The organism is Alishewanella maricola, from assembly GCF_016343785.1.
GTDB classification, from domain to species: domain Bacteria; phylum Pseudomonadota; class Gammaproteobacteria; order Enterobacterales; family Alteromonadaceae; genus Alishewanella; species Alishewanella maricola.
The window spans coordinates 1-57,671 of the sequence record NZ_JAEINI020000012.1; the positions used below are offsets into that span (position 1 = coordinate 1).

The 57,671-nt window shown below is 45.5% G+C and carries 48 protein-coding genes and 1 tRNA gene (1 of these 49 running past the window's edge); 35 read left to right on the plus strand and 14 right to left on the minus strand.

From position 1 onward, the window contains the following. Positions 1-193 precede the first annotated feature (193 nt). The 8 genes from JAO78_RS14015 to JAO78_RS14050 all read left to right on the plus strand — a co-directional run bounded on the left by JAO78_RS14015 (position 194) and on the right by JAO78_RS14050 (position 8,457). The gene (locus JAO78_RS14015; protein WP_226751994.1) at positions 194-2,215 is read left to right on the plus strand and encodes an alpha/beta hydrolase family protein; all 2,022 of its coding nucleotides are present in this window, start codon (positions 194-196) and stop codon (positions 2,213-2,215) included. 136 nt (positions 2,216-2,351) lie between these two features. Continuing rightward, a tRNA-Trp gene (locus tag JAO78_RS14020) sits at positions 2,352-2,428 on the plus strand. Positions 2,429-2,437: 9 nt separating this feature from the next. After that, a complete protein-coding gene (locus JAO78_RS14025; RefSeq protein WP_226751995.1) occupies positions 2,438-2,791 on the plus strand; it encodes a hypothetical protein in 354 nt (117 codons plus the stop codon). Next, the gene (gene rimI / locus JAO78_RS14030; RefSeq protein ID WP_226751996.1) at positions 2,784-3,233 is read left to right on the plus strand and encodes a ribosomal protein S18-alanine N-acetyltransferase; all 450 of its coding nucleotides are present in this window, start codon (positions 2,784-2,786) and stop codon (positions 3,231-3,233) included. The genes JAO78_RS14025 and rimI overlap by 8 nt, the downstream gene beginning before the upstream one ends. A gap of 412 nt (positions 3,234-3,645) precedes the next feature. After that, positions 3,646-5,232, plus strand: a complete 1,587-nt coding sequence (gene prfC / locus JAO78_RS14035; protein WP_226751997.1) for a peptide chain release factor 3 — start codon at positions 3,646-3,648, stop codon at positions 5,230-5,232. A gap of 11 nt (positions 5,233-5,243) precedes the next feature. Further along, entirely contained in the window at positions 5,244-6,983 is a 1,740-nt protein-coding gene (gene argS / locus JAO78_RS14040; protein WP_226751998.1) for an arginine--tRNA ligase, read from the plus strand. Between the two features lies 1 nt (position 6,984). Then, on the plus strand, positions 6,985-7,620 hold the full coding sequence (gene pdxH / locus JAO78_RS14045; RefSeq protein WP_226751999.1) for a pyridoxamine 5'-phosphate oxidase: 636 nt from the start codon (positions 6,985-6,987) through the stop codon (positions 7,618-7,620). A gap of 27 nt (positions 7,621-7,647) precedes the next feature. After that, a complete protein-coding gene (locus JAO78_RS14050; RefSeq protein ID WP_226752000.1) occupies positions 7,648-8,457 on the plus strand; it encodes a TatD family hydrolase in 810 nt (269 codons plus the stop codon). A 27-nt stretch (positions 8,458-8,484) separates the two neighbouring features. On the opposite strand, the gene JAO78_RS14055 is transcribed toward JAO78_RS14050, so the two are convergent. Then, positions 8,485-9,078, minus strand: coding sequence for an AhpA/YtjB family protein (locus JAO78_RS14055; RefSeq protein ID WP_226752001.1), 594 nt, complete (start codon positions 9,076-9,078; stop codon positions 8,485-8,487). A gap of 86 nt (positions 9,079-9,164) precedes the next feature. On the opposite strand from JAO78_RS14055, the gene serB reads away from it, so the two are divergent. After that, positions 9,165-10,178, plus strand: a complete 1,014-nt coding sequence (gene serB / locus JAO78_RS14060) for a phosphoserine phosphatase SerB (RefSeq protein WP_226752002.1) — start codon at positions 9,165-9,167, stop codon at positions 10,176-10,178. Next, a complete protein-coding gene (locus JAO78_RS14065) occupies positions 10,175-11,068 on the plus strand; it encodes an alpha/beta fold hydrolase (protein ID WP_226752003.1) in 894 nt (297 codons plus the stop codon). The genes serB and JAO78_RS14065 overlap by 4 nt, the downstream gene beginning before the upstream one ends. 3 nt (positions 11,069-11,071) lie before the next feature. On the opposite strand, the gene JAO78_RS14070 is transcribed toward JAO78_RS14065, so the two are convergent. Then, positions 11,072-13,588: a PilZ domain-containing protein gene (locus tag JAO78_RS14070; protein WP_226752004.1), complete on the minus strand. Its 2,517-nt coding sequence runs from the start codon at positions 13,586-13,588 to the stop codon at positions 11,072-11,074. Positions 13,589-13,703: 115 nt separating this feature from the next. Here JAO78_RS14070 and radA point away from each other — a divergent pair, with 115 nt between their 5' ends. Continuing rightward, the gene (gene radA / locus JAO78_RS14075) at positions 13,704-15,065 is read left to right on the plus strand and encodes a DNA repair protein RadA (RefSeq protein WP_226752005.1); all 1,362 of its coding nucleotides are present in this window, start codon (positions 13,704-13,706) and stop codon (positions 15,063-15,065) included. 65 nt (positions 15,066-15,130) lie between these two features. On the opposite strand, the gene JAO78_RS14080 is transcribed toward radA, so the two are convergent. Beyond that, positions 15,131-15,883: an outer membrane protein assembly factor BamD gene (locus tag JAO78_RS14080; protein WP_226752006.1), complete on the minus strand. Its 753-nt coding sequence runs from the start codon at positions 15,881-15,883 to the stop codon at positions 15,131-15,133. 123 nt (positions 15,884-16,006) lie between these two features. Between JAO78_RS14080 and rluD the strand changes: the two genes are divergently transcribed. From rluD to clpB, 3 genes are all read left to right on the plus strand, one after another. Beyond that, complete coding sequence (gene rluD / locus JAO78_RS14085; RefSeq protein WP_226752007.1) at positions 16,007-16,981, plus strand: 23S rRNA pseudouridine(1911/1915/1917) synthase RluD; 975 nt, start codon at positions 16,007-16,009, stop codon at positions 16,979-16,981. A 25-nt stretch (positions 16,982-17,006) separates the two neighbouring features. After that, entirely contained in the window at positions 17,007-17,765 is a 759-nt protein-coding gene (gene pgeF / locus JAO78_RS14090; RefSeq protein WP_226752074.1) for a peptidoglycan editing factor PgeF, read from the plus strand. A gap of 104 nt (positions 17,766-17,869) precedes the next feature. Then, complete coding sequence (clpB, locus tag JAO78_RS14095; protein WP_226752008.1) at positions 17,870-20,449, plus strand: ATP-dependent chaperone ClpB; 2,580 nt, start codon at positions 17,870-17,872, stop codon at positions 20,447-20,449. A gap of 45 nt (positions 20,450-20,494) precedes the next feature. On the opposite strand, the gene JAO78_RS14100 is transcribed toward clpB, so the two are convergent. Next, entirely contained in the window at positions 20,495-20,890 is a 396-nt protein-coding gene (locus JAO78_RS14100; RefSeq protein WP_226752009.1) for a DUF4124 domain-containing protein, read from the minus strand. A gap of 64 nt (positions 20,891-20,954) precedes the next feature. Here JAO78_RS14100 and pssA point away from each other — a divergent pair, with 64 nt between their 5' ends. The 3 genes from pssA (at position 20,955) to JAO78_RS14115 (ending at position 24,264) form a co-directional block, all read left to right on the plus strand. Beyond that, complete coding sequence (pssA, locus tag JAO78_RS14105) at positions 20,955-21,782, plus strand: CDP-diacylglycerol--serine O-phosphatidyltransferase (RefSeq protein ID WP_226752010.1); 828 nt, start codon at positions 20,955-20,957, stop codon at positions 21,780-21,782. Between the two features lie 121 nt (positions 21,783-21,903). Continuing rightward, the gene (gene gshA, locus JAO78_RS14110; protein ID WP_226752011.1) at positions 21,904-23,499 is read left to right on the plus strand and encodes a glutamate--cysteine ligase; all 1,596 of its coding nucleotides are present in this window, start codon (positions 21,904-21,906) and stop codon (positions 23,497-23,499) included. A gap of 168 nt (positions 23,500-23,667) precedes the next feature. Then, the gene (locus tag JAO78_RS14115) at positions 23,668-24,264 is read left to right on the plus strand and encodes a transglycosylase SLT domain-containing protein (RefSeq protein ID WP_226752012.1); all 597 of its coding nucleotides are present in this window, start codon (positions 23,668-23,670) and stop codon (positions 24,262-24,264) included. A 24-nt stretch (positions 24,265-24,288) separates the two neighbouring features. Here JAO78_RS14115 and JAO78_RS14120 read toward each other — a convergent pair whose 3' ends face one another. Beyond that, the gene (locus JAO78_RS14120; protein WP_226752013.1) at positions 24,289-25,548 is read right to left on the minus strand and encodes an HlyC/CorC family transporter; all 1,260 of its coding nucleotides are present in this window, start codon (positions 25,546-25,548) and stop codon (positions 24,289-24,291) included. A 43-nt stretch (positions 25,549-25,591) separates the two neighbouring features. Continuing rightward, complete coding sequence (locus tag JAO78_RS14125) at positions 25,592-26,377, minus strand: cytochrome C assembly family protein (protein WP_226752014.1); 786 nt, start codon at positions 26,375-26,377, stop codon at positions 25,592-25,594. 157 nt (positions 26,378-26,534) lie between these two features. Between JAO78_RS14125 and ffh the strand changes: the two genes are divergently transcribed. The 8 genes from ffh to tyrA all read left to right on the plus strand — a co-directional run bounded on the left by ffh (position 26,535) and on the right by tyrA (position 33,185). Next, positions 26,535-27,902: a signal recognition particle protein gene (gene ffh / locus JAO78_RS14130; RefSeq protein ID WP_226752015.1), complete on the plus strand. Its 1,368-nt coding sequence runs from the start codon at positions 26,535-26,537 to the stop codon at positions 27,900-27,902. Between the two features lie 135 nt (positions 27,903-28,037). Further along, positions 28,038-28,289 carry a 30S ribosomal protein S16 gene (gene rpsP, locus JAO78_RS14135; protein WP_226752016.1) on the plus strand — a complete coding sequence of 84 codons (252 nt, stop codon included), beginning with the start codon at positions 28,038-28,040 and terminating at the stop codon, positions 28,287-28,289. Between the two features lie 18 nt (positions 28,290-28,307). Continuing rightward, positions 28,308-28,844, plus strand: coding sequence for a ribosome maturation factor RimM (rimM, locus tag JAO78_RS14140; protein WP_226752075.1), 537 nt, complete (start codon positions 28,308-28,310; stop codon positions 28,842-28,844). Then, on the plus strand, positions 28,844-29,617 hold the full coding sequence (trmD, locus tag JAO78_RS14145; protein WP_226752017.1) for a tRNA (guanosine(37)-N1)-methyltransferase TrmD: 774 nt from the start codon (positions 28,844-28,846) through the stop codon (positions 29,615-29,617). Before rimM ends, trmD begins: the two co-directional genes overlap by 1 nt. 22 nt (positions 29,618-29,639) lie before the next feature. After that, positions 29,640-29,999: a 50S ribosomal protein L19 gene (rplS, locus tag JAO78_RS14150; RefSeq protein WP_226752018.1), complete on the plus strand. Its 360-nt coding sequence runs from the start codon at positions 29,640-29,642 to the stop codon at positions 29,997-29,999. A 34-nt stretch (positions 30,000-30,033) separates the two neighbouring features. Further along, positions 30,034-30,648, plus strand: coding sequence for a DNA-J related domain-containing protein (locus tag JAO78_RS14155; RefSeq protein WP_226752019.1), 615 nt, complete (start codon positions 30,034-30,036; stop codon positions 30,646-30,648). Between the two features lie 342 nt (positions 30,649-30,990). Next, positions 30,991-32,043 (plus strand): 3-deoxy-7-phosphoheptulonate synthase, encoded by a 1,053-nt coding sequence (locus JAO78_RS14160; RefSeq protein WP_304504390.1) that lies wholly within the window; start codon positions 30,991-30,993, stop codon positions 32,041-32,043. A 5-nt stretch (positions 32,044-32,048) separates the two neighbouring features. After that, the gene (gene tyrA / locus JAO78_RS14165) at positions 32,049-33,185 is read left to right on the plus strand and encodes a bifunctional chorismate mutase/prephenate dehydrogenase (RefSeq protein ID WP_226752021.1); all 1,137 of its coding nucleotides are present in this window, start codon (positions 32,049-32,051) and stop codon (positions 33,183-33,185) included. 48 nt (positions 33,186-33,233) lie between these two features. Here the strand turns inward: tyrA and JAO78_RS14170 are convergent, their stop codons facing one another. Beyond that, positions 33,234-34,124, minus strand: a complete 891-nt coding sequence (locus JAO78_RS14170) for an LOG family protein (RefSeq protein ID WP_226752022.1) — start codon at positions 34,122-34,124, stop codon at positions 33,234-33,236. 103 nt (positions 34,125-34,227) lie between these two features. On the opposite strand from JAO78_RS14170, the gene JAO78_RS14175 reads away from it, so the two are divergent. Together JAO78_RS14175 and JAO78_RS14180 are read left to right on the plus strand one after the other, a co-directional pair. Continuing rightward, positions 34,228-35,832 (plus strand): Na/Pi cotransporter family protein, encoded by a 1,605-nt coding sequence (locus JAO78_RS14175; RefSeq protein ID WP_226752023.1) that lies wholly within the window; start codon positions 34,228-34,230, stop codon positions 35,830-35,832. Further along, positions 35,822-37,228: an MBL fold metallo-hydrolase RNA specificity domain-containing protein gene (locus JAO78_RS14180; protein ID WP_226752024.1), complete on the plus strand. Its 1,407-nt coding sequence runs from the start codon at positions 35,822-35,824 to the stop codon at positions 37,226-37,228. The genes JAO78_RS14175 and JAO78_RS14180 overlap by 11 nt, the downstream gene beginning before the upstream one ends. Before the next feature lie 108 nt (positions 37,229-37,336). Here the strand turns inward: JAO78_RS14180 and JAO78_RS14185 are convergent, their stop codons facing one another. Further along, entirely contained in the window at positions 37,337-38,488 is a 1,152-nt protein-coding gene (locus JAO78_RS14185) for a chorismate mutase (protein WP_226752025.1), read from the minus strand. 190 nt (positions 38,489-38,678) lie between these two features. Then, positions 38,679-41,027 (minus strand): penicillin acylase family protein, encoded by a 2,349-nt coding sequence (locus JAO78_RS14190; protein WP_226752026.1) that lies wholly within the window; start codon positions 41,025-41,027, stop codon positions 38,679-38,681. A gap of 55 nt (positions 41,028-41,082) precedes the next feature. Between JAO78_RS14190 and JAO78_RS14195 the strand changes: the two genes are divergently transcribed. Next, positions 41,083-41,733: a cytochrome b/b6 domain-containing protein gene (locus tag JAO78_RS14195; RefSeq protein ID WP_226752027.1), complete on the plus strand. Its 651-nt coding sequence runs from the start codon at positions 41,083-41,085 to the stop codon at positions 41,731-41,733. 89 nt (positions 41,734-41,822) lie between these two features. Here JAO78_RS14195 and JAO78_RS14200 read toward each other — a convergent pair whose 3' ends face one another. After that, positions 41,823-42,278, minus strand: coding sequence for a c-type cytochrome (locus JAO78_RS14200; RefSeq protein ID WP_226752028.1), 456 nt, complete (start codon positions 42,276-42,278; stop codon positions 41,823-41,825). Positions 42,279-42,470: 192 nt separating this feature from the next. On the opposite strand from JAO78_RS14200, the gene JAO78_RS14205 reads away from it, so the two are divergent. The 4 genes from JAO78_RS14205 to JAO78_RS14220 all read left to right on the plus strand — a co-directional run bounded on the left by JAO78_RS14205 (position 42,471) and on the right by JAO78_RS14220 (position 51,642). Then, positions 42,471-45,344 (plus strand): bifunctional diguanylate cyclase/phosphodiesterase, encoded by a 2,874-nt coding sequence (locus tag JAO78_RS14205; protein WP_439647515.1) that lies wholly within the window; start codon positions 42,471-42,473, stop codon positions 45,342-45,344. A 146-nt stretch (positions 45,345-45,490) separates the two neighbouring features. After that, on the plus strand, positions 45,491-48,607 hold the full coding sequence (locus JAO78_RS14210; RefSeq protein WP_226752030.1) for an amidohydrolase family protein: 3,117 nt from the start codon (positions 45,491-45,493) through the stop codon (positions 48,605-48,607). Beyond that, positions 48,607-49,905 carry an amidohydrolase family protein gene (locus JAO78_RS14215; protein ID WP_226752031.1) on the plus strand — a complete coding sequence of 433 codons (1,299 nt, stop codon included), beginning with the start codon at positions 48,607-48,609 and terminating at the stop codon, positions 49,903-49,905. The genes JAO78_RS14210 and JAO78_RS14215 overlap by 1 nt, the downstream gene beginning before the upstream one ends. A gap of 63 nt (positions 49,906-49,968) precedes the next feature. Then, the gene (locus tag JAO78_RS14220; RefSeq protein WP_226752032.1) at positions 49,969-51,642 is read left to right on the plus strand and encodes a M28 family metallopeptidase; all 1,674 of its coding nucleotides are present in this window, start codon (positions 49,969-49,971) and stop codon (positions 51,640-51,642) included. 47 nt (positions 51,643-51,689) lie between these two features. Here JAO78_RS14220 and JAO78_RS14225 read toward each other — a convergent pair whose 3' ends face one another. Then, a complete protein-coding gene (locus tag JAO78_RS14225) occupies positions 51,690-52,088 on the minus strand; it encodes a translation initiation factor (RefSeq protein WP_226752076.1) in 399 nt (132 codons plus the stop codon). Between the two features lie 136 nt (positions 52,089-52,224). On the opposite strand from JAO78_RS14225, the gene JAO78_RS14230 reads away from it, so the two are divergent. Beyond that, positions 52,225-52,938, plus strand: coding sequence for a GAF domain-containing protein (locus JAO78_RS14230; protein WP_226752033.1), 714 nt, complete (start codon positions 52,225-52,227; stop codon positions 52,936-52,938). Between the two features lie 37 nt (positions 52,939-52,975). Continuing rightward, a complete protein-coding gene (locus JAO78_RS14235; RefSeq protein WP_226752034.1) occupies positions 52,976-54,172 on the plus strand; it encodes an amino acid aminotransferase in 1,197 nt (398 codons plus the stop codon). 101 nt (positions 54,173-54,273) lie between these two features. On the opposite strand, the gene JAO78_RS14240 is transcribed toward JAO78_RS14235, so the two are convergent. The 3 genes from JAO78_RS14240 to ettA all read right to left on the minus strand — a co-directional run bounded on the left by JAO78_RS14240 (position 54,274) and on the right by ettA (position 57,340). Further along, positions 54,274-54,927: an energy-coupling factor ABC transporter permease gene (locus JAO78_RS14240; protein WP_226752035.1), complete on the minus strand. Its 654-nt coding sequence runs from the start codon at positions 54,925-54,927 to the stop codon at positions 54,274-54,276. Positions 54,928-55,133: 206 nt separating this feature from the next. Then, on the minus strand, positions 55,134-55,505 hold the full coding sequence (locus JAO78_RS14245) for a DUF6746 family protein (protein ID WP_226752036.1): 372 nt from the start codon (positions 55,503-55,505) through the stop codon (positions 55,134-55,136). A gap of 173 nt (positions 55,506-55,678) precedes the next feature. Next, positions 55,679-57,340, minus strand: coding sequence for an energy-dependent translational throttle protein EttA (gene ettA, locus JAO78_RS14250; RefSeq protein ID WP_226752037.1), 1,662 nt, complete (start codon positions 57,338-57,340; stop codon positions 55,679-55,681). A gap of 161 nt (positions 57,341-57,501) precedes the next feature. Between ettA and JAO78_RS14255 the strand changes: the two genes are divergently transcribed. Continuing rightward, a protein-coding gene (locus tag JAO78_RS14255) for a DUF2750 domain-containing protein (RefSeq protein WP_226752038.1) crosses the window boundary here: on the plus strand, positions 57,502-57,671 show its 5' portion. 184 nt of this gene lie beyond the right edge of the window; the window shows 170 of its 354 coding nt (coding positions 1-170); the start codon lies at positions 57,502-57,504; its stop codon lies off the right edge, out of view.

Here is a 57,671-nt window from a genome sequence, read left to right on the forward strand (position 1 = left end):
GCAGTATCACTGACAAAACGCTTCCAAGCAGTGAATCTTAATAATTTTTGCCGATAAATTTCCTGATAATTTAGTGAGATTGTTTTGGCTTTGTTCTGTCGTTATTCCATGTTGATTAACCGCAAAAGCTAATACAGCAAGGTCAGGGAGTTCTAGTATGGATAGTGTACTTCCTTAAATATGAGAATCGCTTATGCGTTTTGTTAAACCGTTCTGTAGTTTTTTACTTGTTTGCTCAGTAAGTTGGGGGGGGCAAGCTACCACTCCACTTGAGTACGATGATGTATTTGAAATTGAGTTTGTGTCTGATCCTCAACCCGATAGTAAAGGCGAAAAAATTGTTTTTGTGCGTAATTGGATGGATCGTCAAACAGACCGCCGGCGTTCTGTGTTGTGGTTAGCGGATGCAAAGGGCCAATTACAAGCGCTTACTCATTCTGCTCAGAGCGCTTCTTCTCCACGTTGGTCACCTGATAACAGTAAGATTGCCTATTTAGCTGATCAGCAAATCCATTTGTATTGGTTAGATAGCGGCCGCAATGTTCAACTAAGCCATGTTAACCATTCACCTGCTAATCTAAGTTGGTCGCCAGATGGACAATGGTTGGCCTTTACCATGTTCACCCCCGTCAGTAAAGCGCCTCCAGTAACCTTACCCGGTAAGCCAGTTAATGCCGAGTGGGCTAAAGCGCCTATTTATATTGATAATAAACAATACCGTGCTGATGGTGCCGGTTATTTACCAGCGGGTTTTACGCAGGTGTATTTAATTGCCGCAGACGGCGGTAGTGCTATTCAATTGACTGATGAAGAGTTTAACCATGGCAGCACGTTAAGTTGGCATCCGGATGGTTCTGCTTTGTATTTATCGGCTAATCGGCATGCAGATTGGCATATTGCTGTCTCTAATTCAGAACTATTTCGTTTAGATATTAAGACGAAACAATTAACGGCGTTAACCGATCGCTTTGGGCCAGATACGCAACCGCAAGTTTCTCCTGATGGTAAGAAGATTGCTTATTTAGGTTACGATGATCGTAAATTAGCTCATCAAGCTATGCGCTTATATGTAATGGATATTGATGGCAGCAATAGTAAGAATTTAACAGAAGACTTAGATCGGGGTATTGAAAGCTTCCAATGGCAAGCGAACAGTAAAGATCTGTATATTACTTACGATAGTGAGGGCAAAGGTTTATTAGCTGAGTTGTCTGGAAATGGCCGAGTAAAAGTATTAGCTGATGATTTAGGTGGATCTTCTTATAGTCGGCCTTATTCAGGTGGTCAATTTGCGGTTGCCAACAATGGTTTAGTGGCTTATACGCAAGCCAGTACCGCCCATCCTGCTGAGTTGGCGACATTACAACGCAATAAAAAACAGCAGCTAACTTCATTTAATCGTGATTTATTATTTAAACGCGAAATAGGTAAGGTTGAAGAGTTCTGGTACGAATCATCTATTGATAAACGTAAGCTGCAAGGCTGGATAATTTATCCGCCGGCTTTTGATGCCAGTAAAAAATATCCTTTGATCCTTGAGATCCATGGAGGCCCACATACTGCTTATGGTCCTTACTTTACGATGGAGTTGCAATTATTGGCATCGCAGGGTTATGTCGTGCTTTACACCAACCCTCGCGGAAGTACGAGCTATGGTGAAGACTTCGCTAACTTGATACATCATAATTATCCAAGCCATGACTTTAATGATCTCATGGATGGTATTGATCAAGTGGTTGCTCGTGGTTTTATCGATGAGCGCGAATTATTCGTTACGGGCGGCAGTGGTGGTGGCGTACTAACCACATGGAGTATTGCTCATACTAAGCGCTTTGCTGCCGCGGTTGCGGTGAATCCGGTAATTAACTGGTATTCTTTTGTGTTAAATGCCGATATGTACAGTTACTTTAGCCAGTATTGGTTTCCTGCTTTACCTTGGGAAGATCCTGAACACTATCTTAAATACTCACCTATTCAGCATGTTGGCAAAGTCGAAACACCCACCATGCTCTTAACCGGTGAATCTGATTTCCGTACCCCTATTTCTGAAACTGAGCAATATTATCAGGCATTACAGTTACGTGGCGTAGAAACGGCGATGGTGCGGATCCCTGGGGCATCGCATGCCATACATACACGGCCAAGTAACATGATGGCGAAACCTGCCTACATTATTTACTGGTTTGAAAAACATCGACAAAAAACCGCTAAATAGTGCGTATAAAGCCCAGTTTATTCTGGGCTTTATTTTATTTACTAAAAAGTGTATGTTTTCTATTCATTCAGGTAGGAGCATCATGTTTTTTACTTTACCTTTAGTCGGTTCTTTGTATAATGGCGACTCCAACGCTAGGGGCATAGTTCCAATTGGTAGAACAGCGGTCTCCAAAACCGATGGTTGGGGGTTCGAATCCCTCTGCCCCTGCCACTTCTTCTTATGACAATGTATTCTCAAACACATCTCACTTTATTAAAGCAGCTTGCTGTGGTGCCGTTGCAACCTAAATCTGAGTTTTATTCAGATTGTTCGCAATCGCGCTCAGCTGAAGCTACTGATGCGCGCCAGAGTGAATCTATAACCAATGTTGAGGCTAGCAAGCTGGATGTACTTGTAGCAGATATTGAATGTCTGTTGGCATCATTTGGCATCACAGACTGGCAAATAAACCCAAACGCTGTAGACATTCATTTCCAAGAGCAGCAATTAATTACCCCATCACTCGTGGCACTTAAACAACCCATGTTAAAGCGTCAGCTATGGTTATTGTTATCTGAGTATGTCGATGCCTGAGATCCGGCTACTAAGCCTTGAAGATTTGCCTACCTTAATGAACATCGAGTTGGCAGCTAATTTATACCCTTGGACTGAAGGGGTATTTCGTTCTTGTTTTAATCAGCAATATTTCAATTATGGTGTTTTTCAACATGAACAGTTGCAAGGGTTTTATATTGGCCAATTTCTGGGGGTAGAAAGTCAATTATTTAATATTGCCGTTGCGCCGCAGGCGCAAGGTCAGGGTTTCGGTAAATTATTACTTGCACACTTTGTTGCACAGAGTACCGAACGTAATGCTTTAGATGCCTGGTTAGAGGTTCGTGCAACTAACCAACAGGCATTGCATCTTTATCAGCAAGCGGGTTTTATCGAAACAGGCCGCCGCAATAATTACTACGTTAGCGCGCAGGGCCGCGAAGATGCATTGCTGATGTGCTTACCCTTAGCGTTTAGTTAATTGCTACGGCTGCTTTTTAGCAGAGGTTATTGCTGCTATTTTGCTAAAACGGAAGCATATAACTGAATGCTTTATTACCCGCAAAATAACAGATGGTTTATCCTAACAGTTAGCCACCCATTCACAAAGCTGCAAGCCTGATTATGCCTGATATTGTTTGTTTAACGCTGTGGCAATAAAGCCGAGTGCTTGTTTTTTTTTCATGGGCAACGTTTTCGTTTTTTTGCAGGTTGCAGCGCCTGTTTAGCCTTACCAGACCCCTTGATGAAAAGCATTGATTGTTTAAAGCGTCAGGATCAGCGAAAATAGCCACCAATGATGTTAAACATAATGGATCTAGCAAACGAAGGGCTCTACTGCGGGCTCTGCAATTATTTGTCGAAATCCATGCAAAAATGAAAAGACTTTATTAATGGCAGACCAAAACTTTCTTAACGAAATCAATTCTAGAAGAACTTTTGCAATCATATCTCACCCCGATGCCGGTAAAACGACGATCACTGAAAAAGTGTTGTTGTTCGGACACTTGATCCAAAAAGCCGGTACTGTTAAGGGTAAAAAATCGGGCCAGTTTGCTACTTCAGACTGGATGGAGATGGAAAAAGAGCGCGGTATTTCCGTGACAACTTCCGTCATGCAGTTTCCTTATCATGATTGTTTGGTCAACCTGCTAGACACGCCGGGTCACGAAGATTTCTCCGAAGATACCTATCGTACCTTAACCGCCGTCGATTCCTGTTTAATGGTCATTGATGGTGCTAAAGGGGTTGAAGATCGCACCATCAAACTGATGGAAGTGACACGCCTGCGTGATACGCCGATCGTCACTTTTATGAACAAAATGGATCGGGATATTCGCGATCCGATTGATTTATTGGATGAAGTTGAAAGCGTTTTAAAGATTGCTTGTGCACCTATCACTTGGCCGATTGCCTCAGGTAAAGAATTTAAAGGCGTGTATCACATCTTACGTGACGAGGTCATTTTCTATAAATCGGGCCTCGGGCACACTATTCAAGATGTTGACGTGATCAAAGGCCTCAACAATCCTGAACTGGATAAACGGCTTGGCTATTATGCACAGCAATTGCGCGATGAAATGGAGTTGGTGCAAGGCGCGAGTAACGAGTTTGATCAAGACTTGTTTTTGAAAGGCGAACTGACGCCGGTGTTCTTTGGTACGGCTCTAGGTAACTTCGGTGTGGATCATATGCTGGATGGCTTGACCGAGTGGGCGCCTACGCCGCAACCCCGAGCGACAGACACGCGTACAGTGCAAGCTACGGAAACCGGCTTTAGCGGCTTCGTCTTTAAAATTCAAGCTAACATGGATCCGAAGCATCGAGACCGTGTTGCGTTTATGCGTATCGTGTCAGGTAAGTATGAAAAAGGCATGAAAGTGCGTCATGTACGCATTGGTAAAGACGTTTTGATCCCGCAAGCGTTAACCTTTTTAGCCGGTGATCGCGAGCATTTAGAAGAAGCTTACCCAGGCGATATTATCGGTTTGCATAACCATGGCACCATCAAAATTGGTGACACCTTCACCACCGGTGAAAATATGCAATTTAGCGGTATTCCGAATTTTGCACCGGAGTTATTCCGTCGTATTCGCTTACGTGACCCACTGAAACAAAAGCAGTTGTTGAAAGGCTTAGTTCAGTTAGCGGAAGAGGGCGCTGTGCAAGTGTTTCGTCCGCTGGATAACAATGACCTGATTGTGGGTGCTGTCGGGGTGCTGCAGTTTGATGTGGTCGTGCATCGCTTAAAATCAGAGTACAACGTTGACGCGCTGTACGAGAGTGTGAATGTGAGTACCGCGCGCTGGGTTTACTGTGATGATGCTAAAACACTGCAAGAGTTCCAGAATAAAGCCAGTAATAACTTGGCCTTAGATGGCGGCGATAACCTGACTTATATCGCACCCACGATGGTTAACTTAAACCTCGCTATTGAACGTTATCCGAAAATTAAATTCCTTAAAACCCGCGAGCATTAACAGGTTGCCGTATGAATATTAAACACCTTTTAACTGAGAAAACCCTTGCTGCCTTTCAACAGCTTGGCTTAACCGAAAACGTTAATGCGGCTGTTACGCAAAGCACGCGGCCAGAATTTGGTGATTATCAGATCAATGGCGCTATGGCGGCAGCCAAGTTATTAAAAACCAATCCGCGGCAGCTTGCGCAACAGTTACTAGAGCTGCTCGATATTGCCGACATGGCCGAAAGCGTTGAAATAGCGGGGCCTGGTTTTATCAATGTGAAGTTAGATAAAAACTGGCTTGCATCGCAATTAACGACGGCAGCAACCGACAGCCGTTTGGGCGTTGCGGTGAATCCTACACCGCAAACGGTAGTGGTGGATTATTCTGCGCCTAACTTAGCCAAAGAAATGCACGTTGGCCATTTACGTTCAACCATTATTGGTGATGCGGTTGTACGAACCCTTGAGTTCTGGGGGGACACCGTGATCCGACAGAACCATATGGGCGATTGGGGCACGCAATTTGGTATGCTGATAGCGCATTTAGAAGACAAAATCGCCGCCGGTGTCGATTTAGAAACGGTCGCCTTAGCCGATCTTGAAGATTTCTATCGGGAAGCGAAAAAGCGTTTTGATGATGAAAGCGGTTTTGCGGATAAATCACGTGATTACGTGGTAAAACTACAAAGCGGTGATGCGCATTGCCAAAAACTGTGGCAGATGTTTATTGATACCTCGATTAAACACAGCAACGACGTTTATCAGAAACTGAATGTCACCCTGACGAATGCCGATATCAAACCTGAAAGCGCCTATAACGCCATGTTACAACCGATTGTTGCTGAGTTAGTCGCAAAAGATATCGCGGTTGAAAGCCAAGGTGCTTTGGTGGTGTTTTTGCAAGAATTAGCCGATAAAGAGGGTACCCCTTCACCTTTTATCATTCAAAAAACCGGTGGGGGTTTCTTATATTCGACCACCGATTTAGCCGCGTGTCAGTATCGCAGCCACGAATTAGCCGCTGATCGCATTATTATCTTCACGGATGCACGGCAAGCTCTGCACTTTAAACAAGTCGAATTAGTGGCACGCAAGGCCGGTTATTTAGCCGAGCGCACAGCCTACGATCACTGCCCGTTCGGCACCATGATGGGTGAAGATGGTAAACCCTTTAAAACGCGTACTGGCGGCACAGTAAAGCTGGCTGAACTCCTGGAAGAAGCGGTAGTTCGCGCCAATGCGGTATTGCAAGATAAAGTGACCGATTTATCAGCAACTGAGATGGCTGAGATCGCCCGTAAGGTTGGCATTGGGGCGGTAAAATATGCGGATTTATCGAAAAACCGTACCAGTGACTATATTTTTAGCTGGGATGCAATGCTCAGCTTTGAAGGCGCTACCGCACCTTACTTACAATATGCCTATACTCGGGTACGCAGTATTTTACGCAAAGCTGAGGTTGCGGCTGATTTTCATGCTGAAATCGTGATTGGCGCCGAGCAGGAAAAATTGTTAGCTGTTAAATTATTGCGTTTTGAAGAAACCTTACAACAAGTAATGAAGGAAGCTCAGCCGAATTTACTGTGTAATTACTTGTATGAACTGGCCAGTTTATACATGACGTTCTATGAAGCCTGTCCTATTCTAAAAGAAGGTGTTGAACCAGCAACGCGTGACAGCCGTTTAATGCTGAGTATTTTTAGCGCCAAGTTATTACACAAAGGCTTGGACCTTCTGGGTATTGAAGTAATGGAACGGATGTAACATGAAAATCGACGCGATTCGCCGCAGCTACACCAAAGATAAATTGGATCTCGACCAGCTCGATGCCGATCCCATTGTGCAATTTGAACAATGGTTAAAAGATGCGGTGGCGGCAGAATTGCCCGATCCGACCGCAATGTGTGTAGCGAGCGTCGACGCTGAGGGGCAGCCGTCACAGCGGCTGGTATTGTTAAAAGATCTGAACCCGAGCGGCTTTACCTTTTACACTAACCTTGGCAGCCGTAAGGCTACCGAGTTAGCAGCTAATCCTAAAGTTTGCTTACATTTTCCGTGGCATCCTCTCGAGCGCCAAGTGATCGTTTATGGCACGGCAGAACGCGTGCCTACCAGTCAGGTAATGAAGTATTTCTTATCACGACCCAAAGAAAGTCAGTTGGCCGCTTGGGCATCTGAGCAAAGTCGGCCGGTGTCAACGCGTTTGGCACTGATGCAGAAATTTGCGGAAATCAAAGAGAAATTTTCGCATGGTGATGTGTCGTTACCCGATTTTTGGGGCGGCTTTTTAGTCCGTCCTTATCAAATTGAATTTTGGCAAGGCGGTGAGCATCGCTTACATGATCGCTTTATGTATCGGCAAACGGATCTTGGCTGGCAAATTGAGCGGCTGTGCCCTTAACGCGGCAGTAAAAAAGGACTCGCGCGAGTGAATAACCCCCAAATAACAACTCGCTCGATGCATTACCCGCTATTCGACACCCATTGTCATCTTGACTTACCCGAACTCTGGCATGCATGGCCAGAGCATTGGCGCCTAGCACAGCAAGCTGGGGTGCAAGCCTTGTTAATTCCAGCAGTGGCTAAAGAAAATTGGCCGCGTTTACTGAAGCTGTGTCAAACCAACCCGCAATTTTATCTTGCTTTGGGTATCCATCCTTGGTGGGCCATTAAACATCACTTAGCGGATATTGATTTGCTGGCGTTGCAGTTGCAACAGCCAGAGGTATCGGTGCAGGCCATCGGTGAAATTGGCCTTGATTTCGCGTTAAATGCGGACAGTTTTGTCATACAGCAGCAATTGTTTGCAGCACAATTAGCGTTAGCCAAACGGCATAAATTACCGGTGATCTTGCACCATCGTAAAAGTCAGCCAGCGTTATTAGCGGAAATTAAACGTCAGCAGTTTAGTGAAGGCGGCATTTTGCATGCGTTTTCAGGAAGTCAGCAACAAGCGCACGCTTTTATCGATGTGGGGTTCAAATTAGGTATCGGTGGCACTATTACCTATAGCCGAGCCGAAAAAACACGGAATGCGGTCAGTAAATTACCGCTGTCGGCTTTAGTGTTAGAGACCGATGCACCCGCTATGCCGCTAAGCGGTTTTCAAGGGCAGGTCAATACGCCAGCGCAGTTAGCACAGGTGTTTGACGCTTTATGTCAATTAAGAGATGAATCCCCACCGCAGCTCGCTGTGGCGTTGTGGCAAAATAGTCGTCAGGTCTTGCGACTGAGTTAACCGGCGAAAAGGTTTAGGTAAAGAGTATCAGGCTTGGGGAGTAGGTGTTTTGCGATAGCGCTGACTTAGCTGACTAACGTTGCGTTTCAGTAACATGCCCACCGCGCCAGTAAGTAGCAGCAGACCTAAGATTTGTTGCATTAACTGCTGCCAAGAATGATAGCCCGGAAACAACTTTTCATCCTGCAATAAACTTAATTTGATATAGCCAAGCAATTCGTTGTTCACTCGAATTTCTTCTACCATCGGGATTAATGCTAAAGGCTGGTCGGGGCGATACAGTAAGCGTGCGGCAGAATTCGCTTCTGACCAACTGATCCTGACGCCATTCGCATCATAAACCACGACATCATGTAAGAACGGATTTTCAGCAATATGTTGAGTTAATTGCGACAAGCCTTCCAATTCGTCATTTTCTAATAAATAACCGGCGGTGTAAGACATGGCAATTAAGGTTTCACGCATCAGCAGTTTATTTTGTTGCATCAACAGTTGCTGACCTTCAGTGCGTGCTGCGCCCCAGCTATGCAAAATAAACCAAATACCTAATACGGCTAATGCCAGTTGTAATAAGGTAATAAAGCTTGAATATCGATGACCTGATAGGCTATGGTGCTGCATATTTTTAATCGCTAAATGACGTCGGCAGGTCGCTGCCTAAAGTGTTGTAGCATGCCATGGTCATTCAGTTAAGTATAGGGCAGAGCGTGTCGAATTTTTCTAAAGTATTAGCTCCGTTTAATCGTGAGCTAAAGTCGATGTTAACTGAAGCGCAGCAGCCGTTGTGTTTAGAATGGCGAGCAGGGCAAATTCAGAGTGTGGCAACGGCTGATAGCGCTGCCAGTGGCCCAGTATTAATTTACTTTGGTGGCGAGCAGAGTTTGAGCCAACTTGAGCAGATTTTAGCTGCGCTGGCATTACCTTCTATGTTACTAACCGTCAGTGTCAATCAACCGCTTGCTAGCTTACCGGCCGGCCTGTTGTTGCAAAGCCCCGCACTGGCGCAACCTGAACAAGCGCGATTAAACCAGATCGCAGCAGCGCTAGATTGCCAGCTGGTATTTTTAGCAACGCGTCCAGCGTTATCGCAGCCCGGTTTATTACTGATGGATATGGACTCGACGGCCATTGAAATTGAATGTATCGACGAGATTGCTAAGTTAGCCGGTGTAGGTGAACAGGTGGCCGCCGTTACTGCCAGAGCAATGAACGGTGAGCTGGATTTTGCTCAAAGCTTGCAACAACGGGTGGCGGCATTAGCCGGTGCGCCTGAATCAGTGCTGCAGCAAGTATTAGATAAGTTGCCGTTAATGCCAGGGTTAACCGAGTTGGTGGCAACGTTACAGCGTCATCATTGGCAGGTGGCTATTGCCTCCGGCGGTTTTACCTATTTTACTGATGCCCTAAAGCAGCAACTGGGCTTAACGGCAACCTTTGCTAATCAATTAGAGATTGTTGAGGGTAAGTTAACGGGTAAGGTGTTAGGACCCATTGTTGATGCAGAGCGTAAAGCGGCTGTTGTCGGCGAGTTAGCTGCGCAGTATCGCATTCCACTGGCTCAAACCATCGCCATAGGAGATGGCGCTAATGACTTATTAATGTTGCAACAAGCTGGCTTAGGTGTAGCGTTTCATGCGAAACCCAAGGTGCAGGCGGCGGCCAAAGCGGCGATAACTTCCGGCAGCTTATTGCAGCTATTGTATTTGGTTGAACCCGCGTGAAGCATCAACAACATTCGTTGTTTGTTGATTTAAAAGACTATCATCTGCATGTTAGGCAATTAACACCGCTGCACGGTTCACTTGCGCCGGTGTTGTATTTGCACGGTGCAATTGAGAATGGGCGGATTTTTTACAGCCATTCAGGTAAAGGCCTTGCCAGCTTCTTAGCCGATCAGGGGTTTATTGGTTATGCCGTCGATTTTGCTGGTCGTGGTTTATCGCAACCCTCGCTGGCTGATGGTTTGCAGCAAAATCAGCAACAATTAATTTGTCATGATATTCCGCGCTTAATCGAGCATTTTTACGACTTACATCAACAGCCCTTAATCTTGATGTGTCATTCGTGGGGCGGCGTGTTGGCGGCGGCAAGTTTAGCCCGTCATCCGCATTTACTGCAGAAAGTTAAAGCCAAGGTTTGTTTTGGCACCAAACGCGTGATCAGTGTGCGATCGTTAGCAAAATGGCTGAAAATCGATATGGTATGGAATAGTCTTGCCCCTTGGTTAAGTCGGCAGCCTGGTTATTTACCTGCTAAACGCTGGCGTTTAGGGGCAGATGATGAGCCGCGACAATTTTTGTTGGATACCATTCGTTGGATCAAAGGTGCTCCGTTTAAAGATTGCACGGATGGTTTTGATTATCAGCAAGCTTGTCAGCAAGCGATGTGGCCAGCCATTTGGCATTTTGCCGCCGAGCATGATCGTGTGCTTGGTCACCCGAAGGATGTACAGGCTTTTATTGAAGAATGCGCTCAGCGTGAAGCGAAATTCAGTTTATTGGGGAAAACGCAGGGTTATTCGCAAAACTATGATCATATTTCTATGTTGACGCATCCCGCTGCAGCAACGGAGCATTTTCAAGAGCTCACGCTATGGCTAAAGAGCTTATAATGGCTATTTATCGCGCGCTAAGATAGCCATGCGTGCTTGCTGTTGAGCGGTGCAGGCAGCCGCATTATAACGAGCAACGATCTCTGCAGAGGTTTCTACACCATCAGCTACCCCTTCGACATGCCACAACTCTTCCTCTAACGTTTTTGCTTTGTGTATAGCATAAACACTGATATAGCCAATCTCTTTCGCGATATATTCTGAGTCTAGCTTACCGGTACGAGAAACGTAGAGTTTAAAACTAAACAGCACATGATGTTCAATAGCATCTAAAATAAAGATTTGCAGATCTTCCGCTTGCTTAAACTCAAAATCATAATGGCTACTGAACTCCAGTTGACCATTGTCTAACGGGGTAACCCGAATATACAACTCAAATTGTTTTGACGGATCATGTCGCTTCATTTGCTTTAAAAAATGTGCGACTTCTTGCGTTAGCACGTGCTCTTTCGTCAATAAACTAAAGTCTAAGCTTTTGCTGCTCTGTTGCGACAGTTGCAGCAACTTATGAATTGCATTGGGCTGGGCGCCACGGCCTAACACATTTACGTCATGGCGTAGGCCTTTGCGATGAATAAAAACCGCAAAGTTATTCAGCGTTTTAACATACATATTGCGCAGTGCATCTGATAAGCCAGGGTACTTCGGTGTTTCTTCGGCCACAGTTAATTTGCTGCGGTTACTTTGAATTAACTGCTGAAAAAACGCCTTACCAACATGATAATCGGTTTGAGCAATTTTCAAATTCATAATGGTGCGGCTTTTACTTACTGCCATTACTTCGTAAGGTAAGCCCGATAATTGATGTTTGTTCGTGATTTTTTGTAGATCGGGTAATTCAAAAAGCAGTATATCGCCTTTTTGAAAATCGACAGGTTGGCTAAATTCAATTTGTAGGCCGCCAGTGGAAAAGTCTCGGCTAAAACTGCTGATGGGGGTTTGCTCTGGTTTGTTTCTTACCAGCACCGTGGTTTTATACAAATAACGCGACTCAGCACGTAAATTAATATAATGAATAGCTATCGCTTCACAGGGTTTGGCTTGCAGGGCTTTACTTAATCCAAATTTATTTAAGGCCGCTAATTTATCAGTTTGGTAAGTATAGGCCGAGTAATAACGCCGATGTTCAGCCGAACTGATTTCAGTGAGTGCGGCAATATAATGCATATCTTTGAGCATACCCGCGATCAAGGGGAACGGTTTTTGCGTGTTGACCGCGCCGGGTATGGCAAATTCATTAATACTTTGGCTTACGTGAGTTTTTAATAAATTAAGATGGAATACACGCCAACTGGGCTTGCCAGCGCCAAACCCAAAAAACATCTCACGCAAAGCGGTTGATTCGGCAAGTTCAAGATCCGTCGCAGCATAAAAATACAATTTGCCTTTTGCTGCGTGAGTAAAGCAATACAAGATACTGGAGCGTTCGGTTGAGGTCTGGCTCAGCAGCAGTTTTAGCCGCTTTGCAGATAGTACATGGCTTAATACTGAGAGTTGCTGTTCATCCAAAAAATAATGCCAAACACTTTTGTTGTAATCACTGGTGAGGCAAAAACGGCTACTGACTTGGCCATCAACAACAGATAAATAAACCGGTAAAGTATTAATTCGCGGCAAATAGTATTGTTCATAGCCCTTGGTAATGACGGCGTCGGTGGTGTTATCTAAATTCACCTTGTAGCGGCGTTTATTACCGTGAATAAAACTCTGTAAAAATTGATTAAACGAGCCTTCTTGTTCTGGATTCAAGCGCTTTAATCGCAAATAGTTATATTTATCCTGCTCATCCACTTCTAAGACTTGATAAGTTAAACCCTTAGGCAAATTCAAGGTGAATTCTTTTTCTAAACCACGCAAAGCCAAATTGAGGGTGTCCCCCACAACAATTTGCCGCCCTGCTGGTATTTTTAATTTACAACCACCAACAGACAGATCCGTGGTCATGGCACTAAAACGCTGATCCGCATGGCGGACTTCTACTTCAATGCCATAATTCATGCGCTCTTCACAGCGGCTGATATAATAGCCAAACTGCACTAATTTATTCGGGTTGTTGGTTTCTTCTTCTGGCTCGGTATTTTCTTGCGTGTTTGTGGAGTCGGGCAGCTGCAAACCATTACGGCGTTGTGCTAATGCATTACGAACACGCTCTTCGGTTTCTTTACGATGACGAACCCGAAAGTTATTGTCAGCGTTCATGACTTCTTCGTAGACGCCAATAGTGTATTGGCCGTAATCGTTAACGCCGTTTTCAAAGATCTGCCGTGCGGTATCATCTAGGTGATGGGTTTTGCCTAAATAGACAAAAGGTTTAACATCACCATCAACATGGCCGCGTAAATCAATGTAATAGTTGCAAGGCTGAGCAAGACGCTTTAGTTCCATTTTTAATAAAAACTGTTTTGACTTAGGCAGGCTAGCAGACAGACTAGCGAAAGTCTGCTCAAACTCGGGTGAGTTGATCAGTCCTTTCATCCTTTCAATAATGCCAGATTGCTCTTTAAAGTCGGTTGCAGTCATAGTCAGCTGATTCAGTTGCCAAAATTTTGGCAGCTTAGGGTTATAATGAGATTAAGCTACGTTGTTCTATTTCGAAAAGCAATATCTGTGCCTTTTATTCAAATTAGGAAAAATCATGGCAAAAACAAAAACCGCCTACGTATGTAATGAATGTGGTGCCGATTTTATGCGCTGGCAAGGTCAGTGTTCTGAATGCTCGGCTTGGAACTGTATTACTGAAGTAAGACTAGGAGCCGTAAAAACGAAAAATACTCGGCTGGATGGTTATGCCGGTACCACAGTCGCTAAAGTGATGCGGCTTGATGAAGTCGATCTGCAAGAAGTACCACGCTTTAGTACTGGCTTTGTTGAGTTTGACCGCGTGTTAGGCGGCGGTATTGTGCCGGGTTCTGCTATTTTAATCGGTGGGCATCCAGGTGCTGGTAAAAGTACCTTATTACTACAAATGATGTGTGGCTTAGCTGAACAGGGTGGAGCCTTGTACGTCACGGGGGAAGAATCTTTACAGCAGGTGGCGATGCGCGCTCAGCGCTTAGGTTTACCAATGGGCACGTTAAAAATGCTGGCAGAGACCAATGTCGAAACGATTTGCCAATTAGCGCAGCAAGAAAAGCCCCGCATTATGGTTATCGACTCCATCCAAGTGATGCATTTAGCTGATGTGCAATCGGCCCCAGGAAGTGTGTCGCAGGTTCGAGAAAGTGCGGCCTTTTTAACACGCTTTGCCAAGCAGTATCACATAGCCATTATTATGGTGGGCCATGTCACAAAAGATGGCTCGCTGGCTGGCCCTAAGGTACTTGAGCATTGTATTGACTGCTCGGTGATGCTTGATGGCGATACCGATAGCCGCTATCGCACTATGCGTGGCCATAAAAATCGTTTTGGCCCGGTAAATGAGCTAGGCGTCTTTGCTATGACCGGTCAGGGCATGAAAGAAGTGAAAAATCCTTCGGCTATTTTTTTAACGCGTGGTAAAGAAGATCAATCTGGCAGTATTGTGATGGTGCTTTGGGAAGGAACGCGGCCATTATTAGTCGAGATCCAAGGGTTAGTCGATTATTCACCGCTGAATAATCCAAGACGCGTGACTTTGGGTATGGAGCAAAACCGTATTTCTATGTTATTGGCCGTTATGCATCGCCACGGTGGTTTGCAAATGGCCGATCAAGATGTGTTTGTCAATGTCGTCGGCGGCGTTAAGGTCAACGAAACGAGTGCTGATTTAGCGACCTTGCTGGCCTTGGTATCGAGTTTTCGTGATAAACCCTTGCCCAATGATTTGGTCGTATTCGGTGAAGTCGGCTTGGCGGGGGAAATTAGGCCGGTACCGAGTGGGCAAGAACGTTTACGTGAAGCGGCAAAACATGGTTTTCGTCGCGCTATTGTGCCGATAGCGAATGCGCCCAAAGAGCCGATTGAGGGTATGCAGGTCATCTGTGTGAGTAAGTTAGCAGAAGCGTTAGAAGCGATTTAGCCCATCGGTAGGGGCATAAAAAACACCTCCGTCGTAGCGGAGGTGTTAATGTCTTGAGATTTAAGTTATTTGATGCTGCTATTTTGCGGGAAGTTAAGGCGTAATACTTGTTCTGCATCTTGCTTTAACTTATCTAAACCCAAGCGGCCATAGCTTTCTACCATAATTTCGAGAGCTTGTTCTACTTGTGGTACATCACGGTAAAACTCTAGCACATATTTACCACGGTTCGCTGCAGCGAGATAAGCACCACGGCGCATGTAGTAATCGGCAACGATTAATTCATGCTGGGCCAATTTGTTTTTAATCACCAACATGCGGTTACGCGCTTCATCGGCATATTTGCTGTTTGGAAAGCTATTTAATAAAATTTTAAAATCATCAAACGCTTGACGGGTGCTGCTTAAATCACGGTCGGCGCGCTCTATATCAAAAAACTCTTGAAACGCATTTTCATCGGCTTTTAAGTTGGTCAGGCCCCGCATGTAATAGACATAATCTAAATCAGGCTGGTTGGGGTTTAACCGAATAAAGCGGTCAATGCTGGCTAACGCTTGTGGAATATCGCCAGCTTGATGATGGGCATAAATTAAGTCGAGTTGTACTTGTTTAGCTAATGGGCCGAACGGATAGCGACTCTCTACCCCTTTGAGTAATTCAATGGCTCGGTTATAAAGGCCTGCATCCAAGACTTCTTTGGCTTGTTGATACATGCCTTGAGCCGTTTGTGTGGCAGTCATTTGCTGTGGTTTGGGTTTGCCAGCACAGGCCGTTAGGGCGATTGACATCAAAACTATCAGTATAAATTTCAATTTCATGTAAAAATCCGTTACTACTTAAGCTAAATGGCTGTCTAGTCCAGCGTAAAATCGTTAAAATAGGCGCTAATGCGATTCTACCCCAGATATCGAGGGGTTGCACACAGGATAACTGCTTCCGTCATGACAAAACAGATAAAACTTTCACAAATCGTTCCTGACCATCTTTTTGGTAAACGCTTAGATCAGGTTTTAGCCGAAATGTTCCCTGATTATTCACGTTCACGTATAAAAGAGTGGATTTTGGCTGATGCTGTGCAAGTTGAACAGCAACTTTGCAATACGCCAAGACAGAAGATGTTCGGAGGTGAGCAGATTGATATTACAGCCGATTTGCCTGAAGACGAACGCTTTTTGGCCGAGCCCATTGCTTTAGATGTGGTTTTTGAAGATGAACATATTTTAGTAATCAATAAACCTGCGGGTTTAGTGGTTCACCCTGGTGCTGGTAATGCGGATGGCACTTTATTAAATGCTTTATTGCATCATTGCCCAGGTATTGGTGAAGTGCCGCGCGCAGGCATTGTGCATCGCCTTGATAAAGACACCACTGGTTTAATGGTGGTTGCCAAGACCATTCCGGCACAAACGCATTTAGTTGAAGCCATGCAAGCACGTGAAATTACCCGTGAATATGAAGCGGTTTGTTACGGTGCCATGACCGGAGGTGGCTCGGTTAATCGTCCTATTGGCCGGCATCCAACCAAAAGAACTTTGATGGCGGTGCTTGAAAGCGGTAAGCCTGCTGTCACGCATTACCGGGTAATGGAGAAGTATCGTGCTCATACCAGGTTACGTCTGCGCTTAGAAACCGGCAGAACGCATCAAATTCGTGTGCATATGACGTTTATCAGTCATCCTTTAGTGGGCGATCCGGTGTATGGGGGGCGGCCACGTCCCCCGCGTCAGGCAGCTGAAAGCTTATTGGTGTTTATGCGTAATTTCCGCCGCCAGGCGTTGCATGCGATCATGCTTAAACTGGCTCATCCCATTACCGGTCAAATTTTGGAATGGCATGCGCCTTTACCGGATGACATGGTGCAACTTAATGCCGCTTTACGTGCTGATACCGCTCAGCATGGCTTGGATTTTGTGTAATGCGCAATGTAAGCATTAAATGTCAATGACGCCTTTGTTACTTAAACCAACATGGCCTGCACCTTTTAATGTGCAGGCGGTTAGCTCAACTCGCTTCGGTGGTTATTCGCAGGGAGTGTTTCAGGGGTTAAATTTAGGCTTACATGTTGGGGACGATGCGGCTACTGTTGCTCGAAACCGCTCGTTGTTTCAACAGCAAGCGGCTATGCCCGTAGAGCCTTGTTGGCTTGATCAAGTTCATAGCAATAAAGTATGGCACTTGACCGAGAGCACTGCCGTGCTAAATGCGGCAGTGCCTCAAGCTGATGCAGCGTTTAGCCAGCAAGCTGGGCAAGTTTGTGTCGTCATGACAGCAGATTGCTTGCCGTTATTAGTATGCAATAACGCAGGCTCTGAGGTGGCCGCCATTCATGCGGGCTGGCGCGGTCTAGCGTCGGGCGTGATTGAGCATACCTTACAACAGTTTCAGGCAAAGCCTAGTGAGCTACTGGTGTGGTTAGGCCCTGCCATTGGCCCCAAGCACTTTGAAGTGGGTGCTGAGGTGCGCCAAGCCTTTGTACAGCAAAATGTGCTGGCCGCTAGCGCTTTTAAACCCTTAGGCAAAGAAAAATATCTGGCTGACTTATATTTGCTGGCACAACTGCGGCTGCAGGCTTATGGTGTCTCTGCTATTTTTGGTGGCAACTATTGCACTTATCACGACACTGCGCAGTTCTATTCATACCGTCGTGATGGCCAAACGGGTCGAATGGCCAGTGCCATTTGGCTCAGTCATTCATCATAAAACTGATCGAAGTCAATTTTTTGACGTTTATTGCTTGAAAATTCCACAATCTAACCCAATCTTAATTTGCAGCAACCCATACTTATGCCTGCAGGAGCTAGACCATGCGCTTAGATAAATTTACCAGTAAATTCCAAGAAGCTATCGCTGATGCCCAATCGTTAGCGGTCGGGCGCGATCAACAATTTATTGAACCCGTGCACATTATGTTTGCTCTTCTCAACCAAGAAGGCGGCACGGTGCGAGAGTTGTTGAATAAACTGGCGATTAACTTTAATGAACTCCGCTCAAAAGTAAGTCAAAGTATTGAGCGATTACCTCGCGTGGAAGGTGATGCCAGTAATTTGCAGTTGGCCAGTACCACCGCGCAGTTATTACAACAATGCGATAAATTGGCGCAGCAACGCAAAGATCAGTTTATTTCCAGTGAGTTATTTGTGTTAGCCGCCACCGAAGATAAGTCTGAGTTGGGGCGTATTTTAAAATTACTCGGTGTCACCAAAAACAACGTGGTATCGGCTATTGAACAAATCCGCGGTGGCCAAAAAGTTGAAGATGCTAACGCTGAAGATACTCGTCAAGCGTTAACTAAATATACGGTAGATTTAACAGCGCGAGCCGAAGCCGGCAAATTAGATCCGGTAATTGGCCGTGATGAAGAAATCCGTCGGTGTATTCAAGTATTACAGCGTCGCACCAAGAATAACCCTGTGTTAATTGGTGAGCCGGGCGTGGGTAAAACCGCCATTGTTGAAGGGCTGGCGCAGCGTATTATCAATAAAGAAGTACCGGAAGGGCTTAAAGATAAGCGCGTATTGTCTTTGGATATGGGCTCTTTATTAGCGGGTGCGAAATACCGTGGCGAATTTGAAGAGCGTTTAAAAGCCGTATTGGCTGATGTGTCGAAAGAAGAAGGCCAGATCATATTATTTATTGATGAAATTCATACCATGGTTGGCGCCGGTAAAGCCGATGGTGCAATGGATGCGGGTAATATGTTAAAGCCTGCGTTAGCGCGTGGTGAATTACATTGTCTTGGCGCAACCACCTTAGATGAATACCGTAAATATATTGAGAAAGATGCCGCTTTAGAGCGTCGTTTCCAAAAGGTTCTGGTGGATGAGCCGTCAGTGGAAGATACCATCGCTATCTTACGTGGTTTAAAAGAGCGTTATGAATTGCACCATGCGGTAGAGATTACCGATCCAGCGATTGTCGCCGCGGCGACCTTATCACATCGTTATGTGAGTGATCGGCAACTTCCCGATAAAGCTATCGACTTGATCGACGAAGCCGCATCAAGCATCCGTATGCAGATGGACTCAAAGCCAGAAGAGTTAGATCGGTTAGAGCGGCGTATTATTCAATTAAAACTCGAAGATAATGCTTTAGCCAAAGAAACCGATGAGGCCAGTAAAAAACGTCGGGAATCTATTCAAGAGCAAATTCGAGAATTAGACATCAGCTACAAGGAGTTAGATGAGATCTGGGTGTCTGAAAAAGCCGCATTGCAAGGTACACAGCATATCAAATCAGAGTTGGAGCAGGCGCGCTTAGACCTAGAAGTTGCTCGTCGTGCCAGTGATTTGCAGCGGATGTCAGAGCTGCAATATGGTCGCATCCCTGAACTTGAGAAAAAACTGGATCTCGCATCGCAAGCCGAAATGCAAGAAATGACCTTGTTGCGAAATCGGGTAACCGAGCATGAAATTGCCGATGTATTATCAAAAGCAACGGGGATCCCGGTAAGTAAAATGCTGGAAGGCGAGCGCGACAAACTGCTGCAAATGGAAAGCGCCTTACATCAAAGTGTTGTGGGGCAGCATGAAGCGATAGCGGCTGTCGCCAATGCTATTCGCCGTTCACGAGCCGGTTTGTCGGATCCGAATAAACCGATTGGCTCTTTCTTATTTTTAGGCCCGACAGGGGTCGGTAAAACGGAATTAACAAAATCTCTTGCACGTTTTTTATTCGACAGTCCCGATGCGATGGTACGTATCGACATGTCTGAATTTATGGAAAAACATGCGGTATCACGTTTAGTGGGTGCACCGCCAGGGTATGTCGGTTATGAAGAGGGCGGCTATTTAACAGAGGCGGTAAGGCGTAAACCCTATTCGGTTATTTTGCTTGATGAAGTTGAGAAAGCCCATCCCGATGTGTTTAATATTCTATTGCAGGTGTTAGATGACGGCCGTTTAACCGATGGGCAGGGCCGCACTGTCGACTTTAAAAATACGGTCATTATCATGACTTCAAACTTGGGTTCTGATCTTATTCAAGAACACCATAAAGAATACAGTTATGAACAGATGAAAGAAATGTTGATGGGCGTGTTGGCAAAACAATTTCGGCCAGAGTTTTTAAATCGACTGGATGAAGCTGTGGTGTTTCACCCTCTGGATAATAAACAAATTCAACAAATTGCTAAAATTCAGTTGGATCGTTTGGCTGAACGTTTGCAGCAACGCGACTATCTGCTAGAGGTTAGCGAAGCTGCGTTACAAAAATTGGCTGAAGTGGGTTTTGATCCTCTGTTTGGTGCACGGCCATTGAAACGTGCTATTCAGCAACATTTGGAGAATCGTCTAGCTCAAGCGTTACTGCAAGGTGATTTTTTACCGGGTTGCACCGTGGTTATTGACCATAACGGGGAAACTTTTACCATGCATAGCCATCGCTAGAATGCATCATAACCCCTGTATCATATCGAACAAGGGTTAATATGATTAAGGCGTTGGGGCACAACGCCTTTTTATTTCAAAATTGACGAGCATTGTTTGTTGCTCGCGCTCCATTTCTGTTAGTAAACGAAGTTCGTTTTTGTTTGCATCCTGAGTGAACAACTCTTGGCCACTGCGCAATAACAGTAATTGTTCTTGTGCCTTTTGACAAAGCATAGGATCAAGTTCTGAACTCACTGGGTTACCCTGTGAGTCTCGCACCGACGATCGTGAGGCGGCATTAGTACGAACGGTGACCAACTGGTAATTGCCTTCACGTGGTGGTTGCTGACCAAAATGTGTTACACCTCGAGCGTCTTGCCAGCTATAAACCGTTTGTGCCATTGCTGTATTACTAGTCAAACTGACCAGAAACATAAAAATAAGACTCGCTTTTGCCATGGTTCTATCCATGTTATGTTATGTCCCTTATAATCAGTATATTCTCTTTTTCAGAAGTTGCCCTATGACAGATCTAAAAAACAATGAACATGGCCCGCGCAAAGGGATCTATTTATTACCTAACCTGCTTACAACTGCAGGATTGTTCTCTGGTTTCTTTGCCATCGTATCATCAATGAATGGCAGATTTGAAGCGGCAGCGGTCGCTATTTTCATCGCTATGGTTTTTGATGGCTTAGATGGACGAGTTGCACGCCTAACCAATACTCAAAGTGAGTTCGGTGCGCAGTACGATAGTATGTCTGATTTACTGGCGTTTGGTGTCGCTCCAGCTTTAGTTGCCTACAACTGGGCGTTAGCTGATTTAGGTAAGTTTGGTTGGCTTGCGGCCTTTATTTACGTAGCTTGTGCTGCATTACGTTTAGCGCGATTTAATGCCAACTTAGGCGTGACTGATGGTCGTTTCTTCCAAGGTTTAGCCAGCCCCGCTGCTGCTGCGTTAGTAGCAGGCATGGTATGGAATGGTGCAACCTATGAAATTGATGGTGATAAATTTGGCTATGTTGTCGGCCTCATTACCATCGCTTGCGGTTTTCTTATGGTGAGTAATTTCCGCTTTAATTCTTTTAAAAACCTAAATTGGCGTGATCGCGTTTCGTTTTTAACCATATTGTTAGTGGTTGTCATCTTTGTCGTGATTGCGGCTAAACCAGCACAAATGTTGTTTTTGATTTTCTTGGTCTATGCCTGTTCAGGCCCTGTAACCACCTTTAGAAGTGTGCGCAAATTAAAATTAGAGCACGTAGTAGGTGACTCTGATGACGCTGACTTTTTAGATGAACAAAAAACCAACAGCGAACCAACCAGCACTGAGCAGAAAAAGCCAGAATAAGTATGTCGAGACATTTTAGGGCAATGATGAGTTTCGTTGTTCTTTATTTAGCAAGGCATGGTTGAGTTTTAATCCATATCCCCCAAAATCTGGGGGATATTTAGTTTATTAAGGATTTACTTTGGCTTCTAGTATTACACAACGCTTAAACGCACTTAAAGAAAACGGCCATTTGGCCTCTATTGTCGGTATCAAGCGTGGTATTGAACGTGAGTGTTTACGTGTTAATGAAGATGGCTCTCTATCACAAAGCCCACATCCTGCAGCCTTAGGTTCAGCCTTAACGCATCCTTGGATCACTACCGACTTCTCTGAGTCGTTGCTAGAGTTTATTACCCCAGCACAAGCCGATATCGATGTTACCTTGCAACAATTAGCGGATATTCATCGTTTTACCATGCGTCAATTAGGCTCCGAGCGGATTTGGCCAGCCAGTATGCCTTGCTATATCGCTGAACAAGATCAAATTCCTTTGGCCTATTATGGCGAATCTAATGTCGGTCGTATGAAAACCTTATATCGACAAGGTTTAAAAAATCGCTATGGCAGCATGATGCAAGCGATCAGCGGTGTGCATTTCAACTTCTCTTTACCACAGAGCTTTTGGCAAGCGTATCAAGCCTTAGAAGGTGATAACACGCCTAGTCAGGATTTTATCTCTGAACAATATCTCGCGTTAATACGCAACTACAAGCGTTATGCTTGGCTCATAGTGTATTTATTTGGCGCGTCTCCGGCACTGTGCAAATCGTTTTTAGAAGATCGGCAATCGCGTTATGCGTTTCAGCCTTTAGGTAAAGGCAGTTTGTACTTACCTTATGCGACTTCGTTGCGCATGAGTGATCTGGGGTATACCAATAGTGCACAATCGAGCTTAAATATTACTTATAACAATTTGCCTGAATACATTAGCGGTTTGCATGCCGCGGTAAGCCAACCTTCAACGGAATATCAAAATATTGGCGTGAAAGTGGCAGGCGAATATCAGCAATTAAATGCCAATGTGCTGCAAATCGAAAACGAGTTTTACTCGACAATCAGGCCAAAACGAACCACGGAGTCGGGTGAGCGACCTACCTGTGCACTCGCTAAACGCGGTGTTGAATATATTGAAGTGCGTGCGTTAGATGTTAACCCCTTCAGTGCGGTGGGTATTTCCGCAGAGCAAATGCATTTTCTCGATGTGTTCTTGGTGTATTGCTTGTTAGAAGATAGCCCAGCGCTATCGGCAGCAGAGCAAACGGTTACAGAGCAAAACTTGAAAAAAGTGGTCACGGACGGTCGTCGTATCAACTTAGAATTATTACAAGAGGGTCAACCTCGCTTAATGCAAGATTGGGCCGAGCAGCTTTTTGCAGATATGATGCCGATTGCCGCCTGGTTAGATGAAGCCTATCAGACCGATCGTTATCAAGGAGCTTTGCGTCATTACTACCTGTCGTTATTGGATCCCGCACAAACCTTTTCTGGCAAAGTGCTGAATCATTTAATTAGTCAGCGCAAAGATAATGGCCGCTATATGTTGGAATTAGCCGAGCAATATCGCCAGCAACTCATCAGCGAGCCATATCAACAATACAGTGAGGCGCAGTTTACCGCCGCCAGCAGTGATTCATTGCAACGTCAAGCTGATATTGAAGCCGCAGATGACATCAGTTTTGCTGAGTATATTCAGCAATATTTTGCAGAAGTACCGGCTTGTGAGCAAGACCATTAACAGTTTCGTTGTCACGCTGAGTTTAATTGCAGGGCAAAAAAAACGGCTACCAAAAGTAGCCGTGAAGGAGAATCCAGGGAAAACAAAAACTTGGTTGAATCCATTCATACTGTTAGAATCAAACCGATGCCGATAGTTCAAAAATATTCAAAAAAAAATAAGCTGCTGATGTTACTCAGTTTAGCGATGATAATTTCGGGGTGCGCTACGCCGCCACCGCGCGATCAATCTAATATCTGTGAAATTTTTGGCGAACATCGTGACTGGTATCAGGCAACCGCCAAAGCCAGCGATAAGTGGGGTATGCCTATCGCAGTGCCCATCAGTTTTATGTATCAAGAAAGCCGCTTTAAACACAATGCCAAGCCGCCAATGCGTTATTTCCTCGGCTTTATCCCTTATGGGCGAGGCAGTTCAGCTTATGGTTACTCACAAGCCAAAAGCGATACTTGGGACGACTATTTAAAGGACACCGGCCGGTATTTTGCCAGTCGTAGTGATTTTGATGACGCTGTGGATTTTATTGGTTGGTATATTGATAAAACGCATCGGGTTAACAAAGTAGCGAAGCAAGACGCCTATGCCTTGTATTTAAATTACCATGAAGGCTGGGGTGGGTATCGGCGCGGTACCTATCGCAGCAAAGCCTGGTTGCAAAATACAGCCCGCCAAGTCGAGCAGAGAGCTAATATCTATCATTTGCAGCTTCAAGGCTGTGAAAAGGATTTAAAGCGAGGCTGGCTTAGCCGTTGGCTATTTGGTTAAGCCATAATTGCAATATGGCTTGGTTTAACGCTGAAGCAGCAATCTGACTGTTTTAATCATATTGTCGTGCACATCAATAATCTCTATCGGATAACCCGCCAGTTTAACACTTAAACTGCCTTGCGGAATTTCCTCAAGGTACTCTAATAACAAGCCGTTTAACGTTTTAGGACCGTCAGTGGGGAATTCTAACTGCATCTGTCTGTTCAGATCGCGTAAGTTTATAGTGCCGTCAATTAAATAAGAACCGTCAGGTTGTTTCACTATTTCTTCGTGGCTATCTTCAACCACATCGGTAGTAAATTCACCAACGACTTCTTCCAATATATCTTCAAGTGTCACTAATCCTTGGATGTCGCCATATTCATCAACCACTAATCCGATACGCTCTTTGGTACTTTGAAATTTTAATAGCTGAGTATTCAGTGCTGTACCTTCTGGTATATAGTAAATTTCATGTACTGAGCGCAGTAAGGACGCTTTGTTTAATTGTTCTTTGAGTAGTAAACGCACCAAATCGCGTGGGTGAATAAAACCTAGCGCATCATCAATGCTATCACGGTACAGCAGAAGGCGACTGTGTTGCGCATTTCCGAGCTGGCGCATGATGTCTTTCCAGTCGTCATTAAAGTCGATACCCAGGATCTCATTACGCGGCACCATAATATCTTCAACGGTGACATTTTCTAGATCTAACACACCTACTAACATGTTTTGGTGCTGCTCAGGAATTAACGCCCCCGCTTCATGCACTACAGTTCGTAACTCTTCTGCGCTTAGGCTATTACCACGATGCTTTTCTGGGCTAACGCCCATTAAGCTCAATAAACCGTTGGTGACTTTATTGAGCAAGAAAACAAACGGATAAAAAATCTTCAACAGTACGTTTAAAATAATCGAGGCAGGAAAAGCTACTCGCTCAGGATATAAGGCTGCCAGCGTTTTCGGTGTGACTTCAGCAAAAATCAACACCACGAGTGTTAACGCGACAGGGGCAATCGCTAGGCCCAAATCACCATAGAGTCGTTGACCTATGAGTGCGGTAACGGTGGCTGCGGCAATGTTGACCAGGTTATTGCCAATCAGGATCAAGCCGATTAACCGATCAGGGCGTTTTAGCAGTTTGCTGACGCGTTTGGCGCCACTGTTATTTTCATTTTCGAGGTGTTTAAGGCGATAGGGGTTTACTGACATCATTCCGGTTTCAGAACCAGAGAAGAAAGCAGAGAGAACAAGCAATACACCCAAAATAATAAAGAGTGTGCTAGTCGAGATAGCGTCCAAGAATCAGTTACCTTTGTTGCCAAACATAATCAGGGTTTAACCGTTAACCTAACAAGACCTCTTTTACGAATCGGCTGCCAAAGTAAGCCAACGTCAGTAAAATAATGCCTGTGAGTGTAAGAGATATCGCCGTTTTGCCGCGCCAGCCTAAGCGTGCGTGCCCCCAGCACAATACCATAAAAACACCCAAGGCTAGCGAACTTAACAGAGTTTTGTGTTCAAGCCAATGTGTTGTAAACGGAATTCCGCTTATTAATGCTGCAGCCAACAACACTGTACCGGCAGCGAGCAGTCGAAATTGTAATTTTTCTGCTTGCATTAGAGGTGGAAGGTAGCGCGTTACACCGGAAAAATCTTTGTGTTTTAACTTATGGCTAATATAAGACACCTGAATAGAATACAACGAAGCCATCAATAAACTAACATAGGCGATAAACGCCAATGCGATATGACTAATTAAACCTGGATTTAACTCATAATGCTGCAACTGCACGCTGGCCGGTAACAGCATGGTGACTAGTAACGTAACGGCCGTTAAGCCATAAACTAACGGCAGCAATAAAATGGCGGGTGTGCGAAGTGAGGTTAGCGTAACGGACAGCGATATCAACCAGCACATTAACGAGCTCACGTTTTGCAAACTGAAGTTTTGCCCCGCGCCAGTAAAAATGGCACCGGCTAGAGTGAGCATATGCAACACGATGGCCAGTGTTGCCGTGCTAAACACGAGCTTAAAGTTCGGGCCTGTTGGGTGGAACAAACGCGCCAGTATTGCAACGGTAGCAATCAGATATGCCAGCAGCGCCAGTCCAGGTAACATCATGGCCATTCAATTAACTCCTTTAAAGCATTATATTGGCTATTGTATGGGAAGTTTTTACGAATGCCCAGCATCTCCCTTTGCTATGCGAACAAAAGATCTCAATGCTGACGTAGCGGTTGCTGTGCGCTATAATCGGCCCAATTCATGAATACGGGTAACTGTTATGTTCGAAAACCTGTCAGATCGTTTAAGTCGCACACTTAAAAATATCAGTGGCCGCGGCCGTCTTACTGAAGACAATATTAAAGAAACCTTGCGAGAAGTGCGGATGGCGCTGTTAGAGGCCGATGTGGCTTTGCCCGTGGTACGCGATTTTATTAATCAAATTAAAGAGCGTTCGGTTGGTTTAGAAGTCAGCAAAAGTTTGACACCGGGTCAAGAGTTCCTGAAGATTGTGCGCAAGGCGCTTGAAGAAGCGATGGGTGAGGCGAATCAAGAGTTAGCCTTAAATACCCAACCGCCAGCGGTGATTTTAATGGCGGGCTTACAAGGTGCCGGTAAAACCACCTCCGTCGCCAAATTAGCCAAGTTTTTAACCGAGCGTAAAAAGAAAAAAGTTCTGGTGGTGTCGGCTGACGTTTATCGCCCTGCGGCAATCAAACAGTTAGAAACACTGGCTAAAGAGATTAACGTTGAGTTTTTCCCCAGTGACATTTCACAAGCACCGGTCAGCATTGTGAATGCGGCCATCACCCATGCAAAAACGCGCATGTTTGATGTGTTGTTAGTGGATACCGCCGGTCGTTTGCACGTTGATAGTGAGATGATGGATGAGATCAAAGCGTTACACGCTGCAGTCAAACCGATCGAAACCTTGTTTGTGGTAGATGCGATGACCGGCCAAGATGCCGCAAACACTGCAAAAGCCTTTAATGAAGCCTTGCCACTCACTGGTGTGATCCTAACCAAAGCGGATGGTGATGCGCGCGGTGGTGCGGCTTTATCGATCCGTCATATTACCGGTAAGCCCATTAAGTATATCGGTATGGGTGAAAAAACCGATGCCTTAGAGCCCTTTCATCCTGATCGTATCGCCTCGCGCATTTTGGGTATGGGCGATATGCTCGGCCTCATTGAAGAGCTAGAGCAAAAAGTCGATAAAGAAAAATCGGCAAAAATGGCGCAAAAAATGATGAAAGGCAAAGGCTTTTCATTAGAAGATTTCCGTGAACAGTTAGTCCAAATGCGCAGCATGGGTGGCATGATGTCGTTAATGGATAAACTCCCCGGTATGAAAAACTTACCGGCGGGTGCCGCAGGGCAGCTAGATGAAAAACAATTTGTGCGAATGGAAGCTATTATTAATTCCATGACGCCAAAAGAGCGCGAGTTTCCGGATTTATTAAAAGGCTCGCGTAAAAAGCGCATTGCCGCCGGCTCGGGCACCGAAGTACAGGACATTAATAAACTACTGAAACAATTTACCCAAATGCAGAAGATGATGAAGCAAATGTCGGGTAAAGGCGGTTTAATGAAGATGATGCGTGGTATGGGGGGCAAATTACCTCCGGGTATGTTACCGCCACGCTAACTCTGGCGTTACGGAGCGCTTGGCCATGAAATGCCTTGCATTCAAGCCAGAAATCCGTACAATGCAGCAGCCCTCCAGCCTGTCTGGGGGTTTTGTTATTTTTTAAAACCTGAACGATTAAAATTAGAGGACGGTATGGTAACTATTCGTTTACAACGTGGTGGCGCGAAAAAGCGTCCATTTTACCAAGTTGTGGTAGCGGACAGCCGTTTTGCTCGTGACGGCCGCTTTATTGAGCGCGTGGGTTTCTTTAACCCAATCGCAAGCGGTACTGAAGAGAAACTGCGTCTGGACCTGGATCGCGTTGACCACTGGGTAGCACAAGGTGCTTCATTAAGTGATCGCGTAACCAATCTGGTAAAAACAGCTAAGAAAGCAGTAGCTTAATTAGCAAAGCGTGTGGAGTTGTCACTGTTGAGTGAAAAAGATTTTGTTGTGCTTGGCAAATTTGGTGCCGTTTACGGTATCAATGGCTGGCTGAAAATTAACTCTTACACGGATATCCCGGAAGGGATTTTTGATTACACACCCTGGCAAGTTAAATTTCAGGGTAGCTGGCAGCCTGTGCAGATCAGTAGCTGGAAACGGCACAGTAACGGTTTAATTACCAAACTGACTGATGTTAATGATCGAGATCAAGCGCAGTTATACGTTAATGCCGATATCGCGGTTCCTGTTAATGCCTTACCGGCACTGGCAGACGGCGATTATTACTGGAAAGACCTAATGGGGCTGACCGTAATGAATGTGCAAGGCTATAACTTGGGCGAAGTGACTGACTTAATGGAAACCGGATCTAACGATGTGTTAGTGGTGAAAGCCAATCGGACCGATGCATTTGGCAAGAGTGAACGGTTAATTCCTTATCTTAACGATACTGTTGTAAAACAGGTAGACTTAACTGCAAAGCAAATGTTAGTAGACTGGGACCCCGCGTTTTAATGCAGGAACAACAAAGGTGGGTGGGCGTTGTCTCACTTTTTCCAGAAATGTTTCAGGCAATTACGCAATATGGGGTAACCGGCCGTGCGGTAAAGCAAGGGTTAATCACTTTAGATTGCTGGAATCCGCGGGATTTTACTACGGACAAGCATCGAACAGTGGATGACCGGCCTTATGGCGGTGGTCCAGGTATGCTAATGATGGTTCAGCCTTTAACCGAAGCTATTCGCGCCGCTAAACTGGCTGCTGGTGGTGAGGTGCACACGGTTTATTTGTCACCGCAAGGTCGCAAGTTAGACCAACAAGGTGTGGCTGAATTAGCAAAACACTCGAAGTTACTATTAGTAGCTGGCCGCTACGAAGGAATTGACGAGCGCGTAATAGAAACCGAAATTGATGCTGAATGGTCAATTGGAGATTACGTATTAAGTGGGGGCGAGTTGCCTGCGATGGTGTTAATTGACGCCGTATCGCGTTTAGTACCTGGTGTACTAGGGCATGATTTATCGGCAGAGCAGGATTCGTTTGCAACCGGTCTGTTAGATTGTCCTCATTATACGCGCCCTGAGGTGTTAGCAGACAAACAGGTGCCGGCAGTTTTACTGAGCGGACACCACAATGAAATTAGACGCTGGCGTCTAAAGCAGGCTCTTGGTAGAACCTGGTTAAGACGGCCGGATATGTTAAATTCCCTGGCTCTGACTAAGGAGCAACGCAAGTTACTGGCTGAATTCCAACAGGAACACCAGGCGTTGCAGCTACAAGATAGTTAATTCCAGGTAAAGTGAGATTGTTATGAGCAAAATTAGCCAAAACATCATCAAACAACTTGAACAGGAACAGTTGAAACAAGACGTTCCAGCATTCGCTCCAGGTGACACTGTAGTGGTTCAAGTTAAAGTTAAAGAAGGCGACAAAAGCCGTCTGCAGGCTTACGAAGGCGTAGTTATCGCCAAGCGTAACCGTGGTCTGCATTCAGCCTTCACCGTCCGTAAAATTTCTAACGGCGAAGGTGTTGAGCGTGTATTCCAAACGCACAGCCCAATGATCGATAGCATCACCGTGAAACGTCGTGGTGCAGTTCGCCGTGCTAAGCTTTACTACTTACGCGATCGTTCAGGTAAATCAGCGCGTATCCGCGAAAAGCTTAACTAAGCAATTTGAGGCCGGCATTATGCCGGCTTTTTTTATGTCTATTACCCACACCGCGCAACCGCCGATTAGTCAGCAAGCTTTACAACAGTTAGAACAAGAACTGGAAACCCTGTTGTCTCGTCGTTATGGTGACATTACCGAGCAACAACTCTTAAGTCTGCTCAAGCTTAAATCTTTTAGCCAAGTTGCCGATAGCCAACTTGCGTTATTTCAAGTGCATTTTGTGTTATACCATTTACTTTATCGTATCACTGCGCGTTGGGCTGCCAATGAAACAGCACATATTGAAATTGGTTTAGCGCGGATTAAAATTTTGCCATGGCAAGACGCCTTACCGGCAACGCCTGACACGAAAGCGGCCTATTATGCCGAGTGGCAAAATTATTGGCGGATGACACCAATGGGGCTGACGGAGCGCCTAAATCAGTTTTGGCAGTTTTATCAACAGCGTTATCTTAGCCCACCAGACGTAAAACTGTCCGATGATGAAGCCTTGCGTTTATTAGCCCTAAAATGGCCTTGCTCTCAAGTAGAATTAAAAAAAGCCTTTCGCAAACAATCCTTAAAACATCATCCCGATCGCGGAGGTGATCAACAAGCCTTCGTCCGCATTACGCTTGCTTATAAAAAGCTGTTGACCCGCTTCTAACGCTAAATCGCTCTTTTAAAAGAGGTTGCAACACCGCGGCAAGTGTTGGTTTGCTGCAGTGTTGCTATGCTAAAGCCTGATTTTATGCTGCGATTTATTGCTGTGTATTTAAAAGTTTACAGTGTGTTTTTGTGTTGCATTTCAGTCTAAGTGGCAATTTTATTGGTTTGCAAGCTTGACGCTGTATCCGTCTATCCGTAAACTGAGAAATATGTAATTTAAAAAATACGATGTGTAAATTAATATTTACACTTAATTTTAGGTCAGCGGGCAACGATATTATTATCTATGCTAATTTACTGCCCGTGACTCATACCGCTACAGGAGCACCGTTAAATGAGTATGATTGTTGATGATTTGCGTATCGTCGCCCAGAAACCCCTGATCTCACCTGCTGTGTTAAAGAAAGTGTTGCCACTATCAGCTCAAGGTTTAGATTTTATTGCGAAAGCACGCACTGATATTGCTAAGATTATTCATGGCCATGATAAACGTTTACTGGTGGTGACCGGGCCATGTTCTATCCATGATCCCGTTGCCGCGATGGAATATGCACATAAACTTAAAGCACTGCAGCTAGCTTACCAAGATAGTTTATATATTGTGATGCGCGTGTACTTTGAAAAACCACGTACCACAGTGGGCTGGAAAGGCTTTATTAACGATCCGCATCTTGATGACTCCTTTGATTTAGAAACCGGCTTAACTTGGGGCCGTGAATTGCTACTGAAAATGGCCGATTTAGAATTGCCGGTTGCAACCGAAGCGCTCGATCCGATCAGCCCACAATATATGTCTGATTTAATTAGCTGGGCGGCGATTGGGGCCCGCACCGTGGAATCGCAAACGCACCGTGAAATGGCCAGTGGCTTGTCGATGCCTGTGGGTTTTAAAAATGGTACCGATGGCAGTTTAAATGTAGCGCTCAATGCGCTGCAATCTGCCGCTAGCGGCCACACATTCTTTGGTATTAACCAAAAAGGTGAAGTGAGCTTGGTGCAAACCGCCGGTAATCCGGATGGGCATATCATTTTACGGGGTGGCAGTGCGCCAAATTACGATGCAGCCAGCATTCAAGATGTCTTACAAAAAATTGATAAATTAAAATTACCACGCGGTATTGTGGTCGACTGCAGTCATGGCAATTCGCACAAAGACCATAATCGACAACCGCTCGTGGCCGCTGATGTCGTGGCGCAGCGTTTAGCCGGCAATGATGCCATTATTGGTTTAATGCTAGAAAGTCATTTATCAGCAGGGCGGCAAGATCTGATCGCCGGTAAAGCTGAGCATTACGGTGTGTCAGTCACCGATGCCTGTATTGATTGGGCGACAACCGAAACCTTGTTAGCAAGTTTGCATCAGCAAATGTTGCCGTTGCAAGCGGTGGCGTAGATCAGATGACGGCCGTTAATCATGCACAACAAGCACTGCAACCGTTGCGCGAGCAAATCGATACTATTGATGCTGAACTGGTCAGGCTATTAGCGGCACGCGCTAAAGTGACTGCGCAGGTCGGGCAGGTGAAGCAGCATTTCGCCTTACCGGTATACGTACCTGAGCGCGAGCATGAACTGTTAACGGCGCGTCGCCAGCAAGCTATTGCCGAGCAGGTCTCGCCCGAACTGGTTGAAGATGTGCTGCGGCGCATCATGCGCGAATCTTATGCCACACAAGACATCAGCTTTGTTTGTTGTCGCCAAGGCGGTGGTAAAGTTGTAGTGGTCGGTGGTGCAGGGGCGCTCGGTGCGCGTTTTGTCAGTTTATTTGCGCGTTCTGGCTATCAAGTGGTGGTGTTAGAGCAACAGGATTGGCCAGAAGCCGCCAGCTTATGTGCTGATGCAGCCTTGGTGTTAATGGCGGTGCCCATCACCTTAACGGCGCAGTTGATTGCAAAATTACCGGCTTTGCCAAGTGATTGTGTGCTAGCAGACTTAACCAGTATTAAAGACAAGCCCTTGCAAGCGATGTTGACGCAGCATGCCGGGCCTGTCGTGGGTTTACATCCGATGTTCGGCCCGGATATTACGAATTTAGTGAAGCAAGTGGTGGTGGTCTGTCACGGCCGTGCCGAACAGCAATATCAATGGTTACTACAACAATTAACGGTATGGGGTGCAGAACTCGCCGAGGAACAGGCCGCTGCGCATGACAGTGCTATGCAACTGATCCAAGCGATGCGTCACTTCTCATCTTTGGTTTATGGCGTACATCTAGCCGAAGAAAAAGCGGATTTGCAGCAGCTGCTGGCCATGAGCTCGCCGATTTATCGGTTAGAGTTGGCAATGATTGGCCGTTTGTTTGCACAAAATGCCGAGTTATATGCCGATATTATGTTGTCATCTAGTGATGTTGCTAGCCTATTATCACGCTATCAGCAGCGTTTTGGTCAGTTATTAGCCTTGTTGCAAGCCAATGATAAAGCCGGTTTGATGGCCGAATTTGCCAAAGGGCAACAGTTTTTTGGTGATTTAGCCGGGCAGTTTTTGCACGAAAGCAAGCAGCTGTTACAAAAAGCCGCGGATGGTCGCAGCTAAAGGTAACAGCAGTAAATTGCCAATGAACCCAGCGAGTTAGCGCTGGGTTTATGTTTCTGTGTTAGCTAGACCATAAAAATGATAGATAATTTCCCACGCCTGCTCGGGTGTATCTACAAACTGTATTAACTCGAGATCTTCTGGGCTAATTAAGCCTTCTTCTGCCAGCATGTCAAAATTGATTAAACGCTGCCAAAACGCTTTATCGTATAAAATTACTGGTACGCGTTTGGCTTTACGAGTTTGAATAAGTGTCAGGGTTTCAAACAGCTCATCTAAAGTGCCAAAGCCCCCCGGAAAGGCCACTAAAGCCTGCGCCCGCTGTAAAAAGTGCATTTTGCGGATGGCAAAATAGTGAAACTGGAAACACAGTTCAGGCGTGATATAGGGGTTTGGATGTTGCTCTTTGGGTAAAACAATATTTAAACCAATGCTTTTACCATTGGCATCCATCGCCCCACGATTGGCGGCTTCCATCACACCTGGGCCGCCGCCGCTGATAATCATTAAGCCTGTTGCGGGATGCTTGCCATTGTGTGTGGTGACGATGCGAGCAAATGCTTGCGAGGCTGCATAGTACTGACTGTTCCTCACATCGCGTTGCGCTTGCTGCAGTGCACTCACAGCCTCAGCGGTATGTTCTTGCCCCGCATAGCGTTGTTGAACCTCTGCCAGTTGACTTGCTGCAACACTCGGTGACAGAAAACGGGCACTGCCAAATACGACGATAGTGGCATTAATGCCGTGCTGCTCGAGTACCATCTGTGGTTTTAAATATTCTAACTGCAGACGAACATGGCGCAGTTCGTCTTGCATTAAAAAACCATTGTCAGCGAAGGCGAGCTTAAAGGAATTATGATCTTGTAATTGCGTGATCGCATCTAATGATTCTTGAGCGCTGGCAAAATGGCGTTTATATAAGGTACTGTTTTCCGACATACTGAAAACCCCTGAGGAAAAATTATTTTCTGTTAAGAGTACACATAGTACCGCGCGAACAAGTTAAAGTGGTGTTATAACAAATAAAAAAATTAGGACAGTTATGTGGTCAGATATTTTAGTAACCTTTGGTGCGCTAGGGATCTTACTGTTAGGGATGGACTGGCTTAGTAAAGGTCTAAAAACGGCAGCTGGGCCAGCATTAATGCAGTTTTTACAACGTTGGACCACCAAACCTTGGCAAGGCTTAGTGTTTGGCACGGCGGCTACGGTTGCGGTGCAATCCTCAACGGTCATCACCATTACCACCATTGGTTTTGTTAATGCGGGTATTTTATCTTTGCAAAATGCTGCCTTTGTCATTTACGGCAGTAATGTGGGGACATCATTAACCGGCTGGTTTGTGGCGCTAATTGGTCTACAATTTAAGATAGAAGTGTTTGCGTTACCCTTGGTCGGCCTAGGCGCCATGCTTAAACTGTTTACGAAGACAGTAAAAAAGCAAGGCGTGGGTGAGGCGTTAGTCGGCTTCGGTTTTTTCTTTTTAGGGCTGGGTTTTTTAAAAGAAGGTTTTAATGCTGTTTTTCTCGATATTGAATTTTCAGCGTTAAGCCAATGGGGCTTATGGGGCATATTGTTAGGGGTGGCATTAGGCACGTTATTAAGTGTGTTAATGCAAGCGTCAATAGCGGTGATTGCCTTAGTGATTACTGCAGTTTCTGCGGGTGTTCTTCCGTTGTCGTTAGCGGCGGCTTTTGTTATTGGGGCTAACCTTGGCACCACTTCAACCGCGATAATGTCAACTTTAGCGGCCACGGCACAGGCTAAACGCTTAGCGCTATTGCATGTAATTTTTAATGTGATAACCGGTGTGGTTGCGGTATTGCTGATCAGCCCTTTGTTATGGCTTATTTTGCAACTGCAGCAGGCGTTATTTCACGACCCAAACCCCGCCATCAGCTTGGCCTTGTTTCATACGCTATTTAATGTGCTGGGTGTTCTGTTAATGTGGCCTTTAACCACTCGCTTGGTGCTTTTTTTAAATGGCCGTTTTCGACAGCACAGCCCCGGTCAATTACGCATGTTAGATGCGTCTAGTTTAAGTATTCCGTCGGTTGCGATTAAAAGTTTGATTATGGAAACACTGCATGTTGGCCAACTGATTAGTCAGCAAGCCTTGATGTTGCATGCTGATACACCTCAAACCAGCGCGGGCTTAAATAACATCAAGCAATTACAAACCGAGCTGAACGGTTATTTATTAAAATTGGGTAAAAGTAAATTGTCCGCCGCCGAGTCTAAAGCGTTAAATGAACTTATTAAAAATCAAATGCGCTTAGAAATGACGATTCAATTGCTACCGCAGCTTGCTAAGCAATTAACCAGCAATGCGACTGCGTTTATGCCGGAGCAAACGTTATGGCAACAATTACAACAGGCGCATTGGCCAGAAGATGCAGCCAAAGTGCGCAGTTGCTATCGGGATTTAATGAAACAACGCCATAAAATTAAAGAACAATTGTATCTATTGGTACTGACCGAACGCGTGAGTACCGACAATGGTGGCGATCAGCTGTTACGAATTGCGGAATTACGCCGATTTAATCAACAACTGACCAAAGCCATGCTCTCGTTAGGTGCGCTACTTACCACAACAGACGGGCCGACATCCCAACAAGAACAAGAGGAACATAGTCATGCCAGTTAATGCCAGTTTGACCTTCATCGGTGCTGCTCAGCAAGTCACCGGCTCCTGTTATCTGATCAAGTTACCTCATCAGCAACTATTACTCGAATGTGGCATGGTACAAGGCCATGATCAGGTTAGGGAATGGCACAAGTTTCGTTTTCCTTTTAATGCCAAAGACATTGATGCGGTGGTGTTATCTCACGCACACATCGATCACAGTGGTTTATTACCCTTGTTAGTCTCTAAAGGGTTTCATGGCAAAATTTATTGCACACCGGGCACCGCTGATATTTTACCTGTGCTACTGAAAGATTCGGTTAACTTATATTTAAAAGATTTGGAATGGCAAAATAAAAAAGCGGTGCGTGCGGGTAAAAAGCCGCAATCGCCGGTGATGTCGGTAAAGGATGTCGAGCGTGTGGTGGACTTGATTGTGGAGTTACCCTACAGCAAACGCGGTTTCCCGCTCGATGGCGTAGAGCTGGAGTTTGCTGATGCAGGGCATATTTTAGGCTCGGCCATTGTGCAACTGTGGTTGAAGGGAAAGCAAGCCATGCGCAAGTTGGTGTTTTCTGGCGATCTTGGCAACCCTGCTACGGTGCTGTTACCACCGGCTACGGATATTGGTCAGGCTGATATCGTGTTAATGGAAAGTACTTATGGAAATCGTGACCACCAACCGCTAGCCGATACCATTGAAGAGCTTGCTGCAGCACTTGAACAAGCCTATAACGAAAATGGTAATGTATTTATCCCCGCGTTTGCTTTAGGGCGCTCGCAAGAGATTTTGTATTATCTCGCCTTGCTCTTTAAACAAGGCCGTTTAAAGCAACGTATGGTGTTTTTAGACAGCCCAATGGCCATTAGCATTACCAAGATCTATAACGAGTACTTGCATCGCCTTGATCAAGCCGATTTAGATAAAATTGGTTACAAACCGGGCATGACGCTACAACAATTACTGCCGATTTTGAAATTATCAGAAACCGTTGAAGATTCGATGGCGATTAATCGGATCAGCCAAGGAGCGATTATTATTGCGGGAAGCGGTATGTGTAATGGTGGTCGTATTGTGCACCACTTAAAACATAACCTCTGGAAAAATACCAATCACCTTATCTTTATCGGCTTTCAAGCCCGAGGTACTTTAGGTCGGCGACTGGTTGACGGCGAAAAACGTGTGAAAATGTTTGGGCAAGATATCGTGGTGAAAGCTAATGTACATACTATTGGCGGCTTTTCTGCACATGCAGGGCAAAGCGAGTTATTAGCATGGGCTAAAGCCATTACGGGTCAACCCGATTTTTACTTAATCCATGGTGAGCCTGAGGCGCAATTGGTTTTACAAGAAAAGTTAGCCGAGCTCGGTATTGCTTCGCAAATTCCGGCGAAAGGCGATAGCTTCGATTTCTAACGGAGTTTACGACAAGCAGAGGCAGCCACTGTGCTAATGCCCGTCAGTTAATGCTGTTTAATAACACACTATACTGCTCGGTATTCGCTCAAGTGGCTGTTGTATCATTTAACGCTCAGGTTGCGTTGGCGTGATATCATCGCTTGGATAGCACCCCAGTACTTTGATAAATTTTGTCAGGTTATTTAACTCTTCTAGTGCGCGAGTCATGGCGTAGTCGTTCAGATTGGCAGAAACATCCACATAAAACATTTCTTCCCAAGGGTTGCCGTTGATCGGGCGCGATTCTAATTTACTCATACTAATGCCATGTTGCTTTAACACTAACAAGGCTTCTACCAGTGCACCGGGTTGCTGCCCCGTATACATAATAAAAGTGGTTTTTGCTGGGATAGCTTTGGCAACATTAACCGATTTACGGGCGACCACAATAAAGCGGCTGATATTGGCTTTTTGATTGGCTAATTGGCGTGTCAGTACTTCTAAACCATAGAGTTTGCCGCCTTCCTCGCCACCAATAGCAATAATACTGGGGTCCTGTAACTCTTTTACTTTGGCAAACGCGGCGGAAGAGCTTTCACAGTAGTCTATTTTCACGTTCGTTAAACCGAGTAAAAACTGACTACACTGCGCAATCACTTGCGGATGAGAACACACTTGGCGGATTTTCGTGAGATCGGTACCCGGTAAGCCGAGTAAGCAATGTTCAATGGGGTGCGTGAGTTCACCTACAATCGATAAACGGGTATGTTGTAAGATGTCATACACTTCGTTAATTGAACCTGACGAGGTATTCTCAATCGGTAATACCGCATAGTCGGCATGGCCGGTTTCTACCGCTTTGACAATTTCATTAAAGCTATCGCAGCCTAATTCGATAATACGCTCGGCGCGACGGGTAAAGTATTTTTGGGTTGCCCAGTAACTGTAAGAGCCTTGCCCGCCTAAAAACGCCACTCTCACTACTGGGGAATTATCACCGTTTAATTGGCCTTGCACTTTAGCTTGTTGCTGTAATACCGAGTCTTCAATGACAACTTGAAATAACCGCGTAACATAGTGTGCATCGAGTTCCAGCGATTTGCCTTTTTCAATCAGCGACAATAATAATTCTTGCTCGCGTTGTTGATCGCGAATGGGTTTATTTTGGGATAGCTTTGCTTCTGCCACGGCCAGTGCCAACTTGCGACGTTTAGACAGCAAGCTCAATAATTGCTGATCAGTTTCACTAATCGCAGTGCGGATCTCATTTAATTCCATATTTGGCCTCGTGCTACACCTATATTTAAGGGTCAACTTGCAAAAAAAAACCTCCCGAGTGGGGAGGTTTTGGGCTTTTCGTGCGTGCACGCTCAGATACCTCCCAATGCTAGGGGGTAAAGCTAAAAAAACCGAGCGAGCAAATCATCATCTTCATGTTGTACACCTTAATCCGTCTGGATGGCTAAAGTCAAGGGTTAGGTATTAACTGTTGTTGATATTTTTCTGGCCCAGGTAAAAAGGGCAAAGCAACTTCAGCAAGCCAATAAGGATGATCGCTACGATAAAAAGGGGAAAGGGGGTGACCGGATTGACCGCTGCTGATCACTAAGACGCCTAATTCTTCAAAACCAGGTGCAACCACCATTCTTTGCGATTGACCAAATGCCGGATGTTGCACCTTTGGCATATGACTATCACCCGATAGCGGGGTATCGGCCATATTGAGCCAGTGGCCAATCAGCGGAATAGCGCCAGACAAAGGATGTTTAATTTTACTGGTATTACGCGTGCCCCAGTTGGCTTGGGTTAAGCTACCGTATTGTGCTTGAATATTTTGCTCGGTTTGCTTGGCTGCGCTTAACAGTAAATCCTGCCAGCTTTGATAGTTGGCCGGTAAGGTGTCAGCGCGATTTGCCGCAAGCATTAACCAAAATGGCGTTTCCATTGAATATTTTAAATCACTGCTGCGACTACCCACTTGCTCTAATAACGCTGACAGGGGCGCAAAGGTCAGTTCTAGCGTAGTTAAACGAAATTGCCGAAGCAAAGTGTAACCGACATCATTTACATCTGCTTTTAAGCTAGACTGCGCGATCAGCTGGCGAAACTCGGTCAATTGATATTGCTCACTGCGCTCAGGTGAAAGGGTATCGAGTAATAATGCCTGCCACGGCTGCAATAAATGCGCTTGGATATCCAGCTGTATTTGATGTAGCGCCAATTCATCCGCTTGGGGCAGCGCAGCTAACGCATCGGCTATTTGTTTACCCCTTGCGCCTAAATCATAGCCGCCATTTCCTAACAGCTTATAAAACTCGCCACCTACGGTGCGAGCATTCGCAGACCACAACCGACCTGACGTTGGGTTGAGGAGTTGCGGATAAGCGGCCGCCTCTAACTGTTCGCCCCAGTAGTTATCACCCTTGCTCCAATCCTGAGCGGTATCCCAATCGGCCACATGGCGCTGACGCATTGGACCAAATATAGACCAGCCAATATGACCTTGTTGGTCGGCAACTAACACGTTTTGTGCGGGAATACCCATAGTATTAGCAAAACGCAACACTTCGGCCGCAGACTCAGCCTTTTCTAAATAACGTAAGTTCAGGTTCACCGCTTGCGGATCATGGGCTATCCAACGCAGAGCATAAGGTTGACCATCCGCAAAGGGGATAAGTGGGCCCCATTCGGTTTGTTTGATTAATAGTGAATGCGCTGGCGCGTCGCGAATGGTAATGCGCTCAGTGATGTACTCAAGAGGTTGCCAGCCGTTGGGGCTAAGATACTGCTGTTCATCATCAGACAGGGTTAGGCTGATTAAATCATGCCAATCGGCAGTACTATTGGTAAAACCCCATGCAATTTTGCCATTACTACCGACCACAATTGCCGGTGTACCGGGTAAACTTAAACCCGTGACTTGCTGCGCTTGCTGATCTTCAACCCAATTTAATTGCGTTTTGAACCAGACGCCTGGCACCCTTAGCGATAAATGCATATCATCAGCCAAAATGGCTGCGCCATGCCCGGTTAAGTGGCCGGCAACCGCAAAATTATTACTGCCTAAATCGACTGCGTCAGCCGGTGTGCATTCAATACAACTTAATTGCTGTTGTAAAACACTGGGATACGGTGAGCTAGGTAGGGCAATGGCTTGCTGTTCGCTACCATCAATGGCCGCTTGCCACAGTGGGCTATGCTGTTGCAAAAACTGATACCAGTCTTCTGGTAACGCGGCTTTTAATTTGGTCATCGCATAATCATCACGCCCCATTTTGCCCTGTAAATCTAGGTACATACTGTAAATGACTAACAGACTATCTTGCTCTAACCAAGGCTCGGGCGTCGTTTGTAATAACAGATACTCAAAAGGGGGTTGGCGTAAGCGGTTTAAGCCATCGTTAACACCTCGACTGTAAGCGGCTAATAACTCGAGATCTGGTGCCTTGAGCTGTGTCAGGATATGTTCGGCGCGTTGTCGAAACAGGTGGCGGCGATGGCTGATGTCGGTGTTCAGTGCTTGCTGACCGAATAAAGCAGATAATTCACCGGCTGCACTGCGCCGTGATAAATCCATTTGAAAGAAACGTTCTTGAGCGTGCGCAAAGCCCAGTGCATAAGCGGTATCTGAACGGTCGGTGGCGTGGATGGTTAAGTAACCAAGTTGATCGCGCTTTAAACTAACCGGATGTGCTATGGGGGCCTGATAGCGACCGTTATAATCGGGTAAACTGCCGTTAAGCCAATAATAAGCCACAGCCAATACAATTAATATCACGGCCACGACTAGCGACAACAGCCAGCTGATTATTTTCATTTTTATGTCCTGCTGGTATAAGATCAAAAGGTTAGCACAACAAAAGGAAAGTTCAATGTTAAGAAAGATGCAAGTGTGGGATCTCGCCGTCAGGGTATTTCATTGGTCGCAAGTGTTGCTGCTGCTTGGGCTATGGTATACCGGTACCGAAGGTTTGATGGCACAGCATCAATTGTTAGCTTACAGTTTAGCGGCATTGTTAATTGGGCGCCTGTATTGGGGCTTTTTTGGTAGTAGTACTGCGCGTTTTCGCAATTTTAGCTATTCACCCCTTGCGGCTTGGCGTTTTTTACGCAAGCCAAAACCGGTACTCGGTCATAATCCAGCCGGTTCTTATATGATTTTTACGCTGTTAGGCTTATTAACGCTGCAAATTCTCAGTGGCCTAGCCACTTTTGATAACAGCTATATTAGTGACGGCCCTTTAGTTGCATATTTGCCTGAAAGTTGGGTGTCGCTGGCTTCTGATGTGCATAAAACCGTAATCGATCTGATTTTAATCGCGGTGTTTGTGCATGTGTTTGCTGCTGTTTGGCATAGCTGGCGTTACGACAATGTCATATTGTCGATGTTCAATGGTAAAAACGATGTACCTGCAAATGCCACCCCGCAGTTGAAATCAACATGGCGTTATTTTGTTATCGTGCTACTGGCGCTGCTCGGTTTTTATCTGTGGCAAGGTCGTATTCTGATCTTGTTTCTTTGAAAACGTTTACTGTTTAGCAAAAAGCCCGCTGGTATGCGGTTAGCACATTCCAGCGGGTTTGAGATAATCAGCTAAACAAGCTGAGTTTATTAATCAGCTTTATATTTATCATGACATGCTTTGCAGTTACGTGCATAGTCGCTAAACGCTTTGCGAATAGCGGCTTGCTCGCCGGCCTTTGCTGCAACTAATAAAGCGGCAGCATCTGCGGCCAGTTTTTCACCACGCTCTTGCACATCCACTAAGTTATCCCAAATAGCCGGTTTTACTTCACCGCCCGCGGCTTGAGTGCCTGGCACGGTAAACGTTTCCCATGGCAGTCGCGACAATAAGGCTAGCGCCTCAGCACGACGCTTCACGCGCTCAACGTCAAAAGCCACATTACCGCGGATCATATCTTGGATGTCGCCCATGTTATGGCGGATCATCTGAAAGTTTGCTTGACGGTATGACACCGCATCTTTACCGTCAGTAAATGCCGTAGCGGCGACGACCGGTAAAGCGAAAGATAAACAAAGTAGGGAAGAAATTAGGGCTTTTTTCATATTATTACTCTCTTCTAGTCGATTGTCGTAAAATAATGGTAAAGTACAAGTAGTCTTTATTGCATACCTGACAGGGATACTATCAGGTCACTATAACAGCAGTGAGCCGAATTCGTGAAGGATCTTACCCATAATAATGCCAAAGGATTCAACTCACTGGGTTTGAAATTTTCAATCCTGGTGTTTTTGGCTATGCTGATTGCCGGTCTTACCGTGATGTTTACTTATGGCCTGTATCAACAGCAAACTGATGAGGAAGTGCAGTTAAAAAAACAAGCACTATTGCAGCGCAATAGTGACCTATATCATCAACAATTAGACAAATACCTCGAAAAACAAGAAATTAAAGCACGGCGAGCTCACCAACTCATCAGTGAGCAATTAAACGAGCGCCCAGTTACCCGTTCTAATGCAGCCTTATTAACTACCTTAGCCGATGGTTCACGTCGCCAACAAAATGACTTTTCTGGCCTGTATATTGCGCCGGACGCCCAAGTCAATGTGCAAAATAGTTTATTACAGCGCAGCACTGCGGTTTGGCACGATACTGTGCCCTTGTTGCAACATGATTTCTTTGCCGTGTTTTTTATTGCGAAAGATAACTATGTTCAGGTGACGCCAGCAGGGTGGGCAGCAGATTTTTCGGTCGATATTTCCTTATTGAATAACCCCTTATTTCAATTAGCGGCACCAGAGCAAAACCCTGAACGCAGTTTGCGCTGGAGCCCGGTGTATTTTGACAGTATTTGGCAACAATGGATGCTAAGTATCTTGCTGCCGGTCTATCAGCAAGAACAGTTTCTTGGCGTAATGGGTTTTACCCTGCCTCTTTCAGAATTAACACAACATCGCAGCGCCTCGGCTGAATACAAGCCAAATACCCATGCTTTGCTGCTCGATAGAATGGGGCAAGCCATCAGCGATAGCGTGTCGTCCTCAATGCGCAATTTACCGATGTTTAGCCCTTATCAGGGGGCTAAAGTGAACGCCCCTGTATTAAGTGAGTTAATGCAAACGCCCAGTCGTTTTTTGATGGCACTAAGTGCTTTTAATCGTTTAGATTGGCAGTTTGCGCTTTATCAAGAAAAACAAACTTTATTACAACAGCAAAGATTCTTTGTTCCCCGCATGCTGTTTTTAACCTTCTTAGTGGCGATTGCCGTGACGCTGTTACTGCATTTTTTCATTAACCAAATGCTGTTAAAACGGCTGAAAAAATTAGCCTCTGCGGTAAATCGGGTCGGACGTGGGGCGCATCCTGGCTTACAATTGGATACTAAACACGATGAACTGGGTATTTTAAACCGCGCCTTCACAGCAATGTTTGAAGAAATCAATCAATTAGTGACGGGTTTAGATACGCGGATTGCCGAAAAAGAACAAGCCGAAATGCTGGCGCGTAAACTCAGTAAAGCGGTCGCTTTTTCCAGTTCAGGAATTGTGATTACTAATAAGCATCTTGATATTGAATACGTAAACCCCTTTTTGACGACGTTGTTAAAGGTTCAAAGCGCCAGTATCTTGGGAAAACCCTTAAGTAGTTTGTTCGCCGAAGATATGCAAAAACTGACCAATGATATGATGCAGTCATTGGCAGAGCGGCAACACTGGCGCGGTGATGTGTTGTTATTGCAAGAAGATGCCACAGACGAAACAGAACAAGCCTGGGTCACTTTAGCTTTAGCGCCGATCCGAGACGAGCGTGGTGAGTTATCTCATTATGTTGCGGCGATGCAGGACATTTCTTTTATTAAGCGCAGCCAAAAGCAAATGGAGCAATTGGCTTACTTCGACTCACTCACTGGCTTGGCCAATCGCAGTTATTTCCGAAACCAATTACGCAAAGCCATTTCCATGTCGCAACGCGGTTATTACACCTTTGCTTTGTTGTACTTTGACTTAGACGAATTTAAATTAATTAATGATACTTTAGGCCACGACGCTGGCGATGAATTACTGATCGAAGTGGCTAAGCGTTTAACCTCACGTTTGCGTGAAGATGATACTATCGCCAGGCTCGGTGGCGATGAATTTGCCGTTATTTTAAGCGATATAAAAGACAAAATGCATGCAGGGCAAATTGCCGGCAATTTACAACAAGCCTTTACTCAGCCAGTGCAATTAGGAACACATACGGTTGCCATTAGTGCTTCTATTGGTATTACTGTGGCGCCTGATGACGGCGCGGAAGAAGAAGTTCTCATAAAACATGCTGATTTGGCCATGTATGAAGCAAAAGCGCGTGGCAAAAATACTTACCGGTTTTTCTCACGCGAGTTAAATGAAGCTGCGACCGATCGTTTATTGATTGAAAATCAGTTACGTGAAGCGATCCGCGAGCAACAATTCCTGATGTATTACCAACCCAAAATTGATATTCAAGATGACACCCTAGTGGGTTATGAGGCTTTGATCCGCTGGCTGCGACCCGACAATACCCTGGTGCCTCCGGCGCGCTTTATTCCAGTGGCGGAAAGTACCGGCTTAATTGTTAAAATTGGTGAGTGGATTATTCTGGAGTCATGCCGTTTTCTGGCTCGACAACACAGCCGTGGCTATGCCGTTAGTCTGTCAATTAACTTATCGGCGCGCCAATTTAATGATAATCGTTTACCGACGATGATTGAACAAATTATCCAGCGGACCGGTGTCGATCCAAGCTATTTAGTGTTTGAAATTACCGAAAGTATGCTGATGGGCGACACTGATGCGGCTATTAAACAGTTAAATCAGTTAAAACGTCTCGGAGTCTCTTTATCTATTGATGACTTTGGTACAGGCTATTCATCGCTTAATTATTTGAAGCGATTCCCAGTAGACGAGCTGAAAATCGACCGCTCTTTTGTTAAAGATATTCCAGAAGATCGGAATGATATGGATATTGTCTCTGCCATTATTGCGATGGCGCAAAAGATGCAATTACGCGTTGTCGCTGAAGGGGTCGAGTCAGAAGCTCAAGTTGACTTCTTAAAGCAAAATGCTTGCTATGTTGTACAGGGTTATTACTACAGCATGCCGTTGGCAGAGCAAGAGTTAAGTCACCTGACATTTACAATAAAAACATAAGGTAAAGGATCATTCGGTCGTTCAGTGCGAGGTAATTGTTGTTTCGATTAACACCACTAACACGCCGGGGTTATTGACTAAACCGTCTGCGCTAACCGCAATTAACGCTGTGATACCTTACATCCACTCAAAACCAGGAAAACGTTATGATATCAGCTCGCCTGTCACTTTTGACCTTGGCTTTGCTTAGCGCTACTAGCTATGCGGCTCAAACCACGCCAGAGTTAGGGATCCGGGATAAAACCCCGAATCTCATGGCTCTAACCAATGCCACTGTTCTGACTGAGCCTGGCAAAGAACTTACCGGTGCAACCATCTTAATTCGTGATGGTAAAATTGAAGCGGTTTCAACCAGCGCTAAGATCCCTGCCGGTTATCAAACTTTTGATTTACAAGGTTACTTTGTATATCCCGGTTTTATTGACCCTTATACTCAATACGGTGTTACTGCTGCTAGTCAGGCTGAGCGTGCGCGCTTTGGTGGTCGTAACCCAATTTATGAAAATGAACGAAGGGGGGGCAATGCGGCAAACGACGCCATTCATGCACAGCAGCGTTGGGCAACCCAATTTAAACCCGACAGTAAAGCGGCGACCGAGTTATTAAAAGCTGGTTTTACTACGGTACAAAGTGCCCGCCAAGACGGTATTTTTCGTGGAACCGCTTTTGTTGCTTCTTTAGGTGAAGGCTTACCAAATGATTTAATTTTAAAAGCTGACGCTCAGCATTTTTTATCTTTTAGCAAAGGCAGTTCACAGCAAACCTATCCTTCTTCGTTGATGGGATCTATTGCGCTGATCCGTCAAACCTTGTCCGACGCTAATTGGTATCAAGCGGCCACGGCTAGCCCGAATTTAAGCGTTCAGGGTAAGCCTGTTGAGTTTAACGCAGCTTTGGAAGCGCTTAGCAGTTTAAGCAGCCAGGGCATCTTGTTTGATACTACAGACGATCGTTCATTACTGCGCGCCAATCAATTACTCAGCGAATTTAATCTTAAAAATGCGCTGTTATTAGGCTCTGGCTATGAATACAGCCGCTTGCCACAAATTAAAGCGACCGGTAAACCTTTATTGCTACCGCTGAATTTTCCCGCCGCACCGCAGGTTAGCGCGGCTGAGCAGCGTTTAGACGTGAATCTTGCTGATTTACGGCACTGGGAGCGTGCACCAGCTAACCCGGCTGAAGTGGCTAAAGCTGGGGTAAACTTTGCCTTCACAACGCATGGGTTAGCTAAAAAAGCCGAGTTTTTACCCAACTTACGCAAAGCTATTCAATACGGCTTAGACAAACAGCAAGCGCTCGCAGCCTTAACCACCACACCAGCCAGCTTACTGGGTTTAGACGATAGGTTAGGTAAAATTGCTGCCGGTTATCAGGCCGATCTTGTGATCAGCCGAGGTGATCTGTTCACTGACGGTGAAATTGTCGCAACCTGGTTACGTGGCCAAGAAAAACGCTTTACCAGTGTGCAACCCACTGCTTTTGCTGGTGAGTATCAACTCACTTATCAAGATCAAACGTTTAGCGTGACGCTAACGGGTACGGCGCCGAAAATAAGCGGTGAAGCGGTAATCGGCGATAAAAAAGTGAAATTGACTCACCTGATGGTGCAAGACCAGCGGTTACAATTTAGCTTGCCGTTACAAGAGCTCACCGAACAAGCTGCGGTGCTGCAATTTAATGGTGTTTGGTCTGAGCAACAACTTAAGGGTTATTGGTTAGATGCACAGGGTAATGAAGTGGCTGTCAGCGCCAAACAGCAAATTGCAGCCAGCAGTAAAGATGCCAAAACCGCTAAAGCCGCGCCAGCAATGTTGTCGAAACTGACTTATCCTAATCGTGCTTTTGGTTTAGATGCTTTACCGCAGCAACAAAACCTGCATATCAAAAATGCGACCGTGTGGACAGCAACAGCAGACGGTGTGTTGACCGAAAGTGATGTGCTAGTGCGCAATGGTAAGTTTGAGAAAATTGGCCAAAACCTGACTACGCCACGCGGTTATACAGTAATCGATGCCACAGGTTTACATTTAACGCCAGGTATTATTGACGAGCACTCACATATTGCCACCGAGCAAGGGGTGAACGAGGGGTCACATGCTAATACCGCCGAAGTGCACTTAGGTGATGTGATTAACTCAGATGATATCAATATCTATCGTGCGTTAGCCGGTGGTGTTACCGCAGTGCAGGTACTACATGGCAGTGCTAACCCGATTGGAGGTCGTGCGCAAATTATTAGCTTACGCTGGGGTCAAGATGCAGAAGGGCTGAAATTTAAAGATGCACCACCGAGTATCAAATTTGCATTAGGTGAAAACGTAAAGCAATCTAATTGGGGCTCTGAGTTCAATACACGATACCCACAAACTCGTATTGGTGTTGAAACCTTTATTCGCGATCAATTCCAAGCAGCTAAAGAATACCGTGCGGCTTGGCAAGCGTTCAATAAACTGTCTAAGCGTGAGCAAGGCCGTGTTGCCCCCCCTCGCCGTGATTATCAGATGGATACCTTGGTCGAAATTCTAGAAGGTAAACGTCATATTCATACACACTCTTATGTGGCTTCTGAAATTTTAATGTTGATGAAAGTTGCTGATGAAATGGGTTTCAAAGTGAATACTTACACCCACATTTTAGAAGGCTACAAGGTAGCGAGTGAAATGAAAGCGCATGGTGCCAGTGCATCGACCTTTGCTGACTGGTGGGGCTTTAAGATGGAAGTCACGGATGCCATTCCAACTAACACCTGTTTGATGCATGAGCAGGGTATGTTAGTGAGCGTTAACTCTGATGATCCTGGTTTACTGCGTCGTTTGAATCAAGAGGCCTCAAAATCTACCATGTATTGTAATATGGATGAGCAAGAAGCCTTGAAGATGGTGACGTTAAACCCAGCAAAACAATTAAAAATTGACGATAAAGTCGGTTCAATTGCCGTCGGTAAACAAGCCGATTTCGTGTTGTGGGATGCCCATCCATTATCCGTTTACAGTGTGGCACAACAAACGTGGATTGAAGGGGCACGTTACTTCGACCGTGCTGAAGACTTAGCAAAGCGGCAACAGCTTGAGCAAGAGCGGCAACAGTTGATCCAAAAGGTCTTAACCGCGGGTGACTCTGCTCGTAACGGTAGTCGCAACGCTTATAAACAAGATGATCCGATTTGGCATTGTGAAGATAACGATGACTGGTTGAAATTACGCTTTGGTTTTGGCTCTGCCACAGAAAGTCATGCTCATGCCCATGGGGAGCAACATTAATGAAAAAATTAACCACTATTTTTGCCGCAGCACTTACACTGGCAACGAGCAGCGTACTTGCGGTAAACCCCGTACCTGCACCGAAACAAAGCGTGCCAGTATTATTGAAAAATGCGACGGTGCACGCCGTTGTAACCGAGCCGGCCATTCAAGATGTCTTACTAGTCGATGGCAAAATTGCCGCGATGGGTACGAACTTAACGGCACCTGCCGGGGCGCAAATAGAAGATTTAACCGGTAAGCATGTGTATCCGGGGCTTATTGCTTTGATTAACCAACTAGGCTTAATTGAAGTTGAAGCCGTACGTGCCACGCGTGATGATCGTGAAACCTCAGCCACGAACCCAGATTTGCAAGTGCAAGTGGCCTTTAATGCTGATTCTGCGGTGATCCCAACTATTCGCAGCAACGGTTTTAGCCATAGCTTAATTTATCCTGATGGTAGCTTGATCACCGGTCGCTCAGCATTGATGCAGTTAGACGGTTGGAATTGGCAAGATGCCCTAGTGCAAGCCAATGTGGGCTTACACGTGAATTGGCCGCGCATGGGCTTACAAACCGGTTGGTGGGTTCGTGATAGTGCGGAAAAGCAGCAAGAGCGGCAACGTGAGCAACTGGAGCAGTTACAAAGCTACTTTAGCCAAGCACAAGCCTATTATTTAGCTGAGCAAGCCGGCTTAAATCGTGGCCGTGATTCACGCTGGCATGCCATGTTGGCGTTGTTTGAAGGTAAATTACCCTTATTTGTTCATGCCGATGATCCAAGACAAATGCGTCAAGCCATCAGCTTAGCTAAACAATACAAGGTCCGTTTAGTGATTGTGGGGGGACGCGATAGCTGGCGCATGGCAGATGAACTGGCGGCGAATAACGTGGATGTGATTTATACCGCGCCTTATGGCTTACCTACGCGTACCGATGAAGCCTATGATCAAGCCTTTAGCGTGCCAGGTGTGCTGCAAAAAGCCGGTGTGCGTTTCGCGTTATCGCTGGATGGTTTCTGGGATACCCGCAACCTGGTGTTTGCTGCGGGCCATGTCACGCGTTACGGTTTAGAACCTGCGCAAGCGCTACGATCCTTAACCTTAGATGCGGCACAAATTGCCGGTGTGGCCGATCGTTTAGGCTCGATTGAGGTGGGTAAGAGCGCGAGTTTAGTCGTGTCTGAAGGCGATATTTTTGATTATCGTGGGCACAACATCATGCAATTATGGATTGACGGTCGCAATGTTGATCTGAATAACAAACATAAACAGCTACACCAGCGTTATCAGCAACGCTATCAAGCGGCTAACTAAGCTTTAGTTTTATTACCATCTACAGTGCCAGTGAATACTGGCACTTTTTTATTGAGACAGTCCATGAAAAAGATTTTTTTACTTTGTACGGCCGCGTTAATGACTATTGCTGGTTGTAGCAGTACCCCAGCCAGCAAAGCCCCGCGCGCCAGCGCTTTGGTGATTGAAAGTCATCTGACGTTTTTAGCGGATGATTTGTTAGAAGGCCGTGATACGGGGAGTCGAGGCCATGAATTAGCCTCACGTTATATTGCTCAGCAATTTCAAGCTTTAGGTTTAGTGCCGGCTGCGGCTGATGGCACCTACTTTCAGCGTGTTCCTATGCGCAAAGCGCAAATTGTGCCGGGAAGTGCCAAGCTTAGTTTTAGTTTACCCGAGCAACAACTGACTCTAGATTACCCGCAGCAATTTACAACCGGGCCCAATTTGCAAAACGAAGCCGTTAAGTTGCAAGGTGAAATGGTGTTTGTTGGTTATGGTTTAGTGTCGGAGGTGTTTGGTTTAAACGATTATGCGAATTTAGACGTTAAAGGTAAAGTCGTGGTCATGCTGTCAGGTTTACCCGCCTTTTTACCTAGCGAAGAGCGGGCTTATCTGGGCAGTATGAAAACCGAATTTGCGGTTGAGCGGGGCGCTATCGGTGTTATTTCGTTGCATACGCCACAGCAAGAAAAAACTCGGCCCTATGCCGATAGCCTCATGTATTTAAATAGTCCGAGCATGAGCTGGTTAGATGGCGAAGGTAACCCCGGTCGGGGCTTTGCTCAGTTACAAGGTGGCGCAACTTTGCATCCTGATGCGGCCAGTCTGTTATTCGCTGCCGCTGGTTATAACCTGAGTGATATTTTTGCTTTATTAGAAAAAGATGAGGTCCCCAAAGGTTTTGCGTTAAAAGGCGAAGTTAACTTAAGCAGCCAAAGTACTCACCAGCAAGTGACAAGCCCGAATGTGTTAGCGACCTTACCCGGTTCCGATCCGCTGTTAAAAGAGGAATATGTAGTATTAACTGCACATTCTGATCATATCGGTTTTTCTAACGATTTACGCAGCGAAGATAAAATTAATAACGGGGCAATGGATAACGCTGCAGGTATCGCGATCTTACTTGAAACCGCACGTTTATTTGCGCAACTGCCGACATCGCCAAAGCGCTCTATTTTGTTTGCTGCGGTTACCGGTGAAGAAAAAGGCTTATTAGGGGCAGATTATCTAGCGAAACAACCGCCAATGCCTATTTCGCAGATGGTGGCTAACGTTAATTTAGATATGCCGGTATTACTGTATTCTTTTGCCGATTTAATTGCTTTTGGTGCAAATCACTCGACCCTAGGTGATGTGGTTGCCCGTGCTGCGGCAAAAGAGGGCAGAACCTTAAGTGAAGATCCGATGCCCGAGCAAGCTATCTTCACGCGCTCAGATCATTATCGCTTAGTGCAACAAGGTGTGCCTGCGGTGTTTTTAATGACCGGTTTTACTTCAACCGATCCAAAGGTATCGGGAGGCAAAGTGTGGGCCAGTTTCTTTGCCAAGCATTATCATCGCCCTTCTGATGATATTGCCAGCTTAACCAAAGAGTATGGGGCTATTCGTTATGATGCTGGCGCCGTATTTGCCGATATTAATTTTAATATTGCGCTGGATGTAGCGAATGCTAAAACGCGGCCATTGTGGCGCAAAGACAGTTTTTTCAGAACGGTATTTGGCCGTACAGAGAACTCTGAACCCAATACGCCGTAATCGTTCGATACCAAGTGGTTAATATCGCTTGAGATAAACAAGCCGGCCTATCCGCCGGCTTGTTTCACTTTAAACCCTTTTTGTTGTAATAAGGTAGTGACTAATTCGCGTTTATCACCTTGTATCTCAATAATGCCGTCTTTGACCGAACCACCACAAGCACATTTCTTTTTTAATTCTGTACATAGTTGGCTTAATTCACTGGGGCTACCGGTTAAGCCTAAAATGGTTAATACCGTCTTACCGCCCCGACCTTTCGTTTCCCGACGGATACGTAAGGCACCATCAGCAAAGCCTTCAGCCGCTGAGACAGCAGGGCTGCTCGCGTCAATTCGGCCTGTCGCAGTGGAATAGACCAAATCAGCCTGCTTCGCCGGTTTCGTGCTCTCTGCGGTAGCGCCAGTCAGTTGTTGTTGCCAATCGGCTAAGGAAATTTTTTTGCTCATCATAAAATGTCCTGAAAAGTTGGCCGTAGCTTACTTAGCACAAGCGTTGCTCGCAAGTTTTTCTGTGTCTCGCTTGGTTTTTTAATGTTATCTGGTAGAATATCGCCTTGATTTTAGAAATCTGGACGGCTAAAAATTGAGTATTCCAACCCAAATTAATCACTATTTACAGCTTAGTGGCCTTAAAGAGCAATTTTCTTTTTTTGATCAAGCCTTTACTGAAAAAACCACCGCCTATTTTCAAGCGTTACAGCAACATATTGCCGATAGCCACAATGCCAAAGTGCAATGGCAATACCAAGTACCTGAGTTAGGCGAGGGAGGGGCGTGTTCATTATTTGGTGTGCTGGACAGTGAGCCATATGATTTAACCGCGATTTTGGGCGGTCAAACCAGCGCTAATCACCAAGCCTTAGCACGTTTAACGAAAATAACTGAATTTTATCAACAGCAGTCGGGTTTAGCATGGTTTGGTATTTATCAAGCGCGTGCTAATCTGGAGCAAGAGATGGTGCTGGTTAAATTAAGCTATTTTGGCGCCGCCTCTCGGGCAGAGTTTCCGTTAAATACTGAGTTTGCCAAGATCAGTAATAACAGTACGGTGGGTTTAACTGGCCAAGCCCGTGTGATTAACGATGTCGCGGCCTATTTGCAACAAGGCGGTGAATATTACACCTGCGATCCGAAAGTTAAAGCCGAAGCTTGTTTGCCACTGTTTGCACAATCGGGCAAAATAGTGGGCATTATCGACGCTGAAGATTTGAAGCAGCAGGTGTTTACCGCAGAGGCATTGGCCCTGTTAGTGGCTGTCTGTCTGAGCATCCCCGAGTGTTTACCGGCAATCGCTTAGTGTTGCCTCCTTATAATCATAAACCAGGTAGAACAATATGTTTTCTCAGTTAAAGCCTGTCGCTATCGACCCCATATTGGGGCTAATGGCGGCTTATCGTGAAGATCCTAACCCTCTTAAAGTTGACCTTGGCGTAGGTGTTTATAAAGATGAGCAAGGCCACACAGCGGTTTTAAAATGCGTAAAAGAAGCCGAAGCGCTGCGTTTAAAGCATGAAGACAGCAAAACCTATGTGGGTATGGCCGGTGATCCGTCTTTTAATACGCACATTGAAAAGTTAGCCTTTGGTGCGACTCATACAGTGTTGCTAGCAAATCGCGTTGTTACGGCGCATACACCTGGCGGCACAGGGGCACTGCGTGTGGCGGCGGAGTTTATCAAGAGAGCGAATCCGGATGCGACGATTTGGGTGACCACCCCAACGTGGGCAAACCATATCTCGTTATTCCAAGCTGCGGGTTTAAAAGTCAAAGAATACGCTTATTACGATTACGACACCAAAGGTTTGCAGGTAGAGCAGATGTTTGCTGATTTAGAGCAAATTCCTGCGGGTGACGTTGTTTTAGTGCATGCCTGTTGTCATAACCCAAGTGGTATGGATCTGAATTTCGAACAATGGCAACGCTTTACCGCGATCGCGAAAGAGCGAGGTTTCACTCCTTTAGTTGATATGGCTTACCAAGGTTTTGGCGCCGGTTTAGATGAAGATGCCGCAGGTTTGCGCTATTTAGCTGAGCAAGTGCCAGAAATGATCTTGTGTAGCTCTTGCTCGAAAAACTTTGGTTTATATCGCGAGCGAATTGGTGCTGTCAGTGTTGTTGGAAGCAACAGCAAAGAAACCGACGTTGTCCGCGCAAACTTACTCAGCGTCGTGCGCGGTATTTACTCAATGCCACCTACGCACGGTGCTATTATTGTTAGCCATATTTTAGATAGCGCCGAATTAACGGCACTGTGGCACGACGAATTAGCAGAAATGCGTAATCGTATTAATAGCTATCGCCAGCTGATCATCGACAAGTTTACTGCTGAAGGCATTACCCAAGATTTCAGCTTTATTGCTCGTCAGCATGGTATGTTCAGCTTTTTAGGCATTAATAAAGCGCAAATTGAACGGCTACGCAGCGAGTTCAGTATTTATATGGTAGGTTCTAGCCGCGTCAGTATTTCGGGTTTAAATCATGCCAATATCGACTATTTCGCCAAAGCCGTCGCAACGGTATTAAAAGGCTAAATATGTCAATAAGGTATCCAGGCATCGAGTCTGGATACCTTTTTATGCTGCGCTGTGCGCTACTTTCTCTTTCCTAAACCTTGCCTTTAGTTATCAGACACTCAGCGATCAGGCGATAAGTATTCATTATCATAAAAGGTTCTGAGCCATTCTGGCCGATACACTGCCATTAACGTAATGGCCATGCCATTGAGTAATGCTTCGCCAAACCAAATGAGCAAGGCTAATTGCGTATAGTTGTGATAAATCGTATGCCAGTCATGTTGTTGTTGCAGATACAGCCAGCCAGAGGTGAGTACAATTTTTAGCACTATGCTCAGGGCGGCATTTAAAAAGCCCGCAATAAAGATATACACAAATAAATGGCGAGTCAGATAATGATATGACCAGCTAAATACCACATAACTAAATAACGCAGGCAAAATAAAGGTAGTTAATGCAAAGGCGCCCCCCTCAGCCAAGCTGACACTGTTAAACAGCATTAATAAAGCTAAGGGCAGACAACTGATCCAAATGGCGATACGCCAGCCATGACACAATACCAGTGTGGTAATACCAAGAAAAAACAACTCTAAACCCGGTACTATGCCGGCTTTTACAGACCAGAGTAGGGTTAAGGCCACTGCTGAGGCAAACACAAAATGCTGATAACCCGGTAATTGTAATAAGCGTGGCCACAACTCTTTTGGATAACTTAGTGCGATGCAAAGGATAGCCAAACACCAGGCACTTATTTGCCAATAATTTATGATCATGATCATAGACCCAAAGCTGTGGATGGGGCTAATTATACTGTGTTCTAGCACAGCATAAAAAGCTTCGCGTTAGTAACAAGGTGCATGTTCAAGCGGCTAAGAGCCTTAATAAGGGCTTGAGTAAAGCCTTAGCTGTTTTTCAATTGCCTTTTGATTAATGGGTTAGGCCGCATTGTTATACTGCGGTGTACTGTCCTGGCGTTTTTTTATTCTGTCAGCGATTTTGCCAGTTGCAGGTAAGTTACTCCGTTTTTTTTAACACGCTCATAATCCATGTATTCAGAGCCTAAATGCACTTCTTCTAATGCTGCTTTAATTTGTTCATTAGCGTTCGGTATTAGGGCGAGTGCATTTTCCAAAGTGTAGGTTAACTGATGGATCGCCGTTACGCTGGTTGGATTTAACTCACCGGCTAACAAGTTAGCTAACTCGGTATTTTTCTCTAACAACACCTTGCTAGCTTGCTGCACATCACTGATCGCTTTACCGCTGAAATGAGCAGGGCGATCTGAGGCTTGCACGAGTGTTGCGGGGAAGTAGCACAATGCAATGAAGCTAGAAATAACGAGGATTTTCATAATAAAGCCTTAGTTAATAATGATTCTCATTAAGTTATCAGATCAATGCAACAAAGCAAGTCACTTTTGCTGATAACATAAAACGTTTTCTTATACGTTGCTCTGGTTAAAACGTATCAACAAAAACGCCTGCACAAGGCAGGCGTTTTAATAAGATTAACCTTTAATAGCGGTTAGATCCGCTTGTATTTAATTCGATGTGGCTCCAGTGCTGCCGCGCCATAAGTTTGTTTTAACCAGGCCTCGTAATCAGAGTAGTTACCTTCAAAGAAATTCACTTTACCTTCATCACGATAATCGAGGATATGCGTGGCAATACGGTCGAGGAACCAGCGGTCGTGCGAGATCACCATGGCACAACCAGGGAAATCTAAAATGGCGTTCTCGAGTGCGCGCAGTGTTTCAACATCTAAGTCGTTGGTGGGTTCATCGAGTAACAACATATTGCCGCCGGCTTTTAATAGCGCCGCCAGATGCACGCGGTTACGCTCACCTCCTGATAACTCGCCAATAAACTTCTGCTGGTCGTTACCTTTAAAGTTAAAACGGCCAACATAAGCACGGCTTGGGATCTGGAAATTGCCAATTTGCAGCATATCTTGGCCGTTTGAGATTTCCTGCCACACCGTGTTTTTCGGGTTCATGCTATCGCGGAACTGATCAACACTTGCTACTTGCACCGTTTCACCAAGTTCAATGCTGCCGTTATCGGCTTTTTCTGCGCCGGTGATCATTTTAAACAGTGTTGATTTACCTGCACCATTCGGGCCGATAATACCGACAATCGCACCTTTAGGAATGCTAAAGCTCAGATCATCGATTAACACACGATCGCCAAAGGTTTTGCGCAGGTGTCCCACTTCCAGTACTTTATCGCCTAAACGTGGCCCAGGTGGAATAAACAGCTCATTAGTTTCATTACGCTTTTGAAAATCTTGGCTTTGCAATTCTTCAAAACGTGCCATCCGCGCTTTACTTTTTGCATGGCGGCCTTTCGGGTTAGTACGAACCCATTCTAATTCTTGCTTAATTGAACGCTGGCGAGCACTTTCTGTTTTATCTTCTTGTGCTAGTCGGGCTTCTTTTTGTTCTAGCCAGCTAGAGTAATTTCCTTGCCACGGAATACCTTCACCTCGGTCTAGCTCTAAGATCCAACCGGCTACATTGTCTAGGAAATAACGGTCGTGGGTAATGGCCACCACGGTACCAGGATAATCGTGTAAAAAGCGTTCTAACCAAGCCACCGATTCAGCATCCAAGTGGTTAGTGGGTTCATCTAATAACAGCATATCTGGGCGTTCTAATACCAAGCGGCAGATCGCCACCCGGCGACGCTCTCCGCCCGACAGATGTTCAATTTTGGCATCCCAAGGCGGTAAGCGTAATGAATCTGCCGCACGCTCTAGCGTGTTATCTAAGTTATGACCATCTTTTGCTTGTATTAATGCTTCTAACTCGCCTTGCTCGCGCGCTAAGGCATCAAAGTCGGCGTTTTCATCGGCATAAGCGGCATACACCTCATCTAGCCGAGTAAACGCTTCTTTTACATCACTAACGGCTTCTTCAACAATCTGCCGTACTGTTTTGTTGTTATCTAATACCGGCTCTTGCGGTAGGTAACCGATTTTTGTGCCGGTTAATGCCCGTGCTTCGCCTTCAAACTCTTTGTCGATACCGGCCATAATGCGTAATAACGTCGATTTACCCGAGCCATTTAAGCCAAGTACCCCAATCTTAGCGCCGGGGAAAAAAGATAAAGAGATGTCTTTTAAGATGGTGCGTTTCGGGGGAACCACTTTCGAAACCCGATACATTGAATAAATAAATTGTGCCATTACTAAGTTTCCGTCCGTTAAGGGCTGTCACAGTGAAGCAAATTGTACGTTATTTTCACCAGTGGTGGAAAGTGAATGGCGATGCTTTAGAATAATGTTGGCTTTTGTGGGCGGATCTCTGTTTTAATACACACCATTAGAGAATTTTTAGTAGGTTAATTATGTCTGAATTTGCACACGATCCAAGCTTTCAACGTTTTATCGAAGAGGCTAAAACCCATGGCGTAGTCTGGACTCTCGCTGATGGTGAAGACTTATTAGTGGTTGAATCGGTAGAATTTGAAGAAACAGATGTAATGCCCTTTTGGTCAAGCAAAGCGGATGCGCAAGC

Coding starts and splice junctions, on each gene's coding strand:
- JAO78_RS14070 (WP_226752004.1), bottom strand. CDS start 13,588: ATGACTGCAACCGACTTTAAAGAGCAATCTGGCATTATTGAAAGGATG.
- JAO78_RS14100 (WP_226752009.1), bottom strand. CDS start 20,890: ATGGCAAAAGCGAGTCTTATTTTTATGTTTCTGGTCAGTTTGACTAGT.
- JAO78_RS14220 (WP_226752032.1), top strand. CDS start 49,969: ATGAAAAAGATTTTTTTACTTTGTACGGCCGCGTTAATGACTATTGCT.
- JAO78_RS14170 (WP_226752022.1), bottom strand. CDS start 34,124: ATGTCGGAAAACAGTACCTTATATAAACGCCATTTTGCCAGCGCTCAA.
- JAO78_RS14215 (WP_226752031.1), top strand. CDS start 48,607: ATGAAAAAATTAACCACTATTTTTGCCGCAGCACTTACACTGGCAACG.
- ffh (WP_226752015.1), top strand. CDS start 26,535: ATGTTCGAAAACCTGTCAGATCGTTTAAGTCGCACACTTAAAAATATC.
- trmD (WP_226752017.1), top strand. CDS start 28,844: ATGCAGGAACAACAAAGGTGGGTGGGCGTTGTCTCACTTTTTCCAGAA.
- JAO78_RS14160 (WP_304504390.1), top strand. CDS start 30,991: ATGATTGTTGATGATTTGCGTATCGTCGCCCAGAAACCCCTGATCTCA.
- JAO78_RS14180 (WP_226752024.1), top strand. CDS start 35,822: ATGCCAGTTAATGCCAGTTTGACCTTCATCGGTGCTGCTCAGCAAGTC.
- argS (WP_226751998.1), top strand. CDS start 5,244: ATGAATATTAAACACCTTTTAACTGAGAAAACCCTTGCTGCCTTTCAA.
- tyrA (WP_226752021.1), top strand. CDS start 32,049: ATGACGGCCGTTAATCATGCACAACAAGCACTGCAACCGTTGCGCGAG.
- radA (WP_226752005.1), top strand. CDS start 13,704: ATGGCAAAAACAAAAACCGCCTACGTATGTAATGAATGTGGTGCCGAT.
- JAO78_RS14245 (WP_226752036.1), bottom strand. CDS start 55,505: ATGAAAATCCTCGTTATTTCTAGCTTCATTGCATTGTGCTACTTCCCC.
- rluD (WP_226752007.1), top strand. CDS start 16,007: ATGACAAAACAGATAAAACTTTCACAAATCGTTCCTGACCATCTTTTT.
- JAO78_RS14055 (WP_226752001.1), bottom strand. CDS start 9,078: ATGCAGCACCATAGCCTATCAGGTCATCGATATTCAAGCTTTATTACC.
- JAO78_RS14015 (WP_226751994.1), top strand. CDS start 194: ATGCGTTTTGTTAAACCGTTCTGTAGTTTTTTACTTGTTTGCTCAGTA.
- JAO78_RS14125 (WP_226752014.1), bottom strand. CDS start 26,377: ATGGCCATGATGTTACCTGGACTGGCGCTGCTGGCATATCTGATTGCT.
- JAO78_RS14235 (WP_226752034.1), top strand. CDS start 52,976: ATGTTTTCTCAGTTAAAGCCTGTCGCTATCGACCCCATATTGGGGCTA.
- JAO78_RS14190 (WP_226752026.1), bottom strand. CDS start 41,027: ATGAAAATAATCAGCTGGCTGTTGTCGCTAGTCGTGGCCGTGATATTA.
- JAO78_RS14210 (WP_226752030.1), top strand. CDS start 45,491: ATGATATCAGCTCGCCTGTCACTTTTGACCTTGGCTTTGCTTAGCGCT.
- ettA (WP_226752037.1), bottom strand. CDS start 57,340: ATGGCACAATTTATTTATTCAATGTATCGGGTTTCGAAAGTGGTTCCC.
- pssA (WP_226752010.1), top strand. CDS start 20,955: ATGACAGATCTAAAAAACAATGAACATGGCCCGCGCAAAGGGATCTAT.
- JAO78_RS14115 (WP_226752012.1), top strand. CDS start 23,668: ATGTTACTCAGTTTAGCGATGATAATTTCGGGGTGCGCTACGCCGCCA.
- JAO78_RS14240 (WP_226752035.1), bottom strand. CDS start 54,927: ATGATCATAAATTATTGGCAAATAAGTGCCTGGTGTTTGGCTATCCTT.
- JAO78_RS14155 (WP_226752019.1), top strand. CDS start 30,034: ATGTCTATTACCCACACCGCGCAACCGCCGATTAGTCAGCAAGCTTTA.
- rplS (WP_226752018.1), top strand. CDS start 29,640: ATGAGCAAAATTAGCCAAAACATCATCAAACAACTTGAACAGGAACAG.
- clpB (WP_226752008.1), top strand. CDS start 17,870: ATGCGCTTAGATAAATTTACCAGTAAATTCCAAGAAGCTATCGCTGAT.
- rpsP (WP_226752016.1), top strand. CDS start 28,038: ATGGTAACTATTCGTTTACAACGTGGTGGCGCGAAAAAGCGTCCATTT.
- JAO78_RS14025 (WP_226751995.1), top strand. CDS start 2,438: ATGACAATGTATTCTCAAACACATCTCACTTTATTAAAGCAGCTTGCT.
- JAO78_RS14205 (WP_439647515.1), top strand. CDS start 42,471: ATGCTGATTGCCGGTCTTACCGTGATGTTTACTTATGGCCTGTATCAA.
- JAO78_RS14225 (WP_226752076.1), bottom strand. CDS start 52,088: ATGAGCAAAAAAATTTCCTTAGCCGATTGGCAACAACAACTGACTGGC.
- pgeF (WP_226752074.1), top strand. CDS start 17,007: ATGACGCCTTTGTTACTTAAACCAACATGGCCTGCACCTTTTAATGTG.
- prfC (WP_226751997.1), top strand. CDS start 3,646: ATGGCAGACCAAAACTTTCTTAACGAAATCAATTCTAGAAGAACTTTT.
- rimI (WP_226751996.1), top strand. CDS start 2,784: ATGCCTGAGATCCGGCTACTAAGCCTTGAAGATTTGCCTACCTTAATG.
- JAO78_RS14195 (WP_226752027.1), top strand. CDS start 41,083: ATGTTAAGAAAGATGCAAGTGTGGGATCTCGCCGTCAGGGTATTTCAT.
- JAO78_RS14175 (WP_226752023.1), top strand. CDS start 34,228: ATGTGGTCAGATATTTTAGTAACCTTTGGTGCGCTAGGGATCTTACTG.
- JAO78_RS14185 (WP_226752025.1), bottom strand. CDS start 38,488: ATGGAATTAAATGAGATCCGCACTGCGATTAGTGAAACTGATCAGCAA.
- pdxH (WP_226751999.1), top strand. CDS start 6,985: ATGAAAATCGACGCGATTCGCCGCAGCTACACCAAAGATAAATTGGAT.
- JAO78_RS14080 (WP_226752006.1), bottom strand. CDS start 15,883: ATGAAATTGAAATTTATACTGATAGTTTTGATGTCAATCGCCCTAACG.
- JAO78_RS14200 (WP_226752028.1), bottom strand. CDS start 42,278: ATGAAAAAAGCCCTAATTTCTTCCCTACTTTGTTTATCTTTCGCTTTA.